Annotated in this window: 53 protein-coding genes (2 of these 53 cut by a window edge); 18 read left to right on the top strand and 35 right to left on the bottom strand. The window is 50.0% G+C overall.

The window, feature by feature from the left end; all coding sequences use genetic code 11:
* The 6 genes in view from AB8S08_RS01615 to AB8S08_RS01590 are tightly spaced (at most 48 nt apart) and all read right to left on the bottom strand, a layout consistent with a single transcriptional unit that may run on beyond the window.
* On the bottom strand, nucleotides 1-85 hold the 5' portion of the coding sequence (locus tag AB8S08_RS01615) for a BolA family protein (RefSeq protein WP_110075976.1). The gene continues 176 nt to the left of window position 1, outside the view; only the first 85 of its 261 coding nucleotides appear in the window; its start codon is at nucleotides 83-85; its stop codon lies beyond the left edge, outside the window.
* 4 nt (nucleotides 86-89) lie between these two features.
* Nucleotides 90-455, bottom strand: a complete 366-nt coding sequence (locus AB8S08_RS01610; protein WP_162014529.1) for a lipid asymmetry maintenance protein MlaB — start codon at nucleotides 453-455, stop codon at nucleotides 90-92.
* Nucleotides 456-503: 48 nt separating this feature from the next.
* Nucleotides 504-1,169: a phospholipid-binding protein MlaC gene (locus tag AB8S08_RS01605; RefSeq protein ID WP_369743197.1), complete on the bottom strand. Its 666-nt coding sequence runs from the start codon at nucleotides 1,167-1,169 to the stop codon at nucleotides 504-506.
* 10 nt (nucleotides 1,170-1,179) lie between these two features.
* Nucleotides 1,180-1,647 (bottom strand): outer membrane lipid asymmetry maintenance protein MlaD, encoded by a 468-nt coding sequence (gene mlaD, locus AB8S08_RS01600; RefSeq protein WP_110075979.1) that lies wholly within the window; start codon nucleotides 1,645-1,647, stop codon nucleotides 1,180-1,182.
* A 5-nt stretch (nucleotides 1,648-1,652) separates the two neighbouring features.
* Nucleotides 1,653-2,429 (bottom strand): lipid asymmetry maintenance ABC transporter permease subunit MlaE, encoded by a 777-nt coding sequence (gene mlaE / locus AB8S08_RS01595; RefSeq protein ID WP_110075980.1) that lies wholly within the window; start codon nucleotides 2,427-2,429, stop codon nucleotides 1,653-1,655.
* A complete protein-coding gene (locus AB8S08_RS01590; protein WP_110075981.1) occupies nucleotides 2,419-3,258 on the bottom strand; it encodes an ATP-binding cassette domain-containing protein in 840 nt (279 codons plus the stop codon). The genes mlaE and AB8S08_RS01590 overlap by 11 nt, the downstream gene beginning before the upstream one ends.
* Before the next feature lie 205 nt (nucleotides 3,259-3,463).
* On the opposite strand from AB8S08_RS01590, the gene AB8S08_RS01585 reads away from it, so the two are divergent.
* From AB8S08_RS01585 to mgtE, 11 genes are read left to right on the top strand one after another with little or no spacing between them, the layout of a single operon-like run.
* Nucleotides 3,464-4,459: a KpsF/GutQ family sugar-phosphate isomerase gene (locus tag AB8S08_RS01585; RefSeq protein WP_369743195.1), complete on the top strand. Its 996-nt coding sequence runs from the start codon at nucleotides 3,464-3,466 to the stop codon at nucleotides 4,457-4,459.
* Nucleotides 4,459-5,034 (top strand): 3-deoxy-manno-octulosonate-8-phosphatase KdsC, encoded by a 576-nt coding sequence (gene kdsC, locus AB8S08_RS01580; RefSeq protein ID WP_369743194.1) that lies wholly within the window; start codon nucleotides 4,459-4,461, stop codon nucleotides 5,032-5,034. Before AB8S08_RS01585 ends, kdsC begins: the two co-directional genes overlap by 1 nt.
* Nucleotides 5,031-5,606: an LPS export ABC transporter periplasmic protein LptC gene (gene lptC / locus AB8S08_RS01575; protein ID WP_110075983.1), complete on the top strand. Its 576-nt coding sequence runs from the start codon at nucleotides 5,031-5,033 to the stop codon at nucleotides 5,604-5,606. Before kdsC ends, lptC begins: the two co-directional genes overlap by 4 nt.
* Nucleotides 5,563-6,105 (top strand): lipopolysaccharide transport periplasmic protein LptA, encoded by a 543-nt coding sequence (gene lptA / locus AB8S08_RS01570; RefSeq protein ID WP_369743192.1) that lies wholly within the window; start codon nucleotides 5,563-5,565, stop codon nucleotides 6,103-6,105. The genes lptC and lptA overlap by 44 nt, the downstream gene beginning before the upstream one ends.
* Nucleotides 6,102-6,827: an LPS export ABC transporter ATP-binding protein gene (gene lptB / locus AB8S08_RS01565; protein ID WP_153826452.1), complete on the top strand. Its 726-nt coding sequence runs from the start codon at nucleotides 6,102-6,104 to the stop codon at nucleotides 6,825-6,827. The genes lptA and lptB overlap by 4 nt, the downstream gene beginning before the upstream one ends.
* A gap of 8 nt (nucleotides 6,828-6,835) precedes the next feature.
* Nucleotides 6,836-8,215, top strand: coding sequence for an RNA polymerase factor sigma-54 (locus tag AB8S08_RS01560; RefSeq protein ID WP_369744212.1), 1,380 nt, complete (start codon nucleotides 6,836-6,838; stop codon nucleotides 8,213-8,215).
* Nucleotides 8,216-8,242: 27 nt separating this feature from the next.
* The gene (gene hpf, locus AB8S08_RS01555; protein ID WP_110075986.1) at nucleotides 8,243-8,530 is read left to right on the top strand and encodes a ribosome hibernation promoting factor; all 288 of its coding nucleotides are present in this window, start codon (nucleotides 8,243-8,245) and stop codon (nucleotides 8,528-8,530) included.
* Between the two features lie 3 nt (nucleotides 8,531-8,533).
* Nucleotides 8,534-8,980, top strand: a complete 447-nt coding sequence (gene ptsN, locus AB8S08_RS01550) for a PTS IIA-like nitrogen regulatory protein PtsN (RefSeq protein ID WP_110075987.1) — start codon at nucleotides 8,534-8,536, stop codon at nucleotides 8,978-8,980.
* Nucleotides 8,981-9,009: 29 nt separating this feature from the next.
* Complete coding sequence (rapZ, locus tag AB8S08_RS01545; RefSeq protein WP_110076029.1) at nucleotides 9,010-9,876, top strand: RNase adapter RapZ; 867 nt, start codon at nucleotides 9,010-9,012, stop codon at nucleotides 9,874-9,876.
* A gap of 28 nt (nucleotides 9,877-9,904) precedes the next feature.
* Nucleotides 9,905-10,183: an HPr family phosphocarrier protein gene (locus tag AB8S08_RS01540; protein ID WP_153826455.1), complete on the top strand. Its 279-nt coding sequence runs from the start codon at nucleotides 9,905-9,907 to the stop codon at nucleotides 10,181-10,183.
* A gap of 37 nt (nucleotides 10,184-10,220) precedes the next feature.
* Nucleotides 10,221-11,582, top strand: coding sequence for a magnesium transporter (mgtE, locus tag AB8S08_RS01535; protein WP_110075989.1), 1,362 nt, complete (start codon nucleotides 10,221-10,223; stop codon nucleotides 11,580-11,582).
* Between the two features lie 6 nt (nucleotides 11,583-11,588).
* On the opposite strand, the gene pmbA is transcribed toward mgtE, so the two are convergent.
* Nucleotides 11,589-12,935: a metalloprotease PmbA gene (gene pmbA, locus AB8S08_RS01530; protein ID WP_369743190.1), complete on the bottom strand. Its 1,347-nt coding sequence runs from the start codon at nucleotides 12,933-12,935 to the stop codon at nucleotides 11,589-11,591.
* A gap of 129 nt (nucleotides 12,936-13,064) precedes the next feature.
* On the opposite strand from pmbA, the gene yjgA reads away from it, so the two are divergent.
* On the top strand, nucleotides 13,065-13,583 hold the full coding sequence (gene yjgA, locus AB8S08_RS01525) for a ribosome biogenesis factor YjgA (protein ID WP_153826457.1): 519 nt from the start codon (nucleotides 13,065-13,067) through the stop codon (nucleotides 13,581-13,583).
* On the opposite strand, the gene tldD is transcribed toward yjgA, so the two are convergent.
* From tldD to AB8S08_RS01480, 9 genes are all read right to left on the bottom strand, one after another.
* On the bottom strand, nucleotides 13,580-15,046 hold the full coding sequence (tldD, locus tag AB8S08_RS01520; protein WP_153826458.1) for a metalloprotease TldD: 1,467 nt from the start codon (nucleotides 15,044-15,046) through the stop codon (nucleotides 13,580-13,582). The two genes, yjgA and tldD, sit on opposite strands and share 4 nt — an antisense overlap.
* Complete coding sequence (locus tag AB8S08_RS01515; protein ID WP_369744211.1) at nucleotides 15,033-15,887, bottom strand: carbon-nitrogen hydrolase family protein; 855 nt, start codon at nucleotides 15,885-15,887, stop codon at nucleotides 15,033-15,035. Before AB8S08_RS01515 ends, tldD begins: the two co-directional genes overlap by 14 nt.
* The gene (locus AB8S08_RS01510) at nucleotides 15,790-19,845 is read right to left on the bottom strand and encodes a YhdP family protein (protein ID WP_369743188.1); all 4,056 of its coding nucleotides are present in this window, start codon (nucleotides 19,843-19,845) and stop codon (nucleotides 15,790-15,792) included. Before AB8S08_RS01510 ends, AB8S08_RS01515 begins: the two co-directional genes overlap by 98 nt.
* A 4-nt stretch (nucleotides 19,846-19,849) precedes the next feature.
* Nucleotides 19,850-21,316 (bottom strand): ribonuclease G, encoded by a 1,467-nt coding sequence (gene rng, locus AB8S08_RS01505; RefSeq protein WP_369743186.1) that lies wholly within the window; start codon nucleotides 21,314-21,316, stop codon nucleotides 19,850-19,852.
* A gap of 11 nt (nucleotides 21,317-21,327) precedes the next feature.
* Nucleotides 21,328-22,008 (bottom strand): nucleoside triphosphate pyrophosphatase, encoded by a 681-nt coding sequence (locus AB8S08_RS01500; RefSeq protein WP_369743185.1) that lies wholly within the window; start codon nucleotides 22,006-22,008, stop codon nucleotides 21,328-21,330.
* Nucleotides 21,995-22,477, bottom strand: coding sequence for a rod shape-determining protein MreD (gene mreD, locus AB8S08_RS01495; RefSeq protein ID WP_258306611.1), 483 nt, complete (start codon nucleotides 22,475-22,477; stop codon nucleotides 21,995-21,997). Before mreD ends, AB8S08_RS01500 begins: the two co-directional genes overlap by 14 nt.
* Complete coding sequence (gene mreC, locus AB8S08_RS01490) at nucleotides 22,467-23,348, bottom strand: rod shape-determining protein MreC (RefSeq protein ID WP_369743183.1); 882 nt, start codon at nucleotides 23,346-23,348, stop codon at nucleotides 22,467-22,469. Before mreC ends, mreD begins: the two co-directional genes overlap by 11 nt.
* 8 nt (nucleotides 23,349-23,356) lie before the next feature.
* Nucleotides 23,357-24,400 carry a rod shape-determining protein gene (locus tag AB8S08_RS01485; RefSeq protein WP_110075997.1) on the bottom strand — a complete coding sequence of 348 codons (1,044 nt, stop codon included), beginning with the start codon at nucleotides 24,398-24,400 and terminating at the stop codon, nucleotides 23,357-23,359.
* 128 nt (nucleotides 24,401-24,528) lie between these two features.
* Complete coding sequence (locus AB8S08_RS01480) at nucleotides 24,529-25,032, bottom strand: Tfp pilus assembly protein FimT/FimU (RefSeq protein ID WP_369743181.1); 504 nt, start codon at nucleotides 25,030-25,032, stop codon at nucleotides 24,529-24,531.
* Between the two features lie 167 nt (nucleotides 25,033-25,199).
* On the opposite strand from AB8S08_RS01480, the gene AB8S08_RS01475 reads away from it, so the two are divergent.
* Genes AB8S08_RS01475 through AB8S08_RS01460 form a run of 4 tightly spaced genes read left to right on the top strand, consistent with a single transcriptional unit; the run spans nucleotide 25,200 to nucleotide 31,251 of the window.
* Nucleotides 25,200-25,757 (top strand): prepilin-type N-terminal cleavage/methylation domain-containing protein, encoded by a 558-nt coding sequence (locus AB8S08_RS01475; protein ID WP_369743180.1) that lies wholly within the window; start codon nucleotides 25,200-25,202, stop codon nucleotides 25,755-25,757.
* Nucleotides 25,757-26,635 (top strand): PilW family protein, encoded by an 879-nt coding sequence (locus AB8S08_RS01470; RefSeq protein WP_369743179.1) that lies wholly within the window; start codon nucleotides 25,757-25,759, stop codon nucleotides 26,633-26,635. The genes AB8S08_RS01475 and AB8S08_RS01470 overlap by 1 nt, the downstream gene beginning before the upstream one ends.
* Entirely contained in the window at nucleotides 26,625-27,104 is a 480-nt protein-coding gene (locus AB8S08_RS01465; protein ID WP_110076001.1) for a hypothetical protein, read from the top strand. Before AB8S08_RS01470 ends, AB8S08_RS01465 begins: the two co-directional genes overlap by 11 nt.
* Nucleotides 27,091-31,251 (top strand): DUF6701 domain-containing protein, encoded by a 4,161-nt coding sequence (locus AB8S08_RS01460; RefSeq protein ID WP_369743177.1) that lies wholly within the window; start codon nucleotides 27,091-27,093, stop codon nucleotides 31,249-31,251. Before AB8S08_RS01465 ends, AB8S08_RS01460 begins: the two co-directional genes overlap by 14 nt.
* Before the next feature lie 56 nt (nucleotides 31,252-31,307).
* Here the strand turns inward: AB8S08_RS01460 and AB8S08_RS01455 are convergent, their stop codons facing one another.
* The 15 genes from AB8S08_RS01455 to AB8S08_RS01385 all read right to left on the bottom strand — a co-directional run bounded on the left by AB8S08_RS01455 (nucleotide 31,308) and on the right by AB8S08_RS01385 (nucleotide 48,389).
* A complete protein-coding gene (locus tag AB8S08_RS01455; RefSeq protein WP_369743175.1) occupies nucleotides 31,308-33,224 on the bottom strand; it encodes a Calx-beta domain-containing protein in 1,917 nt (638 codons plus the stop codon).
* Between the two features lie 199 nt (nucleotides 33,225-33,423).
* Nucleotides 33,424-33,942 (bottom strand): type II secretion system protein, encoded by a 519-nt coding sequence (locus tag AB8S08_RS01450; protein WP_369743174.1) that lies wholly within the window; start codon nucleotides 33,940-33,942, stop codon nucleotides 33,424-33,426.
* Nucleotides 33,943-34,002: 60 nt separating this feature from the next.
* Nucleotides 34,003-34,605, bottom strand: a complete 603-nt coding sequence (locus AB8S08_RS01445) for a type II secretion system protein (protein ID WP_110076005.1) — start codon at nucleotides 34,603-34,605, stop codon at nucleotides 34,003-34,005.
* Between the two features lie 106 nt (nucleotides 34,606-34,711).
* The gene (locus AB8S08_RS01440) at nucleotides 34,712-35,944 is read right to left on the bottom strand and encodes a type II secretion system F family protein (protein WP_369743172.1); all 1,233 of its coding nucleotides are present in this window, start codon (nucleotides 35,942-35,944) and stop codon (nucleotides 34,712-34,714) included.
* Nucleotides 35,931-37,718: a GspE/PulE family protein gene (locus tag AB8S08_RS01435; protein WP_369743170.1), complete on the bottom strand. Its 1,788-nt coding sequence runs from the start codon at nucleotides 37,716-37,718 to the stop codon at nucleotides 35,931-35,933. Before AB8S08_RS01435 ends, AB8S08_RS01440 begins: the two co-directional genes overlap by 14 nt.
* A 1-nt stretch (nucleotide 37,719) precedes the next feature.
* Complete coding sequence (locus AB8S08_RS01430; RefSeq protein ID WP_369743169.1) at nucleotides 37,720-38,928, bottom strand: tetratricopeptide repeat protein; 1,209 nt, start codon at nucleotides 38,926-38,928, stop codon at nucleotides 37,720-37,722.
* Nucleotides 38,925-39,842 carry an AAA family ATPase gene (locus AB8S08_RS01425; protein ID WP_313932850.1) on the bottom strand — a complete coding sequence of 306 codons (918 nt, stop codon included), beginning with the start codon at nucleotides 39,840-39,842 and terminating at the stop codon, nucleotides 38,925-38,927. Before AB8S08_RS01425 ends, AB8S08_RS01430 begins: the two co-directional genes overlap by 4 nt.
* A gap of 21 nt (nucleotides 39,843-39,863) precedes the next feature.
* Nucleotides 39,864-41,546 carry a pilus (MSHA type) biogenesis protein MshL gene (mshL, locus tag AB8S08_RS01420; protein ID WP_110076010.1) on the bottom strand — a complete coding sequence of 561 codons (1,683 nt, stop codon included), beginning with the start codon at nucleotides 41,544-41,546 and terminating at the stop codon, nucleotides 39,864-39,866.
* Complete coding sequence (locus AB8S08_RS01415; protein ID WP_110076011.1) at nucleotides 41,543-41,911, bottom strand: hypothetical protein; 369 nt, start codon at nucleotides 41,909-41,911, stop codon at nucleotides 41,543-41,545. The genes mshL and AB8S08_RS01415 overlap by 4 nt, the downstream gene beginning before the upstream one ends.
* Nucleotides 41,898-42,554 carry a hypothetical protein gene (locus AB8S08_RS01410; RefSeq protein WP_153826476.1) on the bottom strand — a complete coding sequence of 219 codons (657 nt, stop codon included), beginning with the start codon at nucleotides 42,552-42,554 and terminating at the stop codon, nucleotides 41,898-41,900. The genes AB8S08_RS01415 and AB8S08_RS01410 overlap by 14 nt, the downstream gene beginning before the upstream one ends.
* Nucleotides 42,551-43,228, bottom strand: coding sequence for a hypothetical protein (locus AB8S08_RS01405; protein WP_369743167.1), 678 nt, complete (start codon nucleotides 43,226-43,228; stop codon nucleotides 42,551-42,553). The genes AB8S08_RS01410 and AB8S08_RS01405 overlap by 4 nt, the downstream gene beginning before the upstream one ends.
* Nucleotides 43,225-44,130 (bottom strand): hypothetical protein, encoded by a 906-nt coding sequence (locus tag AB8S08_RS01400; protein WP_369743166.1) that lies wholly within the window; start codon nucleotides 44,128-44,130, stop codon nucleotides 43,225-43,227. The genes AB8S08_RS01405 and AB8S08_RS01400 overlap by 4 nt, the downstream gene beginning before the upstream one ends.
* 159 nt (nucleotides 44,131-44,289) lie before the next feature.
* Complete coding sequence (gene pyrC / locus AB8S08_RS01395) at nucleotides 44,290-45,342, bottom strand: dihydroorotase (protein ID WP_369743164.1); 1,053 nt, start codon at nucleotides 45,340-45,342, stop codon at nucleotides 44,290-44,292.
* A gap of 23 nt (nucleotides 45,343-45,365) precedes the next feature.
* Nucleotides 45,366-47,684: a diguanylate cyclase gene (locus tag AB8S08_RS01390; RefSeq protein WP_369743162.1), complete on the bottom strand. Its 2,319-nt coding sequence runs from the start codon at nucleotides 47,682-47,684 to the stop codon at nucleotides 45,366-45,368.
* A 126-nt stretch (nucleotides 47,685-47,810) separates the two neighbouring features.
* Nucleotides 47,811-48,389 (bottom strand): thymidine kinase, encoded by a 579-nt coding sequence (locus AB8S08_RS01385; RefSeq protein ID WP_110076016.1) that lies wholly within the window; start codon nucleotides 48,387-48,389, stop codon nucleotides 47,811-47,813.
* A gap of 145 nt (nucleotides 48,390-48,534) precedes the next feature.
* On the opposite strand from AB8S08_RS01385, the gene AB8S08_RS01380 reads away from it, so the two are divergent.
* Nucleotides 48,535-49,764, top strand: a complete 1,230-nt coding sequence (locus tag AB8S08_RS01380; RefSeq protein ID WP_369743160.1) for an adenosine deaminase — start codon at nucleotides 48,535-48,537, stop codon at nucleotides 49,762-49,764.
* Nucleotides 49,765-49,836: 72 nt separating this feature from the next.
* Here AB8S08_RS01380 and AB8S08_RS01375 read toward each other — a convergent pair whose 3' ends face one another.
* From AB8S08_RS01375 to AB8S08_RS01360, 4 genes are all read right to left on the bottom strand, one after another.
* Nucleotides 49,837-52,269 (bottom strand): putative bifunctional diguanylate cyclase/phosphodiesterase, encoded by a 2,433-nt coding sequence (locus AB8S08_RS01375; protein ID WP_369743158.1) that lies wholly within the window; start codon nucleotides 52,267-52,269, stop codon nucleotides 49,837-49,839.
* Nucleotides 52,266-53,195, bottom strand: a complete 930-nt coding sequence (locus AB8S08_RS01370) for an ABC transporter substrate-binding protein (RefSeq protein WP_369743156.1) — start codon at nucleotides 53,193-53,195, stop codon at nucleotides 52,266-52,268. Before AB8S08_RS01370 ends, AB8S08_RS01375 begins: the two co-directional genes overlap by 4 nt.
* A gap of 232 nt (nucleotides 53,196-53,427) precedes the next feature.
* The gene (gene ssb, locus AB8S08_RS01365) at nucleotides 53,428-53,976 is read right to left on the bottom strand and encodes a single-stranded DNA-binding protein (protein ID WP_110077071.1); all 549 of its coding nucleotides are present in this window, start codon (nucleotides 53,974-53,976) and stop codon (nucleotides 53,428-53,430) included.
* 20 nt (nucleotides 53,977-53,996) lie between these two features.
* On the bottom strand, nucleotides 53,997-55,382 hold the full coding sequence (locus tag AB8S08_RS01360; RefSeq protein WP_110077072.1) for an MFS transporter: 1,386 nt from the start codon (nucleotides 55,380-55,382) through the stop codon (nucleotides 53,997-53,999).
* A 108-nt stretch (nucleotides 55,383-55,490) separates the two neighbouring features.
* On the opposite strand from AB8S08_RS01360, the gene uvrA reads away from it, so the two are divergent.
* Nucleotides 55,491-57,671, top strand: partial view of an excinuclease ABC subunit UvrA gene (gene uvrA / locus AB8S08_RS01355; RefSeq protein WP_369743154.1) — the 5' portion only. It continues 663 nt past the right edge of the window; only the first 2,181 of its 2,844 coding nucleotides appear in the window; the start codon lies at nucleotides 55,491-55,493; its stop codon lies off the right edge, out of view.

The raw sequence follows: 57,671 nt of genomic DNA, 5'->3' as shown, positions 1-57,671 counted from the left end.
CATGGCTGCCATCTAGTTTAACCAGTACTTCGTCTACCGGCAGGGCATCGGTGATCAAGGTTTGAATCGATTCAGTTGTAATCATAGTCTCAACGTTTTTTGGCAATAGATGAATGGCTTACTTTCACTTTGGTTGGGGTTGCCGTTGGCCCGGCAAAGGGCACATCTAGCACTTCGGCGACCCCACTAACACTAATAATAGCGCGTAGCTGGGGGCTGGCTCCAACAATACTAAGCTCGCGCTGTTGTAAGCCAACCTGCTTTTTGGCATTCACCAGCATCGCAACCCCAGCGGTATCTACCTTAGTTACCTCGGTTACATTCAACACCACATGGTCACGCGCATTCAGCCATTGTTGGCGTTCTTGCCACACCGGCGGTACGGTGTCGCGGGTTAACTCGCCGCTAAACTGCACTGCGTTGTGTGCATCAATGGTCCACTGACAGTTACTCATGAGGGTGCTCCTTCGGTACTTACTCACGGCCTTGGCCATGCCTACTAGTTATTCGGCATTCTCTTGGTCGTTAGCGGTAATCGGCTGCTGCGCTTTGTCGCGCAATAAACTAATGGTTCCGTCAATGCCGCGGCTACGAATCACACCAGCAATTTCAGTTTGCTTACTATTTAACAAGCTCACGCCTTCTACTACGAGGTCAAAGGCTTGCCAGATATCCTGGTTGTTATCAAAGCGCATTTTAAAATCCATACGCACTGGTGGACGACCTTGCTCAATCAAGCGGGTATTCACCACAACCATGCGGCTATCCGCATCAAAGCGACCCGCATCACCAAACTGAATGGTATGCTTAGTTTCGTCGTATTGAGTAAAGGCACGCGCATAAGTGGCAATCAAATACTCACGAAACACGCTATAAAACTCTTGCCGTTGCTCTTCAGTGGTTTCGGTGAGGTTACGGCCTAGCACCCGCTTCGCAGCATAAACATAATCTACGTACGGCATCATTTCTTCACGGATAACCACGCGAACATAGTCAATATCTGCATCAATTTTGCTGCGATCTTGCTCAATACGCTCTAGCGTTTTGTTGGCTACTTTCTCTAACAACACATAAGGGTTATCTTCGCGGATCAGCTCATCGGCTGCCGCCGGAGCGATAGCAACAGCTGCCATCAAAGAAAGCCAAATACTTGCGATTAATTGCTTCATACTTTACTCCTTAATCATTACCCTGACTAAACAGGAACTGCCCGATCAAGTCTTCCAATACCAAGGCCGACTTAGTGTCGTAAATGCGATCACCGTCTTCTAACATTTGTACGGTGTCATCGATAAAGCCTGGATTTAGACCAATATACTGCTCGCCTAATAATCCAGAAGTTAAGATTGAGACCGATGTGGTGTCAGAAAATTCATTGTATTGTTTGCTAATCACCATTTCGACCAGAGGCTCGTAGTAATCACCATCAAGGGTGATCTTGCTCACTCGGCCTACAACCACACCACCTACTTTAACTGGCGAGCGCTCTTTTAAACCGCCGATATTATCAAACTTGGCATACAAGCGATAAGTTTCACCCGCGGTGGCAACATTGGTATTAGCTGCCTGTAAGCCTAGAAACAACAACGCCAACACACCAATAATGACAAACAAACCAACTGCTAACTGAGTATTTCTCGATTCCATAGTGATCATCCAAACATCAAAGCGGTTAAAACAAAATCTAGCCCAAGTACGGCTAACGAGGCAGTGACCACAGTCGAAGTGGTGGCCTTACTAATACCTACCGAGGTGGGCGTGCAGTTAAAGCCTTTGTGCAGCGCTATCCAAGTAACTACAAAAGCAAACACCACGCTTTTGATGATGCCATTCATAATATCATGACCCCATTCAACGTTAGCTTGCATCACCGACCAAAAAGCGCCGTCGTCGACGCCTAACCAGCGCACGCCAACCAAGTAGCCGCCATAAATACCCACGGCAGAAAACACCGCAGCTAGAATTGGCATACTGTATAAGCCGGCCCAAAAACGTGGGGCAATCACGCGGCGCAGCGGATCTACGGCCATCATTTCTAAACTGGATAATTGCTCAGTGGCTTTCATTAAGCCAATTTCTGCTGTTAGTGCCGAGCCAGCCCGCCCTGCAAACAGCAAAGCAGTGACTACCGGCCCTAATTCACGCAACAAGGATAGCGCCACCATGGGCCCTAACGACTGTTCGGCGCCAAAATCCACCAAAATAGTATAGCCTTGCAAGCCCAGCACCATGCCGATGAAGAGTCCGCTGACCACAATAATAATCAGCGACATCACCCCAACCGAGTACATTTGCTGCATCAGCAACGGCCAAGATTTGCGTAACTGCGGTTTGCCAACCAAGGCTCGGGTGAGCATGATTAACGCCGCCCCTGCGCCAGCAATACTATTGAGGGTAGCTTGGCCGAGGGCAGCAACTTTATTTAGCATCGCCAGCTCCTAATAATTCGTCGGCCAAGGTCGGTGCACGGTAATGGAAAGGCACCGGACCATCAGCTTCGCCGTGTAAAAATTGATGCACCAAGGCATTATCTGAACTTAATAATTGTTCTGGCGTACCGTGCCCAACCACTTGTTTGTCGGCAATGATGTACACGTAATCGGCAATCGTAAGAACTTCTTCAACATCGTGGGTGACGATGATGCTCGTCAACCCGAGCGACTCGTTCAACTCTTTGATCAGCTTGATTATCACGCCCATCGAAATAGGATCTTGGCCGGCAAAGGGCTCATCATACATGATCAGCTCTGGGTCTAACGCTATTGAACGCGCCAAGGCAGCCCGCCGCGACATACCGCCAGACAACTCCGCTGGCATCAAATGCCGAGCGCCACGCAAACCCACCGCCTCTAATTTTAGCAGCACAATGGTTTCAATCAGTTCTTCTGACAGCCGGCTATGTTCACGCAGCGGAAAGGCAATGTTGTCGTACACTGTCATGTCGCTGAACAAGGCACCGCTTTGAAACAACATGCTCATGCGCTTGCGTAATTGATACAATTCGCTGCGCTTGAGGCTAGGAATGTTTTGCCCGGCAAAGCGAATCTGCCCCTGTTGCGGGCGTAGTTGGCCACCAATTAGGCGCAACAAGGTTGTTTTGCCAATGCCGCTAGGACCCATCACCGCAGTGATCTTACCGCGTGGGATGGCCATCGACAGGCCTTCGTATAAATTGTGAGTACTGTGATTGTAGTGAAAATAGATGTCATCTATCTCAACCAAGTGCTCGGGATTACCCTCGAGAGTAGTGGTTAGCATGCGAAGATAGTCTCCTTTACGTGACCGCCTAGTTTACCCGATTTCGTCAAGAAGCCCCACCAAAAAGCCGTAAAATTTGTGACAAATCGTTATCAGTGGTCACATTACGTCTGCAAAGAAGAAAACGATCGGGTATTATTGCGTTATTACATTGTCATCATTAACTTGTCATCTACTTTGGCTGCACTAGCATATGAGGCCCAACATGACCGAACACAACCCGACCACGACCAGCAAACAGACGTTTGCCGCGCTTGGCCAACGAGTCATTGATATAGAAACCGACGCGGTGCGTGGATTAAGCCGTTTTCTTGATGAAAACTTTGCTACTGCGTGCGAGTTACTGTTGGCATGTAAGGGACGGGCGATTGTGATTGGTATGGGTAAATCGGGCCACATTGGCGGTAAAATTGCCGCAACCTTGGCCTCCACCGGTACTCCCGCCTTTTTTGTGCACCCTGGCGAAGCTAGCCACGGTGACCTCGGCATGATTACCGAGCAGGATGTGGTGATCGCCATTTCTAACTCAGGTGAAACTGCTGAAGTGCTTAGCATTGCGCCGTTAATTAAGCGACGCGGCGTCAAGCTCATTTCCATGACGGGTAATCCACGCTCAACTCTGGCCGAGCTCTCTGACGTGCATGTTTGCATCGCCGTTGAGCAAGAAGCCTGCCCGTTAGGTTTGGCACCGACCTCCTCCACTACTGCGACCTTAGTCATGGGTGATGCGTTGGCGGTAGCGCTGCTGCATGCGCGCGGCTTTACTGCCGATGATTTTGCCATGTCGCATCCCGGTGGCAGCTTGGGCCGGCGGTTGTTACTGCACATCCATGATGTGATGCACGCGGGTGAGCGCACCCCGCTGGTCAATCAGCAAGTAACTATCAGCGCCGCCTTGTTAGAAATGTCACGCAAAGGTCTGGGCATGACAGGTATCACTGACGACCAAGGCCGCTTAGTAGGTATTTTTACCGATGGTGATTTGCGCCGTATTTTAGATCAGCGCATTGACTTGCATACCACCGCGATTGCCCAAGTGATGACGCCAAATCCCATTACCATAAAGCCCGATGTACTTGCTGCACAGGGATTAAAATTAATGGAAGACCGAAAAATCAACGGGTTATTTGTGGTGGATGAGCAGGGTTTTGCCCAAGGCGCCTTGAACATGCACGATCTGTTAAAAGCAGGAGTCCTCTAATGAGTTTTGGTCTCGCAACCCCAGCCATGATTAGTACTTGGTACGGTGATATTGAAAGCCTGCTCATGGATAAATTCGCCCAAATCAAACTGGTCATTTTTGATGTGGATGGCGTGTTTTCAGACGGCCGGATCTATTTAGGCAACCAAGGTGAAGAGCTTAAAGCTTTTCATACCCGCGATGGGTTTGGGGTGAAAGCACTTCTTAACGCCGGCATCAAGGTTGCGGTTATCACCGGACGCCGTTCAGCACTGGTGGAAAACCGCATGCACGCGCTCGGCGTCAGCGATATCTATCAAGGCCAAGAAGATAAACTCAGCGCCTACCAGCAGCTGGCGGAGAAATATCAGTTAACGGATCAGGCCATTGCCTGTATGGGTGATGACATACCTGATCTCGCGATGCTGCAGCAGTGCGCAGTGGCAGTAGCGCCTCACGATGCCCATCCCTTTGTGCAGCAACACGCGGTTTATGTGACCTCGCAGCGCGGCGGTTTTGGTGCAGTTCGTGAGCTGAGTGATCTGATTTTACTTAGCCAAGGACAATTGCAACTGCACGGTGGAGTCAGTTTATGACCCGTAATCTTGTGGTGATTATCGCCATCATCTTTGCCACCTTAGCGCTATTGGTGTGGCGTCCTTTTGGAGATCAAGACCTCACCGATGAACCAGCGGGCTATCGTGAGATCAAGCCTGATTTTACCGCACAGGGCCTGATTGTGCGGGTTTACAGTGAGGATGGTACCTTAGCGCATCGGATTGCTGCAGAGAAAATGACTCATTACAGCCCGATCGGCTTAACCGAGTTAGATCAGCCGACCTACATTGTGCACACCCGTGATGGAGGTCCGGTGTGGCAGGTGGCAGCTGAGGCTGGCTCTTTTTATGGCGACAAAAGCTTGGTGTTAGAACGTAATATTTTAATGCGTAGCTTAACCGCCGAAGATTTTTTAGAACGGGTTGAAACCAGCTACCTAACCATTGATACTTTGGCCGAAACCATGACGACTGAGCAAGCGGTGGTGATGTACGGTCGTGATTTTACTATTCGAGGCGAAGGCATGCATGCTAACTTACGCGCTCAAACTCTGGAACTAACGAAACATGTTGAAACCATTTATACCGGTCGCCAAACTAATTCTCAGTAGTCTTGTGCTAAGTGCTGCATTATTCTCTAACGCAGCACTTAGCCAAGGCAAAGACGACTTTAATCAGCCCATTCGCATCAATGCTGAGCGCGATTGGGTTGATATTGCTAATAAAATTGTGGTGTTTGAACGTAGCGTCATCATCGAGCAAGGCAGCTTAAAAATCACCGCTGACAAGTTATCAGTAGAGCGTGAAGGTGAGGCCGAAGATGCTGTGTTTATCGCTGAAGGGGCACCGGCGGTTTATACCCAACAATTAGAAGACGGTAGTGTTATCACTGCCAAGGCCAACCAAATCATTTATGACCAAGCGCAACAGTTACTGACGTTGCGGGGGAATGTTGAAGTTGCGCAAGGAAACAGCGTCAGTCGTGGTGGAGAGATGGTTTATAACTTTGCTACACAGCAAATGACCACGCGTGGTGACAAAGATACCGACCGCGTAACCACCATCTACATGCCGAAACAACAAGACGATAAGAACAACGAGCAACCATGAGCCGATTAGTAGCTGAACATTTAGCCAAATCTTATAAAAAACGCCAAGTTGTTAAAGACGTTAGTTTAACTGTTGAAGCAGGCCAAGTGATTGGCTTGCTGGGCCCTAATGGTGCCGGAAAAACCACCACTTTTTATATGATCGTTGGCTTAGTGAATAACGACAAAGGCCTGATTAAGTTAGACGACCGCGATATCTCGTTATTACCTATGCATGAACGCGCTCGCCTTGGGATTGGCTATTTACCACAAGAATCCTCCATCTTTCGCAAGCTGACGGTGCGCGATAATATTTTGGCGATACTCGAAACCCGCAAAGAACTATCTGCGGCCCAGCGTGAAGATAAGCTTGATAGCTTGCTGGAAGAGTTTCACATCAGCCATATCGCCAACAGCTTAGGCATGAGTCTGTCTGGGGGCGAACGACGCCGGGTTGAAATTGCACGGGCGCTGGCGGCTGAGCCAAAGTTTATCTTGTTGGACGAGCCCTTTGCTGGGGTTGACCCGATTTCCGTGCTGGACATCAAGAAGATTATCGAACACCTACGCAAACGTGGCATCGGGGTGCTCATTACCGACCACAACGTGCGCGAAACCCTAAGCGTCTGTGAACATGCTTATATTGTTAGCCATGGCGAGCTTATCGCGCAAGGCGATGCCCAAACCATTCTTAATAATCAGCATGTGAAAGACGTGTATTTGGGCGACCAGTTTACGCTGTAGCTATCATGATGAAACAAGGCCTGCAGTTCAAATTTAGTCAACAGCTGAGCATGACCCCACAGCTGCAACAGGCCATCAAACTGTTGCAACTTTCTAGCTTAGAATTGCAGCAAGAAGTACAACAAGCTCTGGATGAAAACCCATTGCTTGAGGTGGCCGACCAAAGCGCTGAAGGCGAAACTGATGTCGCTGCTGCCGAGGAGAGCTGGGAACCAAGCTACTCGGCTTCTTTAGGTAGTTCTGGCACAGCTTACGATGGTGAAGATACCCTCTATCAGGGCAGTACCAGTGAAAGTTTACAAGAGCACTTGTTATGGCAAATGCGACTGTCACATTTTTCTCCCCTTGATGAAGCCATTGCTACGCTGTTGATAGATAGTATTGACGAGCGCGGCTACTTAACGGCTGAATTAGAAGAACTATTGCCAGCGATTCGACAGCAACACCCCGAGCTCATCCAAGTTGAGCTTGCCGAAGTAGCTGTGGTGCTCAAACGAATTCAGCATTTTGATCCGATTGGCGTTGGCGCTCGCAATGTGCGCGAATGTTTATTAATTCAGCTACGACATCTTCCTAACGATACTCCCTACCTGAACTTAGCTCTGCAAGCCGTTGAAAAACATTTGCCGTTGCTCGCCCAGCGCGATTATCGCAATCTGGCGCGGCGATTACGTATTCAAGAAGCCGATTTAAGCCAAGTACTAGCGCTGATTCAGCAGCTACAACCACATCCTGGGGACGGTTTTGGTGCAGGTGATGACGATTATGTGATTCCTGATGTGCTGGTGCGCAAAAAAAATGATCGCTGGACAGTAGAGCTAAATTCGCAAAGTTTGCCTAAACTAAAGGTGAACGAAGATTATGCGGCGCTGCTGCAAAGTGGTTCGCAATCTGAAGAACAACAGTATATTCGGCAGCATACGCAAGCTGCAAAGTGGTTTATTAAAAGCATTGAGAGCCGTAACGATACCTTACTGAAAGTAGCTGCAACCATAGTGCAACGTCAGCAAGGTTTCTTTGAATATGGCCCTGAGGCGATGAAGCCTATGGTTCTTGCTGACGTTGCTAACGCAGTAGAGATGCATGAATCAACTATTTCAAGAATAACCACACAAAAGTATATGCATACACCTAAAGGTGTGTTTGAATTGAAGTACTTCTTCTCTAGCCAATTGGCAACGGATAATGGAGAAGATGCTTCTTCTACCGCAATTAGAGCGGTATTGAAAAAGCTAGTTGCTGCGGAGAACCCCAAGAAGCCTCTCAGTGATAGTAAATTAACTGAACTCATGGCCGAACAGGGTATCCAAGTAGCTAGACGGACAATTGCGAAGTATCGTGAGGCCATGAATATTCCGCCCTCGAGCCAACGCAAACGTCTTATCTGAATCTTGGACAAACAGAAGGAAGATGTTATGCAAATTAATCTGACCGGTCATCATATCGAAATTACTGACGCTCTGCGTGACTATGTCGATACCAAGTTTTCTAAGCTGGAACGTCATTTTGACCACATAAATAACGTCCATGTCATTTTAAATGTTGAAAAGTTAACGCAAAAAGCGGAAGCTACGCTGCATTTGAATGGCGGCGAAATTTTCGCTGATTCAGAGCACACCGATATGTATGCGGCTATTGACGGGCTGATTGATAAACTCGATCGGCAGGTTATTAAACATAAAGAAAAGATGAAACGCCACTAAATCATGGATTTATCCACTCTGTTAAGCCCCGACTGCGCTCGCTGCGCAGTCGCGGGAACAAGCAAAAAGAAAGTGCTTGAAATCATCGGCCAACTGGCCGCTTCGCGTCTCTCGGGCACCACCGGTTTTGACGTCTTCGAAAGTCTTCTCAATCGCGAACGATTAGGTAGTACTGGCATCGGGCTGGGGGTTGCTATCCCCCATGGGCGCTTAGCCTCGGCTACTAAGCCGGTGGCTATTTTGTTGACCCTAGAAGAGCCTATCGATTTTGATGCGATTGATAACCAGCCGGTAGATATAGTGTTCGCGTTGCTGGTGCCAGAAGATTCGCATGAACAGCATTTACAAACCTTAGCAGCAGTGGCCCAGCGTCTGAACGACAAAACCTGCACCCGCGCTTTGCGTGATGCCAGCTCAGACCAAGAACTTTATGAACTGTTTGTAAAATGACCGATAGCAACCTTAACCCCGCAGATAAAATGCAATTGATCATAGTTACCGGCCGCTCCGGCTCCGGTAAAACTATTGCCCTGCGCGTGTTAGAAGATCTTGGTTACTATTGTGTCGACAACCTCCCGATCACCTTGCTTCCTACGTTAGTGCATGCGGTTATTGAGCAGTACAATAAAGTGGCGGTGAGTGTTGATGTGCGCAATATGCCGATCGAAGCCAGTGAGTTAACCGATTCACTGGAGTTTTTACCTGACCAAATTAAACCTGAAATTCTCTACATTGATTCATCTGAGGCCGTGTTGTTGCGCCGCTTTGCGGAAACCCGCCGCTTACATCCCCTGTCTAAGAATGAGCTACCTCTAAGTGATGCTCTCCAAGCTGAATTAGCTTTGCTTGAGCCGTTGGCGGAACGAGCAACTTGGCGCATTGATAGTAGCGATTTAAGCGTGCACCAGCTGAGCGAACAAGTGGCCGAGCGCGCCCTGGGTAAGTCAGCGTCACGATTGATTGTGGTTTTCCAATCTTTTGGTTACAAGTATGGTTTACCTAGTGATCTGGACTACGCATTTGATGCCCGAATCCTGCCTAATCCGCATTGGGAGCCCTCGTTAAAGGCCTTGCTCGGCACAGATCCAGCCGTCCAACACTTTTTTCAGCAACAGCCGTTAATGACCAAGTTTATTCATCAGGTAGAAAACTTCTTAGCCACTTGGTTACCCTACTTTCAACGCAGCAACCGTAGCTATCTCACCATTGGCATCGGTTGTACCGGTGGCCAACATCGCTCGGTCTACATTGCCGAGCAGCTAGCAGAACGCTTTCAGGGCCAACCTTTCAAAGTGCAAGTGAAGCATCGCGAGGCCCCTCGTCACCGTCCTATCAGCCCGCTTTAGCTTGTTTAAAAGCTAGGAGTTACCCTTTATGCCGACTTGTGTGCGCAAATCAGTCACTATCCGTAACAAACTCGGCTTACACGCACGCGCCGCCACCAAGCTAGCTAAACTCACGCAACAATTTGCCGCCAAGGTGTACATTGTGCAAGAGCAGCAGCAAGTAGATGCCTCCAGTGTGATGTGTTTGTTGTTGTTAGCCAGTGGGCAAGGACGGCAAATTGATATCTTAGCTGAAGGTGATGATGCCGAGGCAGCTGTCGCTGCCGTTGCCGAGTTAATCGAATCGCGCTTTGATGAAGAGCAATGATGCGGTAAACTTCTGACATTCACAGGAGTTTTGCAGCATGCTAGTAGAAATCGCCGATAAAGAATTTGCCGAACAGCGCTTACAAGAGGTCACCGAATCTCTTACGCGTGGCATGTACGTGCAAGCTCGGCGCCAGTTGCACAACCTGCCCGCTTGGGATGTTGCCCTGTTACTTGAATCCTCGCCACCTAAAGCGCGGGCTATCATTTGGCAATTGGTTGACGCCGACGAGCACGGCGACATCCTTGAAGAATTATCTGAAGAAGTGCAAAAATCCATCATTCGGCAGATGGCGCCAGAGAAATTGGCCGCCGCCACCGAAGGCATGGATACCGATGACCTCGCCTACGTATTACGTGGCCTACCCGAACAGGTCTATCAAGAAGTATTAAAATCGATGGACGAGCAAGATCGCCATCGTGCCGAGCAAGCTCTGTCATACGCCGAAGAAACCGCCGGTAGTATGATGAATACGGATACCATCACCTTACGCCCAGACGTTACCATTGATGTGGTATTACGTTATTTGCGGTTGAAAGGCGAGCTACCTGAGGCTACCGATAAACTGTACGTGGTAAGCCGCGAAGACAAATTTATTGGTGAAATCGGCATTACCCGCTTACTTACCGTTGATCCTAGCCGTTTAGTGAGCGATGTCATGGACCAAGAGGTACAAGGCATTCCGGCAGATATGGACGAAACTGAAGTAGCCAAACTGTTTGAGCGGCAAGATTGGATCTCGGCCCCGGTCATTGACGAAGACAATCGCTTACTTGGTCGTATTACCATCGATGACGTGGTCGACATCATCCGTGAAGATGCCCAGCACTCGATGTTGAGCATGGCTGGTTTAGATGATGACGAGGATACCTTTGCTCCGGTTTGGACCAGTGCTAAGCGCCGCTCGGTATGGTTAGGTGTCAACCTGATCACAGCGCTGCTGGCGGCCATGGTCAGTTCCTTGTTTGAAGATATTTTAGCGCAAATGGCCATCCTCGCTATCCTTAACACCATTGTGCCAAGTATGGGCGGGATTGCCGGTTCACAAACCCTGACCTTGGTCATTCGAGGGATGGCACTGGGTCATATAGGTGCCAGTAACCAACGTTGGTTGATTGGTAAGGAACTTGCGATTGGCGCTCTTAACGGGGTGATTTGGGCGTTACTGATTGCGGCCGTGGTGGCGATCTGGAAGCAAGACCTTCTGATTGGCGCCATCATCGCCTTTGCGATGATGGCTAACTTACTCGCGGCTGGCTTGGCCGGGGTGACTGTGCCCTTGATCTTGAAGAAGTTTGATATCGACCCTGCATTAGCCGGCGGGGTGATTCTTACCACCGTCACCGACGTGGTCGGTATTTTTGCTTTCTTAGGCACAGCGACGCTACTACTGAGCTAACGCCGGCTACATGCCGGCGATGCGCATCTGTTCTAGCAACACAGAACCGGTACGAACACCATGGCGAAGGTCAATATCATTGCCGATAGCCACAATGTTAGCCAACATGTCTTTTAGGTTGCCGGCAATGGTAATTTCTTCTACTGGGTACTGAATTTCGCCATGTTCGACCCAGAACCCTGCCGCACCGCGAGAATAGTCACCATTGACAATATTGACCCCTTGGCCCATTAGTTCAGTGACCAACAGCCCGGTGCCCATCTGCTTACATAAAGCTGCTAAATCTTGCTCACCATGCTGCACTTGCCAGGTGTGGATACCACCGGCGTGTCCGGTAGGCTGCATGCCTAATTTGCGCGCTGAATAGCTAGTCAGTAAGTAAGTTTCCAAGACGCCGTTGGCAACAATATCGCGCTCCACCGTCGCTAACCCTTCATGGTCAAACGGGCTACTAGCTAACGCCCCGCGCAAATGCGGTTGTTCGGTAATGGTTAACCAGCTAGGCAATACTTGTTTACCTAAATGGTCAGCCAAGAAGCTCGATTTGCGATACAAGCTACCACCACTAATAGCTGCTACAAAGTGACCAAACAGTGAATTTGCAACGTCTGCACGGAAGATGACTGGCACCTTCGCGGTTGCTATTTTGCGACCGTCTAAGCGCGCGATAGTAGCGTTCACCGCATCTTCTGCCACTTGTTCTGGAGTCCACAAGCCGTCACGATGGCGTGCCACACTGTAGGCGTAATCGCGCTGCATCTGCTCGCCGCTTTGGGCAATTAAACTGCAACTTAAGCTATGTCGTGATTGTAGGTAACCCGCTAAAAAGCCGTGGCTATTGCCATAAACTCGATAGCCGACGTGGCTGCTGTAACCAGCACCGTCAGAGTTAACAATCCGTTTATCCATTTGTAAGGCGTGCTGCTCGCAGCGTAACGCCTGCTCTAAGGCAAATTCAGCGCTTTGGTCGGCGGGATGGCACAAGTCTAAATCAGGGATAGCGGTTGCCATCAGTTCAGCTGGAGCTAAGCCCGCGTAGGGGTCGGGCGAGGTAAACTGGGCGATGCTATTGGCTTTTTCTACCGCCGCACGAATGGCTGCGGCGGTTAAATCGGTAGTAGATGCTGAACCCTTTTGCTGGCCCCGAAACAAGGTAATACCTAGGGCGCCGTCTTGGTTAAATTCTACCGTTTCAACTTCGCCAAGGCGGGTGCCGACGTTAATTCCCCGGCTACGGCTTAACGCGCATTCAACCGCACTGGCACCAAGCTCTTTAGCATATGCCAGTGCCTGCGCTACCGACTGCTTAACTTCTTGCATCTCACTACTTAATTGTTTTACATCTGGGATCAAACTAACTCTCCTCTTGCCCTTCGGCGAATCGCTGCGCAGCGGTTTAGCATGCGGGCGCTTAATTTTCTGGTACACTATCGGTTATTCACTTGAACATAAACACCTAAGGTCATGCACAAGGACCCTTTCATGAATCATGATGGTAATTCAAACCACGCTGATGACGATTTTTTAATTAGTAAATCGCAGCTCAAGCGTGATGCCGAAGCTCAACAAGAGCTCGGCTTAAAACTGGTTAATTTGTCTGACGGTAAACTTGCTAAGATCCCTCTTGATGAGGATCTTTTTGATGCCATTAAATTAGCCCAACGCATTCGTAATACACGCGAAGGTTACCGCCGTCAGTTACAGCTGATTGGCAAAATGATGCGCAATCGTGATACGGCTGCGATTGAACGCGGCCTGGCTGAACTCGAGCAATCACACGACGAACAAAACGCGTTATTTCATCAGTTAGAAAAATACCGCGACCACATTTTAGCTGACGGCGATGCCGCTATTCAGCAGTTTTTAGCCGCTTATCCGCACGCTGATCGGCAGAAATTACGGCAATTTTATCGCCAAGCGAGCAAACAGCAGCAACAAGGCAAAGCCCCTGCTGCCGCGCGCGAGCTGTTCAAATATTTACGTGAGGTGGCCACCGTTTAATCGGTGCCACCCACAGTTAACGCATCCAGTTTTAAGGTAGGCTGACCTACTCCAACGGGCACGCTTTGTCCGTCTTTACCACACACCCCAACACCATTATCTAAGGCTAGGTCGTTACCTACCATAGACACCATGCGCATGGCCTCTGGGCCATTACCGATAAGGGTTGCGCCCTTGATAGGTGCGGTAATTTTGCCATCCTCAATCAAATAGGCTTCTGACGCTGAGAACACAAATTTACCTGAGGTGATATCTACTTGGCCGCCAGCAAACTGCGGCGCATAAATCCCTTTTTTGACACTGGCAATGATATCAGCCGGGTCGCTTTCACCACCGAGCATGTAGGTATTGGTCATGCGCGGCATAGGTAAATGCGCATAGCTTTCACGGCGTCCGTTTCCGGTGGGTGCAACACCCATCAAACGAGCATTCATTTTGTCTTGCATATACCCCTGCAAGCGGCCTTTTTCAATCAGCACATTGTAGCCTGCTGGCGTACCTTCATCATCGATAGCTAGGGATCCACGGCGGTGATCTATGGTACCGTCATCGACAATGGTGCACAGCTCAGAGGCGACTAATTCGCCCATCTTGCCGGCGTAAGCTGAGGCGCCTTTACGATTAAAGTCACCTTCGAGGCCATGGCCGACCGCTTCGTGCAGCAACACGCCTGGCCAGCCGGCGCCTAAAACCACCGGGAAGGTTCCTGCCGGCGCAGGACGCGCTTCTAGATTCACCAGTGCTTGGCGCACCGCCTCGTCGGCAAAGGTCTGCCAGCGCGGCTTCGCGCCCGCCAGCGTCTCACTAAAATAGTCATAACCAACCCGCGCACCACCGCCCGCACTGCCGCGTTCACGGCGGCCATCATGTTCCACCAGCACGGTACAGTTAACCCGACAAAGCGGCCGAATATCCGCTGCGAAGGTCCCATCGGTGGCGGCAATCAAGACTTCATCGTAACTCCCGCTGATGCTGGCAATCACTTCTACGACGCGGCTATCTAGGCTACGCGCATAAACATCCAGCTCGCGTAGCAGCTCAATTTTTGCGGTTTCGTTTAGGGTTTCCAGCGGGTTTAATGGTGCGTAGCGTTGCACATAAGGGCTGGCAGTTAGCACTTTTAGTTGCCCTTGTTCGCCCGCGGCGCTAATACCACGAGCGGCACTGCTAGCTTGCTGTAAGGCCAGTGGCGAAATATCATCGGCGTAGGCAAATCCGGTTTTGTCACCCTGCACGGCCCGCACACCAAGACCTGTTTCAATATGAAAACTGCCTTCTTTGACAATGCCATCTTCAAGCACCCAAGATTCGTTCACACTGCTTTGCAGGTAAATATCGGCAAAATCAATGGTGCCGGTATACAAGCGTTGCAGGGCTTGCTGCAACTGTTCGCTATCCAGCTGATGCTGAGTTAATAAATTATCGTAAACCCGTGAAAATTCAGGTTGGTTAGGTAACTGCATGAAGACCCTTCTTGGTTTCAGAAAAATGCGTCGCAACCGGAATGTCGCGTCGAATTTTAGTAAGTTCATTAATATCCACCAGCGCGCTGGCATAGCTTACGCTGGTGGCGTCAGATTCTGCTAAGATGCGGCCCCAGCCATCACAAACCAAGGCGTGACCGTATGTTTCACGGCCATTGGCGTGAACCCCAGCTTGGGCTGCGGCAACTAAAAAACATTGTTGCTCGATGGCGCGGGCCCGAGTTAGCACGTGCCAATGGGCTGCGCCTGTCACTTGGGTGAAGGCCGATGGCAGCAACAAGATGTCGGCACCTTGCTCTCGTAGCGCCCGAAAGAGTTCAGGAAAGCGCACATCGTAACACACCGCCAAGCCTAATACGCCAAACTCGGTGGTGACTGTTACCACCTCAGTGCCCGCCTGAGTCCATGCGGATTCGCGGTAGCTGCGGGTATTATCGGCGACATCGACATCAAACAAATGCATTTTGTTGTAGCGAGCCACACACTCCCCTTGGGGATTAAAGACTAAGCTAGCGGCGCTAAATTTAGCAGCCTTGGCATCATCTACAATAGGTACGGTACCGGCCACTAACCAGATCTGATGTTGGCGTGCCAAATCAGCTAATTGCTGCTGCAACGGTGCTTGGTCAGTTGCAGGCTTGGCAGCTTGATTATCAGAGAGCAGCGGTAGCTCGGCTAACTCGCGCTGGGCTTTGTCGCCGGCGCCGAAACATAAGCAGGCCTCAGGCAGCACCACCAGTTGCGGCCGATGGCTGGGCAGTTGAGCTAGTAGCTGCTGAATTTGTTGCAGGTTTTGTTGTGGCTGTGGCTGACTGTTCAGTTGCAGCGCCGTCAGTTGTACCCGTCGCGGCGCTGGGCTGGCTTGGTTGTTGGCCTGGTTGTTCGCCTGATTGTTCATTAAGCACCTCCTGCGGAATTGGGGCATCGCGGCTACTCCGCGCAACCTCAGTGATCTCAGGTTGATCGATGGTACCGCTGATTTTATATTCTAAGCGACTAATCACCTTAGCATCGTGCAGCATACGGTCAATCACCAAGGCGGCTAAACCCGAGGGTGGGTTAATCATCCATGCCAAAATCACCGGCAAACTTGAGGTTACTTTGGGCACAAACTGCAGATTATAGTCGAGTTGGCTGTTCACCAAGTTGCTGCTGCCGCGTACTTCCATATCACCGGCGGCGCCTTCTAGGCGGGTATTATCCGTATTAACCACACCTTGGTTAATATTAAAGTCGCCGGCAAAACTGGTGTAGAACAGGCCATTGGCAAACACATCACGAAAATCAAAACGCAGCTTACGCAAAATACTGTCTAAACTAAGTAGCGAGAATAGCCGCGCGCCGCGATCACTCACTTCGTTAAGATAGCCTTGACCTAATCGCCAGTTCACTTCGCCATTAAGGGTATCGCTGTTGTATTGATAGGGAGCACCTTGCCAGCCTAAGTCAAAGATAAAAGTAGCACCGCTATCTTTGACCATGCTGGTAATTTCGTATTCCTGTAAGAACCGACCAAAATCATCAGAATCGAGGCGCCCGGTAAAACGGGTTTCAGCTGGTTTATCAGCTGCTGCCAAGCGCCAAAAGCCACTCACCGCGAGCGTATGGTTATTTTGGTCAGAGCGAAACTCCTGTACCGTTAGCTGTTCTGGTTGGGCATCAATCGCAATCGCTACTCGGCCCAAGTCATAAGGCCCATAACGACAGCGCTCACAGCTGAACTTAATATTGGGAACACTGTTAAAGTTCGCAGGTGCTGATAATTGAGCTAGGCGCTGATCTAAGTCTGCAGCGACTGCGTTAGCGACCACCTCGTCGCTATCAGTATCACTCTCTGTTTTAGCGGCTGGTGCGAGGGCTGCAGGCAAAGCGAGTTCCAAGTAATCGGCATCAATCTGTAACAAGGATTGCGGGCCGTTTTGGACAAGACCAAGATCAGCCGAAGTTTGATCAGCGGTCAGCCGACCGCGCCATTCACCATTCTCCGGCCAAGCGACAAAAGCAACCCCGGTAAACTGATGTTCCAACAAGGTTAAATCAGGCGTTACCAACTGAATTAAATCAGGTTTAAGCACACTCACTAGCTCACTGTCACCGGTACCCGCAGGCAACTTCTCAGCCAGTTCTGCCCATGCTGTTAACCAGCTATCCACCTTAATCGCTGGGGCATTAACATCAATAGTGAAGGTTGGATTAAAACGCACTACGTTAGGGTTAGGTGCTTGACTAAAGTCTTTGCCAAGGCGCATGTAACCGTTACGCAACTCTGAGGCATCGCCATTCAGCTGTACTTCAGCTAACCAACTGTCATCTAACTCGGCATTAATCAATAGACTTTCGCTACTGCCGGATACCTGCAACTGTAAATCGCTGGCCTGTCCGCTAGGCTTCTTAAGCGGTGCGGGTAAATCAAGTTGTACTTGGCTTAAGTCTGCGCTTTGATTCCAACTGAATGAATAACCGCCGTCTTTAGGTAAACTCAAGTTAAAATCAGCCTGCCAAGCACTGGTACCCATGGCCAGTGGCGCGAACTTATCTAAAGCCCAGTCTCCTTGCGCCTTAACCTGAACAAAATAATCGTCGCTGCGAGACAGACCGCGTAAATCAATTTGATTTGGAAAGCCCTGCCAGGTCAAGCTTAGATCGTCGGCACTGATCTCGTCATTACGATAAGACACGGTGCCATTCACCTGTTCAAACTGTTGTTGCAGGCTAGTTACATACAACTGATTATCGGTTAGAGTGGCAGCTCCTTCGGCAATCACTTGCTGGCCTTCACCAAAAGGAATGGTGAGCTGTAGCGTGCCCTGCATGGCTCCCGTTAGTTGCAACTGGGTAAAGGTAGCCCCTAGAGAATCTGCCAGTGGGCTATCTTCAAACACCGGCTGTAAGTGCTTACTATCGCCTTGAATGCTAGCACTTATATCGAGCTGTAAAGGCGTGCCAATAATGTTGGCAATAATCGTATCTACTCGTGGTAACTGAACGTCGCCTATTAAGCCCTGCTCAGCAACAATGTGCATACGCTCATTATGGAATTCCACCACAGCATCAGCATCGTAAACTGGGCGCCAATCAGGTTGAAATTGATAAACTAATTCGTGCACCCGGGCGCGGGCTTGAAACACCCCGCGCTGGTTAATGTACGGGAAATCAGCGATGGTGCCGCGCCATACCATTGCTAAATCTTGCGCCTCTGCAGCTTGTATGGCGACACTTAAGTAGTCGTGTAGATCATCCCCCATCACCAGCGGCAAATGATTCCGCAAGGTGTCGGCGCTAATGGGGGTGGTATCCAAACTTTCGGCATGGGCATTCACCATCACCGAGTCGGCGGTAGGATGAATCAGTGCCGCCACCGCCAACTGCATGCCTGGCAAGCCCAAATAGCTGTTGGGATAGACCTCAACTTGCCAGTCTGCTTGGCTCCAATCAACGCGGCCATGCATATCGAGAGCTGTTATCGGCCAAGGTCGGTCTGGATGCAAAGCAGCACTTTGAATGGCCATGTCTTGCCCGTGTAAATGCCAACTTACTTGTTGGCCGGTGCCATGTAATTCCAATTCAGCACTCTGTAGGCCAGGAATACCTGCAGCTTCTTGCCATGCCAGCTGTTGGCCGCGCACATACCAACGTGGCGGCTGGTTAATTTCATGATCAAAAACGATATCAAGTTCACCGCCAACCTCACGGCGACTCATCTCATCGCTCAGTTCAACACCCCGCGATCCTAACAAGTTGGCCAATTGCAGTAACGGCGCAAGGGGGATGTTATTAGCGCTTAAACGAGTTCGCGCTGGGGTCTGTTGCCAACTGAACGTAGGGAGGAGCCACTGCTGTTGATTGTGGGTAATAGTCATGGGGCTACTATTCACTAGCCAGCCATCGCCTTCCGGTTGCAGTTGCAACTGTCCGCTTGGAATCCGCAAATGATGTTGCTGTTCGCCTACCCGCCACGCCAATTGGTGTTCGCCTAATTCTAATAGACCTTGGGTAAAGCTATTCTGGGCGAAGTTAAGCCACATGGTGAAATTAAACTCAGCTTGCTGAATTTGGGTATCGACAATCTGTTGTTGTAACCAAGGGGTAATGTCTACCTGGTTCGCCGCCACGTAAAACTGCCCGGATAACGCCTGCGGATCGTTGCCATGTACGTCAATGATTAAATCTAAACTCTGCTCAGACACCCCAGTAAAACTAAGTTCGCCCACCCCTTGGTGGCGCGCACCGCGGTTCATCCAGCTTAACCGCTGTACTTGAATCGAGCGCTTCACCCCAATCAAGTTAACCAATTCAATCACGCTATCAGATACTTCGACATGATCAAGCTGGGTCAGTAAAAAGCTAAGTAGGGTATCCGGAACATCCAAACTAGCGGCGTTATCTTGTTGGGTATCACGCAGGTCATATTGCAACCGCAGGCCGCTAAAGTTCACCTGCTCAAATTGCAGCGACGCCGAAGTGACGCTTTGCCAAAAATTAAATTGCACACGAGCTTCGTCAACACTCACTTGAGAGTTGAGGTTGGTGGCAGTTTGTAGGCGCACATCATGCAACACCAACTCAGGCCCTGCGCTACTCCAGTCGGCACTTAAAGTGCCCACATCTGCTTGCACTTGATACTGGGCAGCTAAGAGTTGCTCAACTTGTTTGGTCACATCAGGAATTTGCGGTAACAGATAGCGCAAGCCGGTTAACAGCATCGCAAAAAGCACCAGCGCTGAGGCCAGTGAATAGAGCAGAGTCCGAAATAACCAGCGTGCGGTAAATCTCAACATGGGGCTACATCATCACCACGTCAAACTGCTCTTGGTTATACATAGGCTCGGTTAAAACCTTAACTTGTTTGCCAATAAACACCTCAAGTTCAGCCAAAGCATGGCTTTCTTCGTTCAGCAGCATGTCGGCTACTGCTGCCGAAGCATATACCATGAAATGATCGGCAGCATAAGCACGGTTTACCCGCACAATTTCTCGCATCACTTCATAACAGACGGTTTCAACCGTCTTCATTGAGCCGCGTCCACTACACACTGGGCATTCGGTGCAGAGCACGTGCTCCAAGCTTTCGCGGGTGCGCTTACGCGTCATTTCCACCAAGCCTAAGGTGGTGAAGCCGTTAATCGAAGTTTTGGCGCGATCTTTAGCAAGAGCTTGCTCAAGGCTGTGCAATACCCGTCGTTTATGATCTGCGTTTTGCATATCGATAAAATCAATAATGATGATACCGCCTAAGTTACGCAGCCGCAGTTGCCGAGCGATTGCCTGAGTCGCCTCGATGTTGGTATTGAAAATGGTTTCTTCGAGATTGCGATGCCCAACAAAACCACCGGTATTGATATCTATAGTGGTCATAGCTTCCGTTTGATCGATGATGATAGAACCACCGCTTTTGAGCTCAACTTTGCGCTCTAGCGCTCGTTGCACTTCATTCTCAACATCAAACAAATCAAAAATAGGACGCTCGCCGCTGTAGTACTCAAGCGCATTGCTGAGTTCAGGAATAAACTCTTGGACAAACTCACGCAGTACATCGTAAGTAATGCGTGAATCAACCCGAATACGTTCAATTTCATCGCCAACAAAATCACGTAAAATACGGCAAGATAAATTCAAATCTTCATACACCAAACCGATTTTACGCATGCCTTTGCGACGCTTTTGAATAGTGTCCCAAAGCCGCCGCAAAAATTTCGCGTCGCGCTGTAAATCGTCATCGGCTGCACCCTCGGCAGCGGTACGTACAATAAAGCCACCGTCTTCGTCGCAATAAGGCTGGGCAGCGGCTTTCAAACGATTCCGTTCGGCTTCGTCTTCAATCCGCTGTGAAATACCAACATGCGGTGATTGCGGCATCAACACCATGTAGCGTGAAGGAATAGTGATGTCGGTGGTTAAGCGCGCGCCTTTCGTACCAAGTGGATCTTTGACCACTTGTACCAGAATTTGCTGCCCTGGGCGCACTAATTGGGCGATGTCTGCGGTGGTGACATTGTTCCGCGACAGCTCTTCTTGATCAATATGGGTCACGATATCGGACGCATGCAAGAACGCCGCTTTATCTAAGCCAATATCAATAAAGGCAGCCTGCATCCCTGGCAGTACTCGCGATACTTTACCCACATAAATATTACCCACTAAACCACGCTTGGCTTGGCGCTCAATGTGGATTTCTTGCAAAATACCGTTTTCGATCAGAGCCACGCGAGTTTCGGTGGGTGTGACGTTCATTAAAATTTCTGCACTCATGCGTGTTACTCCTACTGCTGACCGCCTGCTTGCTGCGTCTCAACACGCGTTAATAATTCTGCTGTTTCATATAACGGCAGCCCCACCACGGCAAAATAGCTGCCTTGCAAGTGGGTGACGAAGCGCCCTGCTAAGCCTTGAATACCATAACCACCGGCTTTATCTTGCGGTTCACCGCTGGCCCAATAAGCTGCGATCTCGCCCTCACTTAAGGGTTTAAAACTCACCTCGGTGGCGACCGTAGTAGCCATAGTCACGTCTGTCGTCGGCTCTAGCTGTGCGCTCTGGGTCACCGCCACGGCAGTTAGAACCGTATGAGTGGTGCCACTTAGCAACTGCATCATGCGTTGAAAATCGGCAAAGTCACGCGGCTTTTCTAACACCTGTTCGTGCGCTTGTGCATAACCAACCACAACCACAGTATCAGAACCTAGCACCAAGCTGTTGCTCGTGGTGTTCGCCGTTGCCTTGGTGCGCCACAAGGTTGCACCGGCTTCGGCTTTACTGATGGCGAGACGTTGTACATAGGCCGCTGCAGATTCTCCTAGCGCGCGTTGTTCGGGAACCTGTGGTAACACCACCTGAAACGGCCGACCCAAAAGCTGCAATAGCTCAGCACGCCGCGGCGACCCCGACGCCAACACTAACTGCCTCGCGGCGGGTTTATTGGATACCAGGTTATTGGATACCATAGTGCCGCCGATATTTGCGTAGAATCAGATACACCCATGGCCAAGCTATGGCCGACGAAATCACCGGATATAAATAGGACACATGAAACACCGCATCGTTCAGCCAGTGCTCTAACTGATACACCAACACCCGCTTGACTAAAATAAGCACCGCAACTACCAATGCCTGTTGCGTCAGCGAGTAATTTCGAAAGCGCTGAAAATGACGAATCGGCGCATAGGCCATGACCAATAAGGCGCTAGCATAGATTCCAAAGATAGACCCCATCAGGATATCCGTCATCAGCCCCAGAATCAGAACGGTTCCCATCCCTACGCGGTGGGGCAGTGCCATCAACCAATAAATGATCACCAAACTTAACCAATCGGGACGCCAAGCCTCTAAAAACAGCGGCATCGGCATCACCATCAGTACTAGCCCGATAATATAAGTAATAAACAGCGGTAATAATCCGGCTTTAATCCACATTATCGTTTCCTGCCGTCTCTTCTTCGGTATCGTAAACCGGTTGCTCCGTAGCATCCGCTGGCCATAACAAGAGCAAGGTGCGCACCCTATCAAGTTGGGCATAAGGACGTGCTAACACGCGGGCATATTGTAAGCGCTCGTTGCGGTCGATGGAGATGATCTCAGCTACCGGATAACCTTCCGGATAGATGCCACCCAACCCAGATGATACTAATTTATCGCCTACCTCTAAATCCGTGCTGTGGGGGATAAACTGCAATTCTAACTGCTGCAAATCACCCGTGCCTTTAGCTAAGACGCGGATATCATTACGTTCGGCCCGTAACGAAATAGCATGGCTTTGGTCGGCGATCAGTAACACCCGCGCCGTACCACGGCCAACGCTCATCACTTGCCCCACCACGCCGCGATTATCCAATACCGGCTGGCCTTCGTAGACGCCATTGGCAAGGCCTTTATTGATCACCAACTGATGCGAAAATGGGTCCGTTGCTACTGCAACCACTTCAGCGGCCATACGACGACTAGCTTCACGTACATCCGAACCTAGCAATTGGCGTAACCGATCGTTCTCGTTTTCTAGAAAGTTCAGTCGCTGCACTGCCATCTGCAGTTCTTCCAGCTCTTGCTTTAACAGTTTATTTTCATTGCGTAGCATGGTGCGTGTGGTGGCGAGATAGACAATTCTGTCCATTACCTGCTCAGGCAGTACGGCGAGGTATTGAACCGGAGCAATCAGGGTGCTCATAAACGAACGCACCGGCTGCATCGTATTGAGCCGGTGGTCTAAGAACATCAAAGTGAGAGCGCAGCCGAGTGCAAGCACCAGCCGCGTAAGTAGTGTTGGGCCTCGTTCAAATAGCGACTTCATGCGGCCGCTTACTCATAACTGAACAGGTCACCGCCGTGCATATCGATCATCTCTAACGCTTTACCACCACCGCGCGCCACACAAGTTAATGGATCGTCCGCGACAATCACCGGAATCCCGGTTTCTTCCATTAACAGGCGATCAAGGTCACGCAGTAACGCGCCACCGCCGGTAAGCACCATGCCGCGCTCAGAAATATCTGACGCTAGCTCTGGTGGCGATTGCTCTAACGCAACCATCACGGCACTAACAATACCCATCAAAGGCTCTTGTAAGGCTTCAAGAATTTCGTTGCTATTCAGCGTAAATGAGCGAGGTACACCTTCCGCTAGATTACGGCCACGAACTTCGATTTCACGCACTTCATCACCAGGAAATGCCGAACCAATTTCGTGTTTGATCCGCTCCGCCGTAGCTTCGCCAATCAAAGAGCCGAAGTTACGGCGAATATAATTAACAATGGCTTCGTCAAATTTGTCACCGCCAATACGTACCGATGACGAATACACCACACCATTTAAAGAGATAATAGCGACTTCAGTGGTACCGCCACCAATATCAACCACCATCGAACCAGTTGGCTCCGAGACCGGTAAGCCAGCGCCAATCGCCGCCGCCATAGGTTCATCAATTAAATGCACTTCACGGGCGCCAGCACCTAACGCTGATTCGCGAATCGCTCGGCGCTCTACTTGAGTGGAGCCACAAGGCACACACACCAACACCCGCGGGCTAGGACGGAAATAATGGCTGTCGTGCACTTTTTTAATGAAGTGCTGCAGCATCTTTTCAGTAACAAAAAAGTCAGCAATAACGCCGTCTTTCATTGGCCGAATGGCTTTAATGTTACCAGGAGTACGGCCCAACATTTGTTTTGCTGCAGTACCTACTGCCGCCACACTCTTGGGTCCACCCGAGCGCTCTTGGCGAATCGCTACAACCGAAGGTTCATTCAGTACAATGCCTTCGTCTTTAACGTAAATTAATGTGTTTGCTGTTCCCAAATCGATCGACAGATCGTTTGAGAAAATTCCGCGTAACTTCTTAAACATGAGGGGATGTTCCCTTACTCGTAAATGGGGTGGACTGTTAACTGTGTAACTTTACCAAGCTGCCATGCTGCGGGCAAGCGCCATTGCATGGCTTTTAACCTAGCTTTACTTGCGCTATCAGCCCTTAATTAAGTCGTACATTGCCCTTGGCGAATATAGCCTTGACTCTGAATACAAATATAACGGGGGTTAACCCCTTGAATCTCTAACTCTATTGGTGCATTGCCACACCATTCCGGGGTGCTGGCATGCGCTGTCGATACCGGACAGCCCAAGCTGTTGAAGCGAATTCCATTGCTTGCATTAGGCACACTTGATATCACGGCGACTGAAAGCGCGCTAGGAATCGCCAAAATGCGCTCCGGCGCCACCAAAGAGCCGCAATCAACTGGGTTTACTGTTGTTGCAGAAAAGTTAACACCATAGCAATCTTGGATCGTATCCTGCACGGCTCGCTGCTGTTGCAAGCGCAACAGACTCATCAGTTGCCCTTGAAGGGTCACTTCTTCCACCCCGGCTTTACCAAAAATACGCGGCCCTGCGGTAGCGGCTAAAATCCCTACCAACACGATAACAATAATTAACTCAACCAGCGTCAAACCCCGTTGCCGCATAGGTCTTAAGCTTGTCATAGATGGTTCACCTTAGTGCTGCTCGTAGCTGACAAATAGCGCGCCACGTATTTAACCTAATCTCTAGTATGTAGTGTAAACTAAAAAACCACAGTATGAAGAACAATATATAAACATCGGTATAAAAAACAGGTAATCTAGACCAATCGATACCAACGGGGACCTGCATGCGCACTTTTGGCGTTACTCCACGCACCAATAGAGGTTTTACATTAGTCGAGCTCATTATTGGGATCGTAGTGCTCGGCTTATCCGTGGTGATGCTTGCGGTGCTGATTTTCCCGCAGGCGCAACGTAGCGCCGAACCCCTATTGCAAACTCGTGCAGCGGGGCTTGGCCAAGCGCTGTTGAACGAGATCATGAGCAAAAGCTTTGATGAAAACAGCGACCGCAGCAGTGGTATCGAGCGCTGTAGCGTTGAAGCTGCTGCTCCTCCTTGTACGCTACCGGCTAATCTCGGCGACGATGGCGAGGTACGAAGCGATTTCAACGATGTCGACGACTACCACGGTTTAACATCATTAAGCACCAATTTAACCGACGTCTTCGGAGCAGATATCGCTGCTCGCTACAACGGCTTTGATTACGAAATTCAGGTGTCCTATTACGACCCAAACTCGGGTGCCGAGCAGGCCAGTATCACCCGCTATAAACTGATAACCATAACCATCACCACCAGTTTGGGGCAAAACTTTGAATTCAGCGCCGTGCGGGGAAATTTCTGATGAATAACTTGCGGCACACGTTAAGTCCCCTGCCCCGCGCTAACCTCCAGCGTGGCTTTACCCTGATCGAACTGATCGTGGTTATCGTTATTTTAGGTATTCTTGGCGGTTACGTGTTCTCGTACGTTGGTTTTGGGGCGCAAATCTACGTCGATACTACCGCTCGTGAGCAGTTGATGTCGCAATCAAGATTTGCTGTAGAACGCCTCACCCGAGAAATTCGCAATGCCGTGCCACGCAGCGTCCGTGTAGCAGCAGATAATAGCTGCATCGAATTTATGCCGATCCTTGCTAGCAGCCAATATCTGCAAGTACCACGACAAGGACCTAGCGCCAGCGACCCGCTGTTAGTTATCGAGCCGCGAGCGGATCAAGGCGTCAATTTGATCGGCCAATACCTGCTGATTTATGCATCGACACCCAATTTTATCTACAACCCGACGCAAACCGAGCGACGCAAGATTATTGACGCCATCGTCAGCACCGGCGATGATCATGTGGTTGAAATAGCTTACACCGATAGCATCAGTTATTTTACCGGTAGTAGCCCCGCACAGCGTTATTTTATCGCCGGCCAGCCCATCAGTTGGTGCTATCAACAAGCTACTGGCCAGCTCTGGCGCTATACCGGTTATGGACTCAATGCCAATGCGGCAACCCTAGCCCAACTACAACTTGCGCTTACTACCAGTGCCGAAGTGATGGCTGAGAATCTTACTAACGATTTAACCTTAACCACGCCCGAGCGGCCCTTTGTAGTGGACGACGCTACCTTGGTTCGAAATAGTTTAGTGCATCTAGATTTACGTTTTGCCCGCGCAGCTGACACCGAGCGCCTACAACTCTTGCAGGAGGTTCATGTTCCTAATGTGCCATAAACCTCTCCAGTACCACCGTAGTCGTGGCGCCGCCCTGCCGGTGGCGATTTTTATCATCGTGGTAATGGCCTTGCTCGGAGCGGCCATGGTCAGAGTTATTGGCGATGCGACCCAAGGCGTCGTCAGCGATGTGATTGGCGCTCGCGCCAACAACGCAGCTCGCTCCGGCGCTGAGATGTTCTTAGTGGCCCTGTTTGAAAACGAAGGCGTAGTAACCACCGGGCTCTGCGCTAACCGTAGCACCACCAGCACGTTCGACCCTAGCGATAACGATAGCAGCCCTAACACTTATAACTTTGCTGAGGCCGGCTTACAAAGCTGTACTGCGACTGTCTATTGTGATGTCGCTGAAATCACCAGCCCCGTTGTCGTCAACCATTATCGAATCGTCGCCCAAGGCAGTTGTGATGCCGGCGACATGATTTATTCACGCGAAATCATGCTGGAGGCAAGCAATGCGTCACTTTAACAACCTTGCCCTACTGGTCATTGCGCTAGTCTTGTCGTTAGCGAGCGTGAGTGTTGCGGCAGAAACTTACAACTTAAAGCAAAGTGTGCCGCCAGGCTGCTCTCAGCAAGGGAATAACCCGGTATTTTGTAGCAATGGTTTGAATTTGAACTGGAACGATATTATCGATGCGAGCCAGGTGTTGGTGATTAATGTTACGGGCGATGTGAATTTGCAAAATGCCCAAATCAATGTGGGTAGCAATGCCGCCGTCACTATCAATGCTACGGGCAATATTACTACTGGCTCAGGTTTTGCCATGCAAGGCTCGCTTAATGCCGATGGCAATGTTAGTTTTGGGAGTGGAAACCAATTAGTCGGTAATGTCTCAGCCAGCCAAATTACGACTAATAGCGGCACCTTTGATGGCTCCATGGAGGCCAACCAAATAACGCTTGGTTACAATACAACAGTTACCGGGAACCTTATTGGCGGCACTGTTTCTACCAATGATCTTGTCACTATCGGGGGCTCAGTCTCCGGCACTCAATTAGCTATCGGTGGTGTCAACGTCATTAATGGTAACGTCATGGGCACCACCATTACCACCGCCCAAAATGTCACCGTCGGGGGTTCGATCTCCGGAACCACAGTCACTCTCGGTTCACAGAACTCAGTCACGGGCCCTGTTACTGGCAGTTTATCCGTGTCATTACTGCCATCAGGGAGCCAATACGGTAACAATATCATCTCTAACGGTCCGGTTTTTATTGGTAGCGGGAACCAAGTTAATGGCAACATCAGCGGTACTGATATCACAACTGATAGTCCCGTTAATTTGACCGGTAATATCACCGCCACGGGTATTTTTGATCTAGCCAGCGGCAGCCAAGTTACGGGTAATGTTAACGCGGGGAGCGTTCGCATTCGTGCATCGAACTCAGATGTCACAGGTGATGTTACTTCTGCCGGCAATATTCTCATCGACAGCGGCTCAGGGATCACCGGCAGTGCAGTGAGTGGCGACACCATCGAGTTAACTGACTCTGATGCATACATTACTGAAAATGCGACTGCTACCAATGAAATCATCATTGGTTGGGCTGGAAGTATCGGTGGCGATGCGACAGCCCCGACTATCCAAAACAACAGTGGTAATCCAGACTCCGTTGGTGGTGATGAGTTTTGCGACGACTCTTCGAGTAGTCACGATGCTAACCATGCTTTTGCTTGTACCGCTGCTCCACCCGATCCGGGTCCTGGTCCAGGCCCTAGCCCTGGTGACCAATGCGAATTATTTAATGACCTTGCCGATTACGGTATTGTGGGCTCCAATGGGTTTGATGCGGGCAACAATTCTGAAATTAACAATAATAATATCGTAGGTGAAGGTAATACGCCGACGCCTGTTGGCCAAGTTGATACGATAAACTTAGATTTTCCGCCATTAAACCCAGCAGTATTTCCGACCTTTAGCAGCCCCGGCACCTTTCTAGAAAACGAAACGAACACGCCGCCGGGCACCTATGGCACCATCTTTACTGATAAAAATAACGGTCTTTCATCAACCTCCGGCGGTGGTACCTATTACATAGACACGATCAGTTTTTCAACGAACAATAATACGCTAGAACTTGGCCCTGGTGATTATTTCGTCAAAAACATGATCTTAGGAAACAACTCTAGCATCAATATTTCACCTGCTGGCTTGGTTCGCATCTATGTTTTGAATGGCATTACAGGCGGTAATGATATCTCCTTTAATACCAATGGCTCGGTGGGTAATTTAGTGGTCTATTTGTATGAAGGTGCCGACTTCACCGTAGGTAACTATTGTAATGGTGGCAATAACTGCCCAGAGTTTACCTTTAACGGCCTGATTTACAGCCCTTATGCCACCACCGATATCACCTTTGGTAACAATACCAACTTTCAAGGGGGTGCGTTAACGCCCGGTAATGTCGAGTTTGGTAACAATACCGTGATTACTTACACCCCTGAGGTACAAGCAGCGGTGGTTGATGCGGCGGGTTGTGCACCAGTTGATGCCGAGGTTCATCATTATCGGCTGCTGCATACCACTGAAACCGTTGCTTGCTATGCTGCTGCGGTGCAAGTTCAAGCTTGTGCGGATGCAACCTGTAGCGCAACCTTTGATGATCCGGTGGGCATCATGGTAACCGCCGCGCTAGCCAATAGCAGTTGGCAAGGCGGTGATATCAGTAGCAGCAGCGGCACCAGCGCTAATCTTAATTTTAGCAACGGTAGCGGCCTTGCCGGGTTACGAAACAGCAGCGGTGGTACGGCAGCCTTAACCCTCAGCAATGCGACGCCGACAGCGGTCGAAGCGACCGAATGTTATGACCTATCAGGCACCACAGCCACCTCTTGTGAAGTGACCTTCAATTTGGCAGGGTTAGTTATCGTAGGCGCTACCCCTGATGTGCCCTTGGCTACACAGATTGCCGGGGACGATTTCAATAGCGTCTTGCGTGCGGTGCGCACCAATACCACGACCGGTGCCTGTGAAGCCCGGTTAGAAGGGACACAAACCGTGAATTTAGGCATGGAATGCTTGAACCCGGGGGCATGCCAAGCTGGCCAATCCTACACAATCAATGGCACCGCCATCGGTCTCAATAACGCCGGCAACGTGACTAATTATGCACCTATTAATGTCACTTTTGACGCCAACGGTAATGCTCCCTTGGTGGCTAATAATTATTCCGATGTGGGTTTGCTTCGGTTACACGCTGAACTCACCTTACCGGAAGCGCCAAGCCCAACCGAACCGGGTCTGAATGACCCTACTACCACTTTAACCGGGATTAGTATTAACGATTTTGTAGTAAAGCCACATACCTTAGTGGCGGCGGCTCTTACCGATACAGGTACGCTGTTAAACGCCTCCGGTGCCGCTCCTCAGCCTTTGTTCAAACGCGCGGGCGAGCCTTTCAATATGGTAGTGCAAGCGCAGAACAGTAACGGTGCGGTGACGCCCAACTTTGGTTTGGAGTCTCCTCAAACCACGGTGGCAGCTGGCTTTGCCTCGATGGCGTTTCCCAATCCAGCCGCACCTGGTAGCGATGCTAGTAAATTAATCAGCGGTACTTTTACCCTTGATACCAATAATGACGGCACTTTTATTAGCAGCAATAGCCGCTGGTTAGAGGCAGGTACCTTTAATGCCCAAGCCGCCGCCATCAACTATCTTGGCACCGGTGATGCCTTGGTGCGCCCAGAGGTTGCGGTAGGACGGTTCGCCCCCGCCGAATACCTGATTGATGCCAGCGTATCGATGGCCGATAACGCTTGTTTGGCGGGTGGTTTCACCTACATGAGTGAACCTAGCATAAACGTGACTTACCGCGTGCAGGCACTTAATACCCTAGGTAGCGTGACGGCTAACTACGATACTGCGCTATATCAACAGGCTAGTGCTGCCACCGCAGAGCTGAGCGTGCAAAGTGCTAATACTAGCCCTGCCGATAGCACCAGCGACGCCTTTGAGCAACGTCTTAATATCATCACCAACAACACTTGGAACAACGGCGTGTTAGAAGTTAATGACAGTGCTGTTGCTTTTTTACGGCATCCCACCGTTGGCTTAATCGATGGGCCCTTTGCTAGCTTGCGCTTAGGCTTACAGGTGGCAAACGAAGGCCTAGATGTCACACCGTGGGCCAATAGCCAACCGCTCATAACAACTCAAGTGGGCGACGCAGCGGCTATTCCGGGTGTGTTAAACCTGCGCTACGGCCGTACTGTGTTGGATGATATCTTTGGCCCAGAAGGCGATAATTTAGATATAGTACTGCAAAATCAATATTTTAATGGTAGCCAGTTTGTCCTTAACAGCGAGGATAGTTGCTTTGTCTATGACGCCGCCAACCTCTCCATTGTTGCCGACCCAGCCAATCTCAACGCAAGCCCCGGTGGCGCCAGCGCTGGCACGCTGATTAACGGTGAGGTACCAGCTGGAACTTGGTGGTGGCAAGACCCAGGTGCTGTGGGTGAGTTTATCTTTGAGTATGACACCCAGCCGTGGCTAGAATTTGATTGGAATAATGATGCTAGTCTCCCACTAGACGACCCAACCGCAACGGCGGGCTTTGGTCAGTATCGGGGTAATGACAGGATCATCTTTTGGCTAGAACGCCGTAACTAAGCTGCTTAAACAAAAGGCGCCGTCAAGGCGCCTTTTTAAGTGCTTTATCCGCATAACTAAGGAGCTTCAATAATCACCGTAATGGTGCGCTCTTCGGTGCTGGTACCTAGCTGCATATTGTTAGCTTTGGTAACAACCAAGGTAAATTGGCGGTCATCAGCATAATTAGAACCCACTAAGGTAAAGTCAACGACTATCTCATCATCATGCTTAGCAAAGCTGTATTCCGGGAGAATACCGGTAAAGTCTCGATTCTCAATCGCACTGCCTTGGTTAACCGCAAGCTCAATCGATCCCGCTAAAATTGCCGCGCGATCAAAAGGTAACACCAGCTGTACGTCAAATGATGTGCCATCGTCGGGGCGTTGGAAGGTGATGGTTGCTGGTGTTTCTAGCACCGGCAACGCCAGACCACTCGCCCGAATTAAAATACTCATGGAGCGACTCTCGGGAAGTTGAATGCCCTCTGCATCATAGAATTCTAAGGTAAACTCCTTACCTTCGGCACCTAAGCTATCAAACAAAATCTCAATATCGAGGTACAGGTTTTCGTCGCCCTCGGCAAAGGTCACAGCTTGGTCGCTAATCGCAGTATAGTTACGGCCAGCTAAGGCAGTATCATCCACACTGCGTACCCGTACGCTACCAGCAGTGGGCGCAGGCATCGACAGCGGTAGCATTAAGCTATAGGTGACCGGACTGGCATCGCTAAAGGGCTCTGGCACTTCTACCATGGGCTGTAGCTGCAATTCTGCGGTGGCCGGGGTTGACACCGACACCGGCAAAATCGTTAATTCCAGATCACGGGTATTAGGTAGGGTCACGTTTGTTGCTGAGCTAATCTGCAGATAAAATGACAAAGGTTCCGTCATGCCCAAGGGCGTCCGCATCACAGTGACCGGCACCAACACTTCGGTATCGCCGGCGACAAAGTCAATCTGCTCAGAGAACGCTTCAAAATGCTCACCCGCTAACGCTGTGGCTGATTGCGTGGCTAATCGGAACGAACCTGCTTGGCTCGCAGGCGCAGAAAACGGCAAGAGTAAGTTGAACGTTGCGCTGCCGCTGGTGGGTTCATAGAGGTCAGTGACACTCGGCCATAAGATGCTCGGCACCCCTCCCGCTGTTTCACCGTTTACATTGATAATAGTAACTGGCACTGTGCGCGTGGTTGGCAGCTGCACATTGGTTGCCGTTTCTGCAAGTAACGAAAACTCGAGATCTTCAGCTTGATTGGCATCTGCCAGCAAGGTTATCGAGAACACTACTTCGCGCGCTCCCGCAGCCACCGGCAAGATACGATCGAAAGCCTCGAAGTTGACGCCTGCTTCAGCGCTACCCTCGACGGTTCTGAGCTTAATCTCACCAGCCACCGGCGACGGCTCGCTTAAGGTGAATACGATCGGATATTCAATGCTGTCACGACCCACTCGCGGTGCCCGTAAACTCAGGTTCTGCGGTAAGCTCAGACTGGCTTGATTCACCGGATCCACCACCTCAGTGGTGGAATAGATGGTGACAGTTTGCGTGGTGCTGCTGCCTAATAGCGCATTAACTGCACTCGTAAGCTGGATCTGAAAGCTGACATCTTCGGTATCACCGTTACCATCGAGAATATCGACGCTGAATTGAGCTGAAGTAGCGCCCTCGGCAAAGGTGACAGCATCATTGAAGGTACTGTAATGGGTGCCCGCACGAGCGGTATCGCTGGTGGTTGCGACACTGATACTACCGGCTGCCGGTGCCGGGTTAGAAAACTGAATACGCACCTGTAACGCCGTGGTTTGCCCGGCGGCGGGTTGACTCACCTCACTGCTAGCCAGCAAAGACAGGGTTGGATAAGGATTGGCGCTACCACCAGGCTGTTGGTCGGGATGCTCACTACCACAGCCGCTCACCAAAGCCAGCATCGCCAGAATAGCAAAGAGCGGCTTTAAGAAGGTACTACCACTGAATTGTTTCGTCCACTGCATACTCATGATCCTTTTGCCATCATCTAAATAACAACTTTTTGACTATACATGAATTGCTTACAGCTGGGTACAACAAAAGCTTAGCTATTAGGGTTAAGCTTGGCATCATACAATGTGAGCAACTGCCCACTCGCTAAACGCCAGCCAATAAAAAAGCCAACAAGCAACGCTTGTTGGCTTTTCGCTAGCTTGTTAGTGATTAACAGCCAGTGGTTACTAAAGCAATTGTCGGCTCATTGTTTGCCGTTGCAGAATCCGTGTAGCTCAAATAACATGCTGCCGCTTCCACACCTGCTGCATCGGCGCTAGAAAGCGTAATGTCGCTAGAAATAACGTAGTAAACACCGGCAGTGGTAGGCGTACCAGCAGTACCTGTGTCGGTGTAATCACCAGCAGTTTTTTCAATAAATTCAAAGTCTGCGGCATCCAAAATGCTTTCTAAGTCCGCCGCCTGTACATAACCGTTATAAGTATTGACGGTCGAAGTTCCACGCACGATAACGTCTGAAGCTCCTAAGGTTGCGCCTTTGATTGATGCACGGCCGTAAACCATTTGGTTTGCACCTTTAATGCTACCCTGAATACCTTCTAGGGTTGCAACACGAGCATCTTTTGCAAAGTTAAAAAACTGCGGAGCTGCTGTTACTGCCAAAATACCTAATACCACGATTACGATGATCAGTTCGATCAAGGTAAAACCTTTTTGTTGTGTTTTCATAAATCACTTCCTTTTTAAAAAAAGCGGGACTATCCCCAAAAGTTAAACGTAAATGTAAAATTAGTTGTTACTAAAGATACTCACCCCACCCGTGCGAGGGTTGTATACAAACGCATTACCGACGCTTAGGTAATCAGTTCCGGTGGGAGCTGACGCTAAGTTTTTAATGGTATTTGCTAAATAATACACGCAAATATCATTTACTCCGTTACTTTCTCGTACTACATAGTAACGGTTTTCACCCAACAGGGTAAAACTGGTGGTGGCAGTAGGCGCACCTTGTAAGATTGCTTGCATGATGGTGCGGCAATCTTCGCTGGTTATGTTCAGGTCATGGGCGTCTAAGTTGTTGTCGCCACTTACTGGATAACCGGTACTTCCGTCCACGTTTACGGTAATGCCATCCATAATGATTTCTACGCCAGCCCCATCAATATTACCTTTGGGGCGGCCGCGCAGTTCCCACTCCGCACGTACTAGGCCCACAGCGCTGGCAAAGCCACCGGCAACACCTTCAACTGCGGCGTCTTCGGCATCTGCGGTCACGCTGGTGAAGCGTGGTAAGGCAGAGGCGGCTAGTAACCCTAAAATGACGACCACGATAATCAATTCAATCAAGGTAAAGCCATTTTGTTTCAGCGCTAATGCTGGTTTGTTAGCCATCTTCTTATCCTTATAGTCCCTATGCTTATTATTATCAATTGTGCGAGAAATAATCGCAAATATTATAAGTTAAAGCCTTTTGTTTTAAATTTGTTAAATCAGTGCCCTAGCGGTTTTTATAGGCGTTCATCATGTCCCACATCGGGGTAAAAATACCTAGCGCCATAACAGAAATCATAACAGCCACCACAATCAGCATAATAGGCTCGATTTTGGCGGTTAAGCTTTTTAAATCATAATCTACTTCGCGCTCGTAGTAGTCGGCTACTTCGTGCAGCATCTCATCAACGCGACCGGTTTCTTCACCTACTTGAATCATCTGCAATACCAGTGGGGTGAACAGCTCACTGCTACGAGAGACTCGCGAAAGACTTTCTCCGCGCTCAATATTTCGGCGCATGTCATTGATTTTCTTGCCCATCCAGCGGTTATCCACGGCATCGGCGACTAAGCTTAAGCCCTGGGTGAGAGGGACGCCGGCCTTGAGCATCACCGCGAAACTTCGCGAAAAGCGCGACAACAAAGAGCGGAAGATAATGTCACCCACTAAGGGGAGCTTCACTTTAAAATAATCCCACTTCATCTCGCCTGACGGGGTTTTTACGTAGCGGGTTGCCGCAATCGTGGTTACCGCTATGCCTAACAGCAAGGCTGGCCACCAATTCACAAAAAAGTTGGAGGTGCTGATGAGGATGCGTGTCGACAAGGGTAACTCCACATCAAAACGTGAAAACATATTCGCAAAAGTCGGAATGACGAATATGTTCAAAACAAACATTGCGATCACCAAGGTGATAATAATAAAAGTTGGATAACGCAAAGCGGTTTTAACTTGCTTACGGGTTTCTTGTTCCTTTTGCAGGTACTCAGAGAGCTGCATAAAGGCTTCTTCAAGTTGCCCGGTATTTTCACCCACGTGCACGATGGCAACCAATAAGCGTGGAAACACCTTGGGGTGTGCTGCCATAGCCGAGCTTAGCTGGCGGCCGCGCTCTAACTGATCCACCACTTCGTGTAAGACGGCACCGAGGCGCCGATTACTGGTATTGTCGGCGAGCCCTTGAATGGCTCGCAGTAAAGGAATACCGGCCTTGGTTAAAGCGTACATCTGGCGGGTAAAAACAATCAGATCATCTGTACTAATCTTACGTTGAAACAATGAATTAGAAGATTTTTTGTCGGCTTTGTCGGCGTTCGCTGCAGCCCCTATTTTGAGCTGAATGGGCGTAATACCTCGGCGCAGCAAAGCCTCGGCCGCAGTGTTCTCCGAGCTAGCCTCAAGCACGCCCTGTACCAGTTGACCTTGGCCATCACGGCCACGATAACTATAGCTCGCCATGGTCTGAGCCTACCTCGGGTTCAACTTGATCGCTGGCAGCTGCGGTACTAACCCGTAATTCTTTTTCTTCGACGGTTTCGGCTAAGAAGAGTACTTCGTCGATGCTGGTAATGCCTTGCATGGCGTAATCTAACGCGACGTTGGCCAGGGGTTTAAAGCCGGGCGACTCTTTCGCGGCATGGGCAAATTCACGCATATCACCGTCACGCAGTGCGTCTATCATGGCTTCGTTAATTTCTAATAATTCAAAGACACCGATTCGGCCTTTGTAGCCGGTATGGTTACAGTTACGACAACCTTTGCCTTTCACAAAACCACTGCCATCAGCAGCAATATCTGGGTTCATGATGCGTAAAATAGCAAGCTGGTGCGGCTCTACCGTGGCGCTGGTTTTGCAGCTTTCGCATACGCGTCGGATCAAGCGCTGCGCCAGCACTCCACGTAAGGCGGCGCCAACTAAGTAGGGTTTAGCACCCATATCAATCAAGCGCAACGCACTGGTAATAGAGTCGTTGGTGTGCAAGGTGGTAAGTACCAAGTGACCGGTGATGGCGCCACGTAAACCAATTTCTACGGTTTCGTGGTCACGCATCTCACCCACCATGATGATGTCAGGGTCTTGCCGTAAGGTGGTTCGCAGCACGTTCGAAAAGCTTAAGCCAATTTTCGCGTTTACTTGCACCTGAGAAATCCGAGGCAGGCGATATTCCACCGGGTCTTCTACGGTGATGATTTTTTTCTCGGCTTGGTTCAGTTCGCTTAAGGCACCGTACAGCGTGGTGGTTTTACCAGAACCGGTCGGCCCGGTCACCACAAACATCCCATACGGCCGATGCACTAGGCGGCGTACGCGCGCCAAAATATCTTCGGGCATCCCAGTCTGCTCTAGATTCAACAATCCGGCTGATTGGTCGAGCAAACGCATCACGCAAGATTCGCCATACTGCACCGGCATGGTCGATACCCGCACGTCGATGCTATGGTCGCGTACTTTGATGTTAAACCGGCCATCTTGGGGCAAGCGTTTTTCTGAGATATCTAGGCCCGACATCAGCTTTAGCCGCAATAGCAAGGCATTGGCGATATTGGTTTCGGTCAAAACGTTCTCTTGCAGCGCACCATCCACCCGCATCCGAATCCGCAAGGCTCGGTCGTCTGGTTCGATGTGAATATCCGACGCTCGAACTTGCACCGCATCAGCAAAAATCGATTGCAGTAACTTAGCAACGGTGGCGTCGTCGTCATCGGCATCGAGCGACAAAGCACCTAAATCGAACTCGCCGCCGTCTTGAGTTTCGGTCTGCAATTCTTTAGCGAATTGAGCGATATCCTTAGTACGTCGATAGAGGTTGTCGAAGGCGCCCAATAACTCGCTATCTGGTACTACCGCTAAGCGCATTTCACGCGGCTGCAAGAACTGAGAGATAGCATCCACTGCGGCGAGGTCAGCGGGGTCACTCATGGCGACCAAGGCCGAGCTTTCGTCGGCTTCAACCACTAAAGCGCGATGACGTCTGGCCTGCACTTCAGGCACCAAGTTCACCACGTTCTCGGGAATTCTCTTATCGCTTAAATCAAGCAAGGGGATATTCAGCTGACGCGCCAAAAACTCCAGCAAATCGTGCTCAGAGATAAAGCCCAAATCAATCAGGGTAACCCCTAACTTACGCCCATTTTGCTTTTGATCGGCCAGCGCCTGCTGCAATTGGCTTTCAGTTATAATGCCATCTTGGACGAGTAAATCGCCAAGCCGCATTTTTAAACGAGGGCGCATGCTAATTGGTCTCCGGCTCGATAGGGGTTAATGCGTACAAACGATCATTGATATATTGCCGCGCTTCGCTGCTTAAGTCACGATACTGCAGGGCCTGTTGATAGGCTCGCACTGCGGCGGCTGGATTATCTGAATCTTCATGGGCCACGGCTGCGGCTAACCACCAACGACTTTGTAAAAAACGCCCTGCTAGTACCGTGTAATCAGCTGCGGCCTCGGCATAATAGCCCAATTGATTGGCGGCGGCGGCACGTAGCTCGAGTAGCTCTAGGGCTTCGTCGGTGTCCTCATTAATGTTAATTAAGGCGCTGTACGCTTGGTCTACGCGCCCCATGCGATCCAAAATACGGGCGTACAACAACTGCCACTCGCTTTGTTGCGGCTGTCTATCTAGGCCCTGCTGCAAAATGGTCAGAGCGCGCGTTGCAAACCCGCGACCGTACCAATAAGCGGCCAATTCACTGCGTACTTCAACATGCATGGGTTGCACTATCAGCGCCTTTTCCAGCAGCTCTTGAGCCAGATCGCGGTCACCTTTGGCCATGGCCTCACGGGCGCGGCGTAAGTTGGTCTCGGCCAGTTGCTCTGGGGTGAGCTCCACTCGCTCTACTTTCATCGACGAGGTTGAGGCGGGGGGCGGCCCCACCTTCGGAGCTGGGTCCGGAACGGGGTCCGGAGCTGGGTCTGCAAGTTCCTCTTGCGGCTCAGCTTGGCTTGCTGCTGTGATGCTTGTAGCAGCTTCGGTTTGTTTTGATTCGGTTTGGGCTGCTTCTGTTTGTGCTGGTAAGGCGGACTGTTGCAGCTCGGCTACATTCACCACCAATTGATTACGACCCTCGGTAGCATCGTCGCTGGTTTCGCTGACCGCGTTAGCCGCTTCCGGTGTCGCTTCCTGCGCCACTGCCGGTTCGGGCTGCGCAGGTTCAGCTTGCAAAGCTTGCATCACATAGCTACCAGGATCAGTGTTCTGGCTTTCAGCTTGCTGCGCCGCTGGGTCCGGAGCGGGGTCCAGAGCTGGGTCTGCAAGTCCTTCATGCCACCATTGCCAGACCAACACGGCTAGGACCAAGATGGCGCCGATGCTGGCGATGAGGGCCACGCGGCGCTTGCTGCCATGGCTTGGTGCTACGGCTGCGGGTGTGTAAGCTTGGTTGTTTTGCTGTTGCTCGCGTTTATCAAGATCGCGCAGCATGCGGTTTATCACGCTCATGCTAAATACTCCGCTAACCAGCCTTGGTAATAACCAAAAGCTAGAATTGCCGCTACTACGGCAGATAAGCCCAACAACCACCAACCCCAGTTGGCGTTGGGTAAATAGGCATCCTCGGTGTCATCTACTGCCATCCGCACATGCTTGGGAGTAATGCTATACACCCCTTCGCCGTAGCTAAGCAGCAACACCTTATGACATAACACATTGGCCAAGCGAGGTATGCCGCGACTGGCTTGGTGCAACATGGCAACCACTTTGGCGCTCATCATCGGCGGCCCTTTGTAGCCGCCAATATGCAAGCGGTGCGAAATATAACGCGCCAACTCTTGCACGCTCATCGCCTGTAAATGATAACTAAAAGAGATGCGCTGGCGTAACTGTCGATGTTCGCGAGCAGCTAAGCGCTCATCCAATTCGGGCTGGCCGAATAAGACAATATGCAACAGCTTACGCGACTCGGTTTCTAGGTTTGAAATCAGCCGCAAGGCTTCTAAACTGTCGCTCGGTAGGGCTTGCGCTTCATCCAGCACGATCACCACGGTTTTGCCCTGCTGGTTGATGTCTAACAGCCGCTGCTGAATGGCTTGGGTAACTCGTTGCTGACTGTGCTCGCCGTGCAGGTCTATTTGTAGCTCTTGGGCAATTTGGGCACGCAATTCTTCCGGGCTCAAATAAGGATTAGGAATGTATGCAGTGACATAGTTTTCGGGTAGCTCATTAAGTAGCTTGCGACACAGCAAGGTTTTACCCGTGCCAACCTCGCCCACGACTTTGATAAAACCTTCACCGGTTTGCAGTGCCGTCAATAACACCTCCAGCGCTGACCGATGACCCTCAAGATCACAGTAAAAGCTGGTGTTCGGTGTTAATGTAAAAGGCAGTTCACGCAAGCCGTAGTGGTTTTGGTACATTAGCTCTTCCCGTTGCTGATGTTACTCATTGCCATACCATTTTTTCAGAATATCGCTAGAGCGTTGCAGCTCTTCTTGCCAGCTCTCCGCACCAATAACCGTGGGGCGAATTAAAATCACCAGCTCTTTCTTCTGCTCCACGCGGCGGGTATTTTTAAACAAATTACCCAACACCGGAATGTCTCCCAAGAAAGGTGCTTTCGATTCTGAATCTGTGTACGAAGTTTGCATCAAACCGCCTAACACCACGATCTCACCATTACGGGCTTTGACAATGGTATCGCTTTCACGAATGTTGCTTTGTGCTAGCGGGAGAACAAAGGTGTCATCGTTCAGCTTCACGACTTTTTCTTGTTCTTGGGTTTGCACCACACTCGGATGCACATGCAGAATCACTTCACCGTTCTCGCTGATTTGCGGAGTAATATCCAGCGAGATACCTGAGAAAAACGGCGTTAGCTCAATGTTCGGCGTAGAGGTAGTAGCAGTACCTGTGACCGTGGTGGTGGAGACATCTGTGACAAAGTACTCGTCTTCACCAATCTTAATCACGGCTTTTTGGTTATTAGCCGCACTGACTCGAGGGTTCGAGAGCACCTGCACGTTTCCTTGGCTTTGCAACAAATTAAGTGCGCCAGAAAAGTCACCGATGTTCAGGGTCATGCCAAACACACCGCCGAGGCCTCCAGCGGTGACATCACCGCCACTTAAACTCACCGACCCGGTTACTTGGTCAACGCCAAAGAAGTCACTGACGCCACTGCCAGCTTCAAATAAATCATTCCAGTTGATGCCTTGTTGGTAGTCATCATTTAAAGCCACTTCAACAATCCGGGCTTCAAGAATCACTTGGCGTTGTAAACGGCTTTGGGCGCGCTCCAAAAACTCGCGGGCAGCGCGTAATTCACCTGGCAACGCAGTGATAGTCACTAAGCCTGCTTGCGGTGCGACGACGACCCGACGACCATCACCGGTACCAACGATACCTTCAATAATAGCTTTTAAGTCTTTCCACCAATCGGTTTCAGACGAGCTACTAATAGACGAGCCATTGGTTTGCATGCCACCTAAGTTTGAGCCGGCTTGGTTCGAAGTTCCACCCTGATTACCCAGCAAGTTATTGTTGGTGTTACCGCCAAAGCTGTTGCTACCAGAGCGGCTATTACTGTTGCGGTCGCTATCTTTAACCCCGCCCGAGCTGACGCTGGTTTGTGATACACCCATACGGCGCAAGGCTAAGTAGTCTAACGAAATGGTTTCGCTGCGTAAGCCCGCTGGAAACACCTGAATCATGCGGTTGTTACGACGCACATCGTAGCCATAAATATCCCCTACCACGTCGAGCGCTTCAGTGAGGGTGACATCCTTTAAATTAATCGTAATCATACCGTCTACATCTGGATGCACGGCAAAGTTATAAGGAGAATCCACCGCTAAACCGGCAAAAAATTCAGCCGCAGGCATGTCGTTGGCGGCAATAGAAAAACGCGGTTCAGCTAACAACTGAGCACTGGCTGCTCGCAACTGATCTTGCTGACCACGCAGGCTGGCCCGCACGGACTCGGGTAACGGCGGGCGTTCGCTGGCCTTGCCTTTGGCGTTAGGGTCTAACGCTTGTTGAAATTCTTCCGGTGGCTGTTCTGGTTGATGCGCACAAGCTGCCAATAATGCGCTTAGCGCCGCAACCAATAAAACTCGCTTCATGGTTGACTCTCCGAGTTAGCCGCTTGTTCTTGCCCAGATTGCAATTTAACGTTGCTAAATAAGGCTAACCGTACGGTTTTGTTGGTTTTAGAATCCATTAAGGTCACTTGATTCATATCAATGGCCCGAACAATGTATTGATTTATCGTATCGCCAACAGAAACACGCTGCCCGCCAATCAGTGCGGTGCGTCGTGTACCTCTCCATTGAATCGCTTGTAATTTAAGTTCTGCCGCTAACGCTGGCCCCGCAGCATTGGTGTTACTACGCACCACCGGTGGCGCCGTTGGGTCGCTCAGCTCTTGTGCAGAAACGGGTGCTGCTAGCAGCACTGCAACTATCAAAAACCTACTAGCTGGCCACATAGTCACGCTCCAGACTCAAGGTATAAATTTCTATGGTCACTTCTGCTTGCGGCGCTTGCTTCACTCGGTAATCGAGTTTTTGCCAATAAAAGTTCCAATCCAACTGCTCAAGCCGGTTGAGGTAGTTCCGCACGGCAAAAAAGTCGCCGGTAACAGAGAGCTGCAAGCGGTGCTTGTAAATGGCTGTCGTGTCATCTTGCGCATCTTGATACACCCGTTCTGGCGGCAAGGCTTGGGCTGACTGTACTTTGATGCCACTGGCTGAATCTAACAGGGCGCGCAACAGTGCTTTGTTGTCGGAGGCACTGATGTAGTTGGCCTCGGCATTCAACTGGGCTTCTAAGCGATCTAGACGCTCTTGCAGTTGTCCGCGACGACTTTTTAATTCTGCTTTCGGATCACCAGCTAAGCGTGCTTTTACCGCTGCGAGTTCTTGCTCAAAGATACTAATTTGCTGCTGTTGTTGGCGCTGAGTTTGGCGTTCGGTAGCTAATTGCTCTTGAGTGGGCAACAACACCAGCCACACCCCAAGGTAAACCACCACCGCCACGGCCAGCGCAAACCAAAACTTACGGCGCCCTTGTGGGAGCAATAAAAACTGCTGCTGCCATTGTTGCCACTGTTGCGTTAGTTGTTGCATCATGGGCGAGCCCCGCTGCCGTTATTAGTGGCGCCAGAGCTGTTAGAGCCAGAGCTAGTGCCTAGCTGACTGGGCTGTTGCAACAGCAAACTACCGTGACTGTCACTGCCCACAGTAAACTGTAACGCGCCATTTTGTTCATCGCGCAACTCAAACACCCCAAAATTACGGTTCTTCAGGGTCGGATAATTAGAAAAGCTGGCTAACCAACGCGGTAAGGCACTGGCCGCAGTGGTATGGCCTTGCAAGGTCATATCCTGATAGGCCAACACAATTCGTTGCAACCAGATGTTGTCGTTGTCTACGCGAGCTAAATCTGTCATCACATTAGCGAAGCTAGGCTGGCCGGTTTGGGTTACTGAACGCATATGCTGTAACAAGCGCTGCCGTTGCGCCAGGCGTAACTCAAGCTGGTCAATTTCAGCCAGTAGCTGTTTATCGTTGAGGGCCTGCTTGAGCAGCTCTTGTTGCTGGTTAACTTGCTGCTGTACGGCGGTGTTTTGTGCGCTTAGCTTAGCTGTCGTTGCTTGCTGATTGGCCAGATACCACTTGCTCAGCCCTGCGCCAATCATCACTACAACCAATAAGGTACCCACCACTAAGCTAACGAGCTTTAAAGTAAGCGGATCACGGTTAGGTTGTAGCTCAGCGACATACAAGTTAGCTATGCGTTTCATGCTGCTTGCTCCTTGGCTGGATACAGCAACTCACGCGCCAGCATAACCCCACCTAACACTGGGAAATCAGCAAAATCGGCGGTAGCCAGTTCTTGCGCCCACAACGGATACTCGGCCCACTGCACCTCAAACCCTAAATCGTCAGCTACTTGTTGTTGCAGTGCGGCGCGATGCTTTGAGCCCACAGCTAACACCACTTGCTTGATCGGGCGCTGGCGTAGTTGCCGTTCAAAGTAATCAGCTGAGCGCTGTACCTCAATACTTAGCGGTGAACCACCACCTAAGCTGATCTCATCAGCGCTGAGTGCACTGATTTGCTCCAGTGCTCGCACTAAACGGTTTACCTGCAACTCGCCTTGTTGGTATACCTGCAATAAGGCGGGCTCGATATCATGCTGATAGACCACCACGCTGGGCTCTTGCAATTGGGTAAACAAGCGCGACACGGCCTGCTCTTCAGCCACAATACCGCAGATATTTTCGCTCAGCTCTTGGGCTGCTTTAAGTACCTCTTGCAGCATCGTTTTATCCGCTACAATTGCGTTGATTTTATCTTGTCCGGAGAGCTGTACTGGGCTGTCGTAATAATCAGCAATGATATCGGCGGGTGCGAGCGATACCAGATCACGCAAACTGTACTTCAACGCTTGGCTGATTTCAGCGGCCGGTAACTTGGGCCTATCGAGCTGCACACTTTGATACAGCGATGGGCCCAGCACCACCAACAAGGCTGGATTACCTTTGAGGTACTTAGGATATTTGTTTGCCAGTTCTTGCATGGCATGGCCCCATTGCCCGTCCGCAACCTCTTGATGATCGGACACGATCAAGGCTGGTGTAGACTCATTAATTTCTGCAATAGCTAACGACACGCCTCCTTTGGCCAACGCAAAGGTTAGCACCAGGTCGTTCCTAGACTTAGCTCGCCACAAATTAAGCAATGCGAATATCCCTTACAAATTATGTATTTTATTATAGGTATATTATGACTTTATAACGGATATAAAACCATGACTTGGCGACAATTTCTACAATGTTAAATTGTTCATTGAAATGTTGCTTTATTGTTTAATCCGCCACTGCAGTGGCTCTCCCGCCCAATAAGGCACCATGGGCCCTACTGCAGTAGTGACTGTCGCTGGTACCGTCCACTGACTTTTTTCTAAGGTAACGGAGCTGGTAGCACGAGGCAACCCGTAAAAATCAGCACCAAACCCACTGGCAAAATCAGCTAACTTGTCGAGCGCATTCATTTGCTCAAAGAACTCAGCATACAACGGCAAAGCCGCCGGTGCTGAATAACAACCGGCACAGCCACAGGCAGTTTCTTTGCGCGATTGTGCATGAGGTGCCGAGTCTGTTCCTAAAAAGAAGCGCGGATGCCCCGATGCAGCAATACGCCGCAGTTCTAATTGATGGTCGCGACGCTTTAAGATAGGTAAACAATAGTTATGCGGACGCACCCCACCTACCAACAAGTCGTTGCGGTTCATCAACAAATGTTGCGGAGTTATGGTTGCCGCTACGTTTGCGCCGGCTTTTTCCACGAACTCTACGGCATCAGCGGTGGTGATATGTTCTAGCACTAACTTTAACTGCGGATGACGAGCCAATAAAGGCCGTAAATAACGGTCAATAAAGACCTTTTCACGGTCAAAGATATCAATCTCAGCGCTAGTCACTTCGCCATGCACCAACAAGGGCACGCCATGACTCGCCATAGCCGCAAACACCTCGTCGAGAGCCTCGATGTCAGTTACCCCGGCCGCGGAATTAGTAGTGGCCCCTGACGGGTAGAGCTTGAAGCCAATAATCGCCGGCTCTGCAGCCGCTGCAACTATGGTTTCAACACTGGTGGCTTGGGTTAAATACAGGGTCATTAGGGGTTCAAAACTACTGCCGGCTGGCACCTGCGCCAAAATGCGATCGCGATATTCCAAGGCTTGAGCAACTGTCGTCACCGGCGGCACCAAATTAGGCATCACCACAGCTCGGCCAAACACAGCGGCGGTGGCAGGCACTGTGGTCGCGAGTAAATCATCATCGCGTAAGTGCAGGTGCCAATCGTCTGGTGTTGGAATTGTTAGGTGGTTCGCCACCGCTGCAGAACTCATATCAACCTCGCTTGTTACAACTATTAAGAAGCAGCAATAGCACGATTTCGACCTTGCTCCTTCGCTAAATAAAGTGCTTCGTCAGCACGGGCTACCCATTTGTCGACATCAGGATCAGCGCTTACGAGTTGCGCGACACCGGCGCTAATGGTTACCGGAATGCGCTTATCATCCCAATTAAAATGGTGCTCGGCAATAGCTTTACGGACTCTTTCAATGCCTTGCATGGCTTGCGCCAGTTCTGCATGGGCAAATAAAATACCAAATTCTTCTCCGCCTAACCTAGCTAGCAAATCTGTATCTCTTAATTGCTGTTTCGCTAGACGACAAAACTCTCGCAACACCTCATCGCCGGCGGCATGGCCAAAGCTATCGTTGACCTTTTTGAAAAAGTCCAAATCGATAATGGCGACACTCATGGGTAAATCGTAGCGTTCACTCTCGTCTTTGCGCTGCTGGGCCGCTTCTAAGAACACCCGCCGGTTAGCCACGCCTGTCAGCTCATCGCGGGTCGCCATGCGGCGCAGTTCTTCTACCACAAAACGGCGTTCTTGGTCGATGCGACGAATATGCATTAGCGTACCAAGCGTGTCTAGCATAGGCTGTAACCACGCCAGATCTTCGCGAAAGTAGCCGCGAGCTGAATGCGCCAAAATAAGTAAGCCCACCACTTCCCGCTTAAAATAAAGCGGTAACATGATGGCGTTATCTAATTGGGGCAACTCGATGGGAGTAAACTTTAGTTCATCTTGTGCGACAGGATAAGGACAAAGTTCTGGATCACCACGCAACAACACTTCGCTGACCACGCTCCCTGACACTACGACTTCGAGCCCTTGTCGGATCAGCGCTTGGGTGGCTTGCTGGGAGCCATTTAGCCGATTCACATAGCCATGCACCCGAAGCATATTGCGGTGCCGACTTTGCTCCGGCAACTCACCAATAAACCCCAGTTTGCTTTGGCTTAAGCTCATCAGTTCTGGCAGCGCAATATCGCAAACCTCACTGAAATGTTCGACAAATAGAAACTCATGCTGAACTTGGCTAACTAAACTAAGGATGGCTTCTTGCTGATGCTGTTTGAGCTCATTTTCAACTTGTTCAGTCACATCGTGATGAATCCCTACCATGCGCGTCACGCGCCCGCTGGCATTGCGCTCTACCGCCTTACCCACAGTGTGCAACCAAATGTAGTGACCATCGGCATGCTGTAATCTTATCCGTGCTTCAAAACGTTCGCTATGGCCTTGCAGGTGCTCAATGAGTTGGCTTTTTGCAGTTGCGACATCGGCAGGATGAATCAGCTCGGCCCAGCCGTTGTTTTGCGCAAAAGAACTATCACGATTGAGAATTTTATCCCACGTATGATTGACACTCACCGTACCTTCGGCCAAGTTCCAATCCCAGGTGGATAAATCGCCTGCAGCTAAAGCCAATTCAAAGCTCTGGTTAGCGTACAGCAAATCCAATTCTAGCTGTTTACGGCTGGTATTTTCATAGAGGTAACCTCGCACCCGCATTACTTTGCCATGGCGGTCTAAATCGGCGCGGGCAAAGTGTTTTACCCAGCGCGTGTGTTGCGATGGTGACACCACACGGTATTCGATTTCTAAGCTAGGCTGGATACCGTCAAGCACCAATTGCATTTGGTCGAGCAGTTGCTGCTGGTCGTCGGGGTGCACAATAGATTCATAATTAATCTCACGGTCTAACAAATAATCAGCGCTGTAGCCTAAAATCCGCTCGACGTTTTCTGCAGCGTAAACCAAATGCACATCGGGCTCGAGTTGCCAGACTACCGCTGCAACCGGGCCTTGGGCGAGTACTTCACGTTCGGCGGCAAAGTTTTCTAGTTCATAATGCTGCACAATGTCGTGCACCACCCATGCTGCCAACCCCTCTAACCATTGCTGCTGTTGCGGCGACAACTGGCGCGGGCGCGAATCGACCAGACACAGAGTACCAATATTGAGATCGTCATTCAGGGCTAACGGTACCCCGGCATAGAACCTAATTCCATCTTCTGCTACTACGAAAGGATTATCGTGAAAGCGCTCATCCTGGCTCGCATCTTCAACAATCATGGTGGTCTGCTGGGTAATGGCGTGAGCACAAAAGGAGACATCTCTGGGGGTTTCTGTTAAATCAAATCCTTGCGCAGATTTAAACCACTGGCGATGTTCATCCACTAAGGTAATGATGGCGGTATCAACGCCAAATAATTGCTGCGCAAAGGCGGTAATACTGTCGTATAGAGGGTCTGCCTCGCTATCTAGCAAGTTAAGTTCGTGCAAAAGCTGTAAGCGGGCCTCTTCATTAGCCGGCAGTGGTGGTTTGATCATTCAAGCTCCTAGGCTATCGAATCAGAATAGAACAGCTTTAATCGTAATTAGGTGTAATAATAGCAGATATCTGAGATTCCGAACGTAACAACAGACTAATTTTACAACGTAATTCTTATTTTCCGCTTACTTGTTTAGCTTTTCTTTCCAATGTTTACGACAACAAGAGATATAACGATCGTTGCCTCCAATAGCAATTTGATCGCCTTTGGTCACCGCATTGCCATGCTCATCAATACGCAAGTTCATGGTTGCCTTGCGCCCACAAAAACAAATGGTCTTCATTTCTGCCAATTTATCGGCAACCGCCAACAGCACGGCACTGCCAGGAAACGCCTGGCCAAACGCATCGCTGCGAATGCCGTAGCACATCACTGGAATATCCACGCGGTCAACGACATCGGTTAATTGCCACACTTGCGCCTCAGTTAAAAATTGCGCTTCGTCTATCAACACACAATCGATGGCTTGCTTTGCGTGGCGAGCCTCAATCAAGGCGGCCAAATCGGTGCTGTTAGAAAAGCCCAAGGCACTGCGCTCTATGCCTAAGCGCGAGGCAATGGTGCCAGCGCCAGCCCGATCATCAATAGACGGCGTAAGCAAGAGCACGCGTTGATCGCGTTCTTCGTAATTGTAAGCCACCTGCAATAACGAGGTACTTTTACCTGCGTTCATGGCCGAGTACGTAAAATATAGTGATGCCATTGGTTTTTAAGCGAAAGTTTTGAATGAAAAAGATACTGGCAATAGTAGAGTGGAACCGCGGGGGGCTCAAGTAAAAATTCGTAGCAGAGGGCGGACGAGCTTAGTGGTAGTTGCTATAATCCGCCCAACTAACAGGAGAATAATCATGAGCAGCGCCTATACCCCCGAGTTTTTAAAAGCCATGCCAAAAGCCGATCTTCACCTTCACCTTGATGGCAGCCTCCGCCCACAAGGCTTGATTGAGATGGCCCAGCGTAGCGGAATTGAGCTACCTTCTTATACGGTAGCAGGGCTTTATGACTTGGTTTTTAAAGAGTCTTATCAGAATCTTGGCGAATACCTCAATGGGTTTCAGTATACCTGTGCGGTGCTGCGCGATATGGAAAACCTAGAGCAAGCTGCCTACGAATTAGCGCAAGATAATATTGCCGAGGGTGTGGTTTATATTGAAGTACGCTTTGCCCCGCAACTCATGATGGACCCAGCTCGGGGGATTGATTTTGACCGAGTGATGCACACCACCAATGCCGGCTTAAAACGCGCCAAAGACGAATACAACGCGCAACCTGAAGTGGTGAGTGGTGCTAAGCCCCCGTTTGATTACGGTATTATTAACTGCGCCATGCGGATGTTCGGCAAGAAAGGGTTTTCGCCTTATTACACCCAATTGTTCGCCATGTTGCGTGACCATGAACCCAAGCAAGTGATTAAGACCGCAGCCATGGAAATGATCCGTGCCAGCGTGCGGCTGCGTGACGAAGAAGGTTTACCCATTGTTGGCTTAGATATCGCTGGGCAAGAAATGGGCTATCCTGCGCACGATTTTAAAGAGGTGTACGAGTATGCTCATCAAAACTTCCTCTTAAAAACCGTGCATGCGGGCGAGGCTTATGGTGCGGAAAGTATTTTTGAAGCTATTACCCAGTGCTATGCAGACCGACTTGGCCATGGCTATTCGCTGTTCTCACCAGAAATGATTCAAGATGCTGCGATTACTGATAAAGAAGACTATGCCAAGCGGCTAGCTTCATACATTGCGGATCGTCGCATTGCCATCGAGGTCTGTATTACCAGTAACTTGCAAACCAACCCAGATATTGCTGATGTGCATAACCACAATTTTATCCACATGTTCAACAATCGCTTAGCTACGGTGATTTGTACCGATAACCGCCTGGTATCGCGCACCACAGTTACCCGCGAGTACGAGTTAGCCCTGAGCGCCGTAGATGTTCCCCTCAAGCGACTTAAAGATATGGTGGCTTATGGGTTTAAAAAGAACTTTTTTGCCGGTGACTATGTGTCGAAACGTGCCTACGCGAAGCAAGTACTTGAATACTTTGACAAGGTAGCGGCTCAACACGGCTACAGATAGGGTTGATTAGCAGCGCAAGCCACCTTGGCCATGATTGGGTAAGGTGGCTTTTGCAATTATCGGCTAACGCCCCTACTGCTGACTCTGGTTAGCTAAATATTCTGAAGCCGGAATAGGTTTGGCAAAATAATACCCTTGGCACACCACCTGAGCCGAACAGGCACTCAAAAACTCTACCTGTTGCTTGGTTTCTACCCCTTCGGCAACCACCCGTAAATTCAAGTTGTTGCCCATTGCAATCACGGTTTCTACCAGTTGTTCTTTTTCTTCCTCGCCTATACCTTGCACAAAGCTTTGATCTATTTTGAGCTCATGCAAAGGTAGCTGGCTTAAATAAGATAGCGAGGAGTAGCCGGTACCAAAGTCATCAATAGAAAACTGCACACCAGATTTCTGCAGCGCCTTCATTTTAGCTACAACATCGTCAACGTCATCCACTAATAAATTTTCGGTCACTTCAAGAATTAAACGCGAGGCATCCACGCCGGACTTCACCACTTCACGCTCAATCTGATACACAAAATCATACTTACGGAACTGGCGTGGACTGATATTTATAGCTAGGGTTTGTTGACCGGGTAGGTGCTTTAACACTTGCAGCGCCGCACGTAAAATCCAGCGTCCTAGATCAACAATCAAGTCGCTCATTTCAGCAATTGGAATAAACACTCCTGGCGATACGATACCTTTGGTAGGGTGATTCCAGCGCACCAACACTTCTACGCCGACCACCTCGCCATTGGACAATTGCTGACTTTGCAAGTACAGCTCTAATTGGTTATTGGCAATAGCTTCTCGCAGTTCACGTTCCACCTCAAAGCGCTGCTCTAGGGCATAACTGTAGGCTGGGTTATACACAGCAATCTGATTACCACCGGCGTCTTTAGCATTGTGTACCGCCGTTTCTGCATGACGCAAAATAGCTTCGGGATTATCGCCGTATTCGGGATACACCACGATACCGGCGCTAGCAGTAATGGAAATACGTTCACCTTCAATTAACATCGGCTCGGCTAATTCAGCCAGTAAATCTTTCACCAAGAACTCAACCCGATTAACAGTTGCATCTCGGTCAGCGCTGCGGGTTGGGAATAATACCGCAAATAAATCACCACCCAAGCAACCAACTCGCGCCTCAGGCTCGGCTTTCATAACATTACCTATGCGCTCGGCTACCGCCAACAAAATCAAATCACCAAACTCAAAGCCGCGAACATCGTTAATACGTTGCAAGCCATCAAGATCAAGCAAAGCTACAGCACCACGAGTAGAGTAATCACGTTCATCTAAAAACTGCTGCAAAATTACTTGGCATTGGGTGCGATTAGGTAAACCTGTCAGCACATCGTAATAAGCTAGGTACTGAACTTGAGCCTCGGCCGCACGACGTTCGGTAATATTTTGCTTGGTGGCAATGTAATGGGTGATGTCACCACTGGGGCTACGCAAAGGCGCAATAGTTGCCCACTCACGGTACGGCTCACCGTTTTTCTTGAGGTTATAAAGCTCACCCTGCCAGCTGCGCCCGGCAACTAATGCGGTCCACATAGCATCGTAGCTCGAGCGCGGCGTCTCGCCCGAAGCTAACATTTTCGGATTACGCCCTTGCACATCCGCTAGGCTGTAACCGGTGATATCCGTGAACGCCTTGTTAACGTATTCAATTTCACCGGCAAGATTAGTGATCACAATGCTGTCATGACTTTGCTCTACCGCAGAGCTAAAGCGCAATAGTTGTTTTTCGTACTGCTCGCGTTGTAGGGCCGCATCACGCAGGCTGTCACCCAAGAGGCCAAGTTCATTGTCACTGTGAATATCAAAATCCTGCAATGACTCACGCCGCGCAAGTTTATCTACCCCCACCATTAAACGCCTCACGGGACGAACGATTTTACGTTGTAAAATCACCCATAAAATTATTCCAACAAGGATCAGCAAGGCTAAAAACAGCACCAGCTCATTGAAAATAACGTTAGTAAAAGTGTACCAATTACGAGCGTGCTCGTATTCAACGATGAACACATTATGCAGTTGCTGATTACCCACGACCTTGCCACTCACCACCGGCACCATGGCGATAAAGTGATTATGTTCTGGATGATATTGCATGATGGTAACGCCAGACCTTGCAACCTCTGCTATTTGCTGACGATCTAAATGTTGCACGAAGGTTTTCAGATGAGGACTGATGGCGTTGGCGGAGTAATAGCTTGCAAGCTCGCCCGTTGGGCTAAGAATAGCTGTATTAGTAACTCGTGGATGCACCTGAAACTCGCTCAATACCTCGCCTACGGAATCGTATCTACCAAAGCCAAAGATCCGATTAAGCGAGCCTTGCGCTACCACGAGCATACTTCTTAGTTCTAACTGCGCATTGTACAGAGCAATCTGGTTTTGCCCCCGCACCACAAAATAGCCCAGCAAGCCCACAATCAAAAAGGCGATGACGGTAATAGGCAGGGTCACTTGGATATTCAAGCGCCGATGAAAAGGCAGCAAACTCATAGCACGCCCTCACAGATCGGTAGCGGTGTGATCACCTGATGAATCCCTGAAGCCACTAATTGTTCACTGACTTGTTGCTGCACTCGGGCGTAGTCCTGTTGTAAGAAGGTTCTACTGGCGGCGCTGTTGTACAAACTTAAACTAGCTAAGCTTTGCCGTAGTTCTTCGGCATTAATCCCCGATAACGTCTGCAAAGCTTGATAATACGGATGCTGTGGATCCAATGCTGCCGTTAAAGCCTTATCCCAAACCGGACCGGTTAAGCGCTTAAGAGCAGCTTGATGCTGTCGCCAGCTCTCTTGTTTGACGACCAAAGTATCGATAATTTCACCAGGTATCTCGCGACTACTAAAAATCTGCTCAGCGCCCATCGAGGCTAGTTTTTGGCTAAAAGGAGCATAGGTGACAAAAATATCAGTCACCCCAGCAGCATAGGCGGTGGCGTGTTGATTGGGTAAAATGATTTCGCGCCTTACTTGGCGCTCAGGAATATCATGCAGGCGCATCCAGCGTGCTAATAGATAGCGTGCCAGCGCACTATCTTCCATCCCCACCACCCAAGGTTGCTGACGATCATTGATATCAAACCCCGGTGGGGCATAAATTGCATCGGCGCCATGGGAGCTGTTAATCACCTGTGCGATACAAAGTTTAAGGTCGGTGCGTGTCTGTAGGCTTAAGGCATTATCTAGGCTTAAAAGAGCTGCTTGTGCGGCGCCATTAGCAACCATGCGTACCACGCTAACGTCCGACGTAAGCATAGTGATATGAATATTAGCGGGAATAGCTTCTGGATGAAGAATCTGTTCAGCATAATAAGGTTGATAGCCTAGCCAGGTGTTCCCCACCACGGACAGGGTCTGTGGTGGCGGCTTGCAGCCCACCAACACCATCATCACCCCAATTAAGCATACGAGCTTCTTCAACGCCTTACCTCAAGCCTGAATATGATCATTGTCATAGCCGGAATTTTACGTAAACTTTTGATTCTTGGCTATAGGTTACACCTCTAAGATGAAATAAAACCCTAATTAGAGCAAGGTTTTATTTCATCGCCTGCGGCAATCTGTCGCAATTGAGTCTCATTGGTTATAAAAGATACGAAAAAGGAGGCTGATTAGCCTCCTTTTGAACAGAATAGTTTAAGACTGTGGTTGATCAAAACGGAATATCGTCATCGTAATCACCGCCATTGAAAGGTTCTGGGCTTGGTGATTGTTGTCCTGACGATGGGTTTGATTGCTGGAAGCTCTGGTTCTGATTATTCGCCGGAGCATTAAAGTTTTGACCTTGGCCACCTTGGTTCTGCGGCTGGTTTTGATTCTGGTTGCTCGGACGGTTATTGCTGTAGCCGCCTTGATCGCCACCACGACTATCGAGCATCTGTAAATCGTTAATAACGATCTCGGTGGTGTAGCGCTCTACCCCATCTTGGCCTTGCCATTTGCGGGTTTGTAGACGCCCTTCAACATAGACTTTCGAGCCTTTCTTCAGATACTCACCAGCAATTTCTGCTAGGCGACGATAAGCGACGCAACGATGCCATTCGGTTTGCTCGCGTGGCTCGCCTGTTTGCTTGTCTTTCCAGGTTTCGCTGGTGGCAATACTGATGTTGGCAATCGCCGTGTTGGTTTGGGTATAGCGCACTTCTGGGTCTTGCCCTAAGTTGCCAATTAAAATCACTTTATTGATGCCGCGACTGGCCATGCCTTGTGCTCCTTGATTTGCTAATTTTGGTAGGGCGTCAGTAGCGCCGCTAATTCTGCTTCATTGTAATGGGTTTTATGAACTTTTAAATACACCGTTTGCTCAGCGCTAACAATACGTACTTCTTCAACCCCAGTGGCTTGCGCTAACTGCTCGGCTAATTGCTGTGCTTGCACTGCGTTCAGCTGACGAATAGGTAAGCTGACGTTCTGCTGTTGCGGAGGGGGCTGCATTCCGAAGCTACTGGCGAACCAGAATACTAACAGCACTGCGGTAAAAATCCCAATCCCGAACAGGCCCCATTGTTGATAAACATAACCGCCGGCAGCACCGCCAATAAAGGCTCCTAAAAACTGCGCAGTAGAGTAGATACCACTGGCGCTGCCCTTGCTACCCGCGGGGGCAAAACGGGTTAGCGAAGAAGGCAATGATGCTTCTAAAAAGTTAAAGCCGGTAAAAAATAGCACAACGGCTACAACTAAATACGTCCAATGCGGTGGTACCCAGACGATTACAGCTACAGCTAACAGCAGCAGCACAATCGCGACTCTGAAATAAACGGGTTGTTTACGTTTGCGCTCAGCGATGATCAGCATCGGAATCATCAAGGCAAACGAGGCCAATAAGGTGGGCAAATACAGCCACGCGTGTTGCTCGGTAGCTAAACCACCAGCCACGAACTGTAGCGGAACCACCACAAAAAACGCAGTTAACACACAATGTAAAACAAACACGCCAAAGTTTAACCGAGCCAGTTGCGGATGCTTGAACAGGCTTCCTAACTCGCTGCCAACCGGAATAAGATCACCTTTTGCGGTTTTCTGGGTCACTGACGGCACAGCTATTAATAGCACCACAATTCCAAACAGCGCAGATACGGCGGTGAACACGAACAACCCTTGTAAGCCGATATATTCGCCAAGTAAGGGGCCGAGCACCAGCGCCAGGGCAAAGGACAAACCAATAAACATGCCGATAGTGGCCATTACTTTCGGGCGCTGTGAGTCGCGGGTAATATCAGCTGCTAATGCTAAAATGGCTGCCGCAATAGCTCCGGTGCCCTGCAAGGCTCGCCCTATCACTACACCAGTCAGGGTATCGGCCATCGCCGCCACCACACTACCTAGCGCAAACAACAGCAAACCACCAACAATCACTGGGCGGCGACCGATACGATCGGACAGCATCCCCATCGGAATTTGTAACAAAGCCTGAGTAAGGCCATAGGCGCCTATCGCTAAACCTATCAGCAAGGGCGTATAGTCGGGATACTGCTGACCATAAATAGCGATCACCGGCATGATCAAAAACAGCCCTAACATCCGTAATCCAAAGACGGTAGCTAAAGCCCCAGAGGCGCGGCGTTCGGTGGGGGTCAATCGATTGTCACTGTGCTGATGTGCCATGCTTATCTCATTGCTGCAGGAAAAAATCGCTCGCCATTGTACCAGAAGGTGGTGCATGTGCGATAATGCTCGTTTCATTTATAACCGCTACGGAGTGGTAGATTCACCATGGATAAAATTGAGATCCGCGGAGCCCGCACCCACAACTTAAAAAACATCAACGTTACCATACCTCGCGACAAGCTGGTGGTAATCACCGGGTTGTCTGGGTCGGGTAAGTCTTCGTTAGCATTCGATACCCTTTATGCCGAGGGTCAGCGACGCTATGTCGAGTCGTTGTCGGCCTACGCTCGACAGTTTTTGTCGCTGATGGAAAAGCCCGATGTGGATAGCATCGAAGGCCTTAGCCCTGCTATTTCGATTGAGCAGAAATCGACTTCGCACAACCCACGCTCAACGGTGGGCACTATCACCGAGATTTACGACTACCTGCGACTGATGTACGCACGAGTTGGCGAGCCGCGTTGTCCGACTCATGATGTGCCGTTAGCTGCACAAACTATCTCGCAAATGGTGGACCAAGTATTAGCGCTACCTGAAGGCGAGAAACTGATGATTTTGGCGCCTATTATTCAAGATCGTAAAGGTGAGCACACCAAGGTGTTGGATAATTTAGCGGCGCAAGGCTTTATTCGCGCACGTATTGATGGCGAGTTATGTGATTTGAGCGACCCGCCGAAATTAGAGCTACAAAAAAAGCACACCATTGAAGTGGTTGTCGATCGCATTAAAGTACGCGAAGGCTTAGAGCTGCGTTTAGCTGAGTCGTTTGAGACGGCGCTTGAACTCAGTGGCGGTACCGCCATTGTGGCGCCGATGGACGCTGATTCTAAGCTAGACAGCATGATTTTTTCAGCAAACTTTGCCTGCCCACACTGTGGCTATAGCATGCAGGAACTCGAGCCGCGGCTATTCTCGTTTAATAACCCAGCCGGCGCTTGTAGTGTTTGCGATGGCTTAGGCATCGAACAGTTTTTCGACCCCAAAAAAGTGGTTGGCAACCCGGAATTAAGCCTCAGTGGTGGTGCCATTCGCGGCTGGGACAAGCGCAACTTCTATTACTATCAGATGCTCCAGTCGTTGGCTCGACACTATAAGTTCGATTTGAACAAACCGTTCAATAGCCTCAGCGAAGCGCATCAACAAGCGGTGTTGTTTGGTAGCGGTAAAACCGAGATTGAATTTACTTACATGAATGACCGCGGTGATCGAGTTGCTCGCACTCACCCGTTTGAGGGCATCATTCCCAACATGCAGCGCCGCTATCGCGAAACGGATTCGACGGCGGTGCGCGAAGACTTATCTAAGTACCTGGCCTCACAGCCATGTAAAAGCTGTCACGGCACTCGGCTGCGCCTAGAGGCTCGGCATGTGTATGTGAATAATACCACGCTACCAGAAGTCGTTGAACGCTCGATTGGCGGCGCTCTCGAATTTTTCGAGGGGCTACAATTAGAAGGGCAGAAAGCCCAAATCGCTGAGAAAATCCTTAAAGAAATTAATGACCGCTTAGGCTTCTTGGTGAACGTGGGGCTTAATTACTTGAGCCTATCGCGCAGTGCAGAAACTTTATCTGGCGGCGAAGCCCAGCGCATTCGCCTTGCCTCACAAATTGGAGCCGGCTTGGTTGGCGTGATGTATGTGCTCGATGAGCCATCGATTGGTCTCCACCAACGTGACAACGAGCGGCTACTGCGTACCCTGACCCACTTACGCGATTTAGGTAATACGGTCATCGTGGTTGAACACGACGAAGACGCCATTCGAGCTGCAGATCACGTGATTGATATTGGTCCTGGTGCTGGCGTGCATGGCGGCCAAGTAATTGCCCAGGGACATTACGAGGAAATTGTCGCTGACGAAAACTCATTAACCGGCGATTACCTATCTGGCCGTAAAGCGATTGAAGTACCAGCGCAACGGCATCAGCCTGGGGAACATTGGTTAGAGCTCAAAGGTGCCACCGGTAACAACCTGAAAAACGTTGACGTGCAACTGCCCCTAGGCCTAATGACTTGCGTTACTGGAGTTTCTGGCTCAGGTAAATCAACCTTAATTAATGACACTCTGTTTCGTATTGCCCACCGCGAGTTGAATAAAGCGACTACGGGCGAACCGGCACCCTATACTAGTATTGACGGTATGCAGTACTTAGACAAAGTGGTCGACATTGATCAAAGCCCTATCGGCCGTACGCCACGATCGAACCCAGCCACTTATACCGGTATTTTCACCCCAATTCGAGAGTTATATGCAGGCACCGAAGAAGCCCGTTCGCGCGGCTATAAA

The sequence above is a fragment of the Pseudidiomarina sp. PP-1MA genome (genome assembly GCF_041200125.1).
Classification (GTDB): Bacteria; Pseudomonadota; Gammaproteobacteria; order Enterobacterales; family Alteromonadaceae; genus Pseudidiomarina; species Pseudidiomarina fusca.
The sequence above is the reverse complement of the archived record's forward strand: the minus strand, read 5'-3'. Positions and strand labels throughout refer to the sequence as shown.

Coding starts and splice junctions, on each gene's coding strand:
- AB8S08_RS01610 (WP_162014529.1), bottom strand. CDS start 455: ATGAGTAACTGTCAGTGGACCATTGATGCACACAACGCAGTGCAGTTT.
- AB8S08_RS01605 (WP_369743197.1), bottom strand. CDS start 1,169: ATGAAGCAATTAATCGCAAGTATTTGGCTTTCTTTGATGGCAGCTGTT.
- mlaD (WP_110075979.1), bottom strand. CDS start 1,647: ATGGAATCGAGAAATACTCAGTTAGCAGTTGGTTTGTTTGTCATTATT.
- mlaE (WP_110075980.1), bottom strand. CDS start 2,429: ATGCTAAATAAAGTTGCTGCCCTCGGCCAAGCTACCCTCAATAGTATT.
- AB8S08_RS01590 (WP_110075981.1), bottom strand. CDS start 3,258: ATGCTAACCACTACTCTCGAGGGTAATCCCGAGCACTTGGTTGAGATA.
- AB8S08_RS01585 (WP_369743195.1), top strand. CDS start 3,464: ATGACCGAACACAACCCGACCACGACCAGCAAACAGACGTTTGCCGCG.
- kdsC (WP_369743194.1), top strand. CDS start 4,459: ATGAGTTTTGGTCTCGCAACCCCAGCCATGATTAGTACTTGGTACGGT.
- lptC (WP_110075983.1), top strand. CDS start 5,031: ATGACCCGTAATCTTGTGGTGATTATCGCCATCATCTTTGCCACCTTA.
- lptA (WP_369743192.1), top strand. CDS start 5,563: ATGTTGAAACCATTTATACCGGTCGCCAAACTAATTCTCAGTAGTCTT.
- lptB (WP_153826452.1), top strand. CDS start 6,102: ATGAGCCGATTAGTAGCTGAACATTTAGCCAAATCTTATAAAAAACGC.
- AB8S08_RS01560 (WP_369744212.1), top strand. CDS start 6,836: ATGAAACAAGGCCTGCAGTTCAAATTTAGTCAACAGCTGAGCATGACC.
- hpf (WP_110075986.1), top strand. CDS start 8,243: ATGCAAATTAATCTGACCGGTCATCATATCGAAATTACTGACGCTCTG.
- ptsN (WP_110075987.1), top strand. CDS start 8,534: ATGGATTTATCCACTCTGTTAAGCCCCGACTGCGCTCGCTGCGCAGTC.
- rapZ (WP_110076029.1), top strand. CDS start 9,010: ATGCAATTGATCATAGTTACCGGCCGCTCCGGCTCCGGTAAAACTATT.
- AB8S08_RS01540 (WP_153826455.1), top strand. CDS start 9,905: ATGCCGACTTGTGTGCGCAAATCAGTCACTATCCGTAACAAACTCGGC.
- mgtE (WP_110075989.1), top strand. CDS start 10,221: ATGCTAGTAGAAATCGCCGATAAAGAATTTGCCGAACAGCGCTTACAA.
- yjgA (WP_153826457.1), top strand. CDS start 13,065: ATGAATCATGATGGTAATTCAAACCACGCTGATGACGATTTTTTAATT.
- tldD (WP_153826458.1), bottom strand. CDS start 15,046: ATGCAGTTACCTAACCAACCTGAATTTTCACGGGTTTACGATAATTTA.
- AB8S08_RS01510 (WP_369743188.1), bottom strand. CDS start 19,845: ATGTTGAGATTTACCGCACGCTGGTTATTTCGGACTCTGCTCTATTCA.
- rng (WP_369743186.1), bottom strand. CDS start 21,316: ATGAGTGCAGAAATTTTAATGAACGTCACACCCACCGAAACTCGCGTG.
- AB8S08_RS01500 (WP_369743185.1), bottom strand. CDS start 22,008: ATGGTATCCAATAACCTGGTATCCAATAAACCCGCCGCGAGGCAGTTA.
- mreD (WP_258306611.1), bottom strand. CDS start 22,477: ATGTGGATTAAAGCCGGATTATTACCGCTGTTTATTACTTATATTATC.
- mreC (WP_369743183.1), bottom strand. CDS start 23,348: ATGAAGTCGCTATTTGAACGAGGCCCAACACTACTTACGCGGCTGGTG.
- AB8S08_RS01485 (WP_110075997.1), bottom strand. CDS start 24,400: ATGTTTAAGAAGTTACGCGGAATTTTCTCAAACGATCTGTCGATCGAT.
- AB8S08_RS01480 (WP_369743181.1), bottom strand. CDS start 25,032: ATGACAAGCTTAAGACCTATGCGGCAACGGGGTTTGACGCTGGTTGAG.
- AB8S08_RS01475 (WP_369743180.1), top strand. CDS start 25,200: ATGCGCACTTTTGGCGTTACTCCACGCACCAATAGAGGTTTTACATTA.
- AB8S08_RS01470 (WP_369743179.1), top strand. CDS start 25,757: ATGAATAACTTGCGGCACACGTTAAGTCCCCTGCCCCGCGCTAACCTC.
- AB8S08_RS01465 (WP_110076001.1), top strand. CDS start 26,625: ATGTGCCATAAACCTCTCCAGTACCACCGTAGTCGTGGCGCCGCCCTG.
- AB8S08_RS01460 (WP_369743177.1), top strand. CDS start 27,091: ATGCGTCACTTTAACAACCTTGCCCTACTGGTCATTGCGCTAGTCTTG.
- AB8S08_RS01455 (WP_369743175.1), bottom strand. CDS start 33,224: ATGCAGTGGACGAAACAATTCAGTGGTAGTACCTTCTTAAAGCCGCTC.
- AB8S08_RS01450 (WP_369743174.1), bottom strand. CDS start 33,942: ATGAAAACACAACAAAAAGGTTTTACCTTGATCGAACTGATCATCGTA.
- AB8S08_RS01445 (WP_110076005.1), bottom strand. CDS start 34,605: ATGGCTAACAAACCAGCATTAGCGCTGAAACAAAATGGCTTTACCTTG.
- AB8S08_RS01440 (WP_369743172.1), bottom strand. CDS start 35,944: ATGGCGAGCTATAGTTATCGTGGCCGTGATGGCCAAGGTCAACTGGTA.
- AB8S08_RS01435 (WP_369743170.1), bottom strand. CDS start 37,718: ATGCGCCCTCGTTTAAAAATGCGGCTTGGCGATTTACTCGTCCAAGAT.
- AB8S08_RS01430 (WP_369743169.1), bottom strand. CDS start 38,928: ATGAGCGTGATAAACCGCATGCTGCGCGATCTTGATAAACGCGAGCAA.
- AB8S08_RS01425 (WP_313932850.1), bottom strand. CDS start 39,842: ATGTACCAAAACCACTACGGCTTGCGTGAACTGCCTTTTACATTAACA.
- mshL (WP_110076010.1), bottom strand. CDS start 41,546: ATGAAGCGAGTTTTATTGGTTGCGGCGCTAAGCGCATTATTGGCAGCT.
- AB8S08_RS01415 (WP_110076011.1), bottom strand. CDS start 41,911: ATGTGGCCAGCTAGTAGGTTTTTGATAGTTGCAGTGCTGCTAGCAGCA.
- AB8S08_RS01410 (WP_153826476.1), bottom strand. CDS start 42,554: ATGATGCAACAACTAACGCAACAGTGGCAACAATGGCAGCAGCAGTTT.
- AB8S08_RS01405 (WP_369743167.1), bottom strand. CDS start 43,228: ATGAAACGCATAGCTAACTTGTATGTCGCTGAGCTACAACCTAACCGT.
- pyrC (WP_369743164.1), bottom strand. CDS start 45,342: ATGAGTTCTGCAGCGGTGGCGAACCACCTAACAATTCCAACACCAGAC.
- AB8S08_RS01390 (WP_369743162.1), bottom strand. CDS start 47,684: ATGATCAAACCACCACTGCCGGCTAATGAAGAGGCCCGCTTACAGCTT.
- AB8S08_RS01385 (WP_110076016.1), bottom strand. CDS start 48,389: ATGGCATCACTATATTTTACGTACTCGGCCATGAACGCAGGTAAAAGT.
- AB8S08_RS01380 (WP_369743160.1), top strand. CDS start 48,535: ATGAGCAGCGCCTATACCCCCGAGTTTTTAAAAGCCATGCCAAAAGCC.
- AB8S08_RS01375 (WP_369743158.1), bottom strand. CDS start 52,269: ATGAGTTTGCTGCCTTTTCATCGGCGCTTGAATATCCAAGTGACCCTG.
- ssb (WP_110077071.1), bottom strand. CDS start 53,976: ATGGCCAGTCGCGGCATCAATAAAGTGATTTTAATTGGCAACTTAGGG.
- AB8S08_RS01360 (WP_110077072.1), bottom strand. CDS start 55,382: ATGGCACATCAGCACAGTGACAATCGATTGACCCCCACCGAACGCCGC.